Source organism: Sorangium sp. So ce185 (assembly GCF_051526825.1).
GTDB lineage: Bacteria > Myxococcota_A > Polyangia > Polyangiales > Polyangiaceae > Sorangium > Sorangium cellulosum_D.
The window spans coordinates 13,003,045-13,060,715 of the sequence record NZ_CP150316.1 but is presented as its reverse complement, the minus strand read 5'-3'; the positions used below and the strand labels follow the sequence as shown (position 1 = coordinate 13,060,715).

Annotated in this window: 42 protein-coding genes and 1 pseudogene (2 of these 43 only partly in view); 26 read left to right on the top strand and 17 right to left on the bottom strand. The window is 70.9% G+C overall.

The features are described from left to right. A protein-coding gene (locus WMF26_RS48245) for an N-6 DNA methylase (protein WP_437998206.1) crosses the window boundary here: on the top strand, positions 1 to 595 show its final stretch. It extends 854 nt beyond the left edge of the window; only the last 595 of its 1,449 coding nucleotides appear in the window; its start codon lies off the left edge, out of view; the stop codon is at positions 593 to 595. Next, positions 592 to 2,280: a restriction endonuclease subunit S gene (locus WMF26_RS48240; protein WP_437998205.1), complete on the top strand. Its 1,689-nt coding sequence runs from the start codon at positions 592 to 594 to the stop codon at positions 2,278 to 2,280. Before WMF26_RS48245 ends, WMF26_RS48240 begins: the two co-directional genes overlap by 4 nt. An 82-nt stretch (positions 2,281 to 2,362) precedes the next feature. Here WMF26_RS48240 and WMF26_RS48235 read toward each other — a convergent pair whose 3' ends face one another. Beyond that, positions 2,363 to 2,656, bottom strand: a complete 294-nt coding sequence (locus tag WMF26_RS48235; protein ID WP_437998204.1) for a DUF6968 family protein — start codon at positions 2,654 to 2,656, stop codon at positions 2,363 to 2,365. Positions 2,657 to 2,861: 205 nt separating this feature from the next. On the opposite strand from WMF26_RS48235, the gene WMF26_RS48230 reads away from it, so the two are divergent. Beyond that, positions 2,862 to 3,227, top strand: coding sequence for a VOC family protein (locus WMF26_RS48230; RefSeq protein WP_437998203.1), 366 nt, complete (start codon positions 2,862 to 2,864; stop codon positions 3,225 to 3,227). 69 nt (positions 3,228 to 3,296) lie between these two features. Here WMF26_RS48230 and WMF26_RS48225 read toward each other — a convergent pair whose 3' ends face one another. Next, on the bottom strand, positions 3,297 to 4,088 hold the full coding sequence (locus WMF26_RS48225; RefSeq protein ID WP_437998202.1) for a hypothetical protein: 792 nt from the start codon (positions 4,086 to 4,088) through the stop codon (positions 3,297 to 3,299). Between the two features lie 378 nt (positions 4,089 to 4,466). Between WMF26_RS48225 and WMF26_RS48220 the strand changes: the two genes are divergently transcribed. The 6 genes from WMF26_RS48220 (at position 4,467) to WMF26_RS48195 (ending at position 14,690) form a co-directional block, all read left to right on the top strand. Then, entirely contained in the window at positions 4,467 to 5,333 is an 867-nt protein-coding gene (locus WMF26_RS48220) for a hypothetical protein (protein WP_438002496.1), read from the top strand. A gap of 118 nt (positions 5,334 to 5,451) precedes the next feature. Next, a complete protein-coding gene (locus WMF26_RS48215; protein WP_437998201.1) occupies positions 5,452 to 6,159 on the top strand; it encodes a hypothetical protein in 708 nt (235 codons plus the stop codon). Further along, positions 6,074 to 12,823 carry an RHS repeat-associated core domain-containing protein gene (locus tag WMF26_RS48210; protein WP_437998200.1) on the top strand — a complete coding sequence of 2,250 codons (6,750 nt, stop codon included), beginning with the start codon at positions 6,074 to 6,076 and terminating at the stop codon, positions 12,821 to 12,823. Before WMF26_RS48215 ends, WMF26_RS48210 begins: the two co-directional genes overlap by 86 nt. A 14-nt stretch (positions 12,824 to 12,837) precedes the next feature. Continuing rightward, the gene (locus tag WMF26_RS48205) at positions 12,838 to 13,206 is read left to right on the top strand and encodes an Imm1 family immunity protein (RefSeq protein ID WP_437998199.1); all 369 of its coding nucleotides are present in this window, start codon (positions 12,838 to 12,840) and stop codon (positions 13,204 to 13,206) included. 548 nt (positions 13,207 to 13,754) lie between these two features. Further along, positions 13,755 to 14,204, top strand: coding sequence for a hypothetical protein (locus WMF26_RS48200; RefSeq protein ID WP_437998198.1), 450 nt, complete (start codon positions 13,755 to 13,757; stop codon positions 14,202 to 14,204). 216 nt (positions 14,205 to 14,420) lie between these two features. Continuing rightward, positions 14,421 to 14,690, top strand: a complete 270-nt coding sequence (locus WMF26_RS48195; RefSeq protein ID WP_437998197.1) for a hypothetical protein — start codon at positions 14,421 to 14,423, stop codon at positions 14,688 to 14,690. A 118-nt stretch (positions 14,691 to 14,808) separates the two neighbouring features. Here WMF26_RS48195 and WMF26_RS48190 read toward each other — a convergent pair whose 3' ends face one another. Then, positions 14,809 to 15,528: a hypothetical protein gene (locus WMF26_RS48190; protein ID WP_437998196.1), complete on the bottom strand. Its 720-nt coding sequence runs from the start codon at positions 15,526 to 15,528 to the stop codon at positions 14,809 to 14,811. Between the two features lie 442 nt (positions 15,529 to 15,970). On the opposite strand from WMF26_RS48190, the pseudogene WMF26_RS48185 reads away from it, so the two are divergent. The 5 genes and pseudogenes from WMF26_RS48185 to WMF26_RS48165 form a co-directional block, all read left to right on the top strand. Beyond that, positions 15,971 to 16,501, top strand: a pseudogene (locus WMF26_RS48185) (RNA polymerase sigma factor); the annotation flags it as partial. 189 nt (positions 16,502 to 16,690) lie between these two features. Then, positions 16,691 to 17,206, top strand: a complete 516-nt coding sequence (locus tag WMF26_RS48180; RefSeq protein ID WP_437998195.1) for an RNA polymerase sigma factor — start codon at positions 16,691 to 16,693, stop codon at positions 17,204 to 17,206. A 337-nt stretch (positions 17,207 to 17,543) separates the two neighbouring features. After that, positions 17,544 to 18,062: a hypothetical protein gene (locus tag WMF26_RS48175; RefSeq protein ID WP_437998194.1), complete on the top strand. Its 519-nt coding sequence runs from the start codon at positions 17,544 to 17,546 to the stop codon at positions 18,060 to 18,062. A gap of 183 nt (positions 18,063 to 18,245) precedes the next feature. Beyond that, entirely contained in the window at positions 18,246 to 19,025 is a 780-nt protein-coding gene (locus WMF26_RS48170; RefSeq protein ID WP_437998193.1) for a helix-hairpin-helix domain-containing protein, read from the top strand. Positions 19,026 to 19,066: 41 nt separating this feature from the next. Further along, entirely contained in the window at positions 19,067 to 20,275 is a 1,209-nt protein-coding gene (locus WMF26_RS48165; protein WP_437998192.1) for a hypothetical protein, read from the top strand. 229 nt (positions 20,276 to 20,504) lie between these two features. On the opposite strand, the gene WMF26_RS48160 is transcribed toward WMF26_RS48165, so the two are convergent. Further along, positions 20,505 to 23,144: a protein kinase domain-containing protein gene (locus tag WMF26_RS48160; RefSeq protein WP_437998191.1), complete on the bottom strand. Its 2,640-nt coding sequence runs from the start codon at positions 23,142 to 23,144 to the stop codon at positions 20,505 to 20,507. Positions 23,145 to 23,606: 462 nt separating this feature from the next. On the opposite strand from WMF26_RS48160, the gene ggt reads away from it, so the two are divergent. The 3 genes from ggt (at position 23,607) to WMF26_RS48145 (ending at position 31,635) form a co-directional block, all read left to right on the top strand. Further along, positions 23,607 to 25,442, top strand: coding sequence for a gamma-glutamyltransferase (gene ggt, locus WMF26_RS48155; RefSeq protein WP_437998190.1), 1,836 nt, complete (start codon positions 23,607 to 23,609; stop codon positions 25,440 to 25,442). 6 nt (positions 25,443 to 25,448) lie between these two features. Next, positions 25,449 to 25,949 (top strand): SRPBCC family protein, encoded by a 501-nt coding sequence (locus WMF26_RS48150; RefSeq protein ID WP_061623206.1) that lies wholly within the window; start codon positions 25,449 to 25,451, stop codon positions 25,947 to 25,949. Positions 25,950 to 26,673: 724 nt separating this feature from the next. Beyond that, positions 26,674 to 31,635 (top strand): AAA family ATPase, encoded by a 4,962-nt coding sequence (locus WMF26_RS48145; protein WP_437998189.1) that lies wholly within the window; start codon positions 26,674 to 26,676, stop codon positions 31,633 to 31,635. A 45-nt stretch (positions 31,636 to 31,680) separates the two neighbouring features. On the opposite strand, the gene WMF26_RS48140 is transcribed toward WMF26_RS48145, so the two are convergent. From WMF26_RS48140 to WMF26_RS48130, 3 genes are all read right to left on the bottom strand, one after another. Then, entirely contained in the window at positions 31,681 to 32,670 is a 990-nt protein-coding gene (locus tag WMF26_RS48140) for a terpene synthase family protein (RefSeq protein ID WP_437998188.1), read from the bottom strand. A gap of 74 nt (positions 32,671 to 32,744) precedes the next feature. After that, positions 32,745 to 33,938, bottom strand: coding sequence for a cytochrome P450 (locus tag WMF26_RS48135; RefSeq protein ID WP_437998187.1), 1,194 nt, complete (start codon positions 33,936 to 33,938; stop codon positions 32,745 to 32,747). A 1,378-nt stretch (positions 33,939 to 35,316) separates the two neighbouring features. After that, on the bottom strand, positions 35,317 to 36,510 hold the full coding sequence (locus tag WMF26_RS48130) for a serine hydrolase domain-containing protein (RefSeq protein ID WP_437998186.1): 1,194 nt from the start codon (positions 36,508 to 36,510) through the stop codon (positions 35,317 to 35,319). A gap of 189 nt (positions 36,511 to 36,699) precedes the next feature. Here WMF26_RS48130 and WMF26_RS48125 point away from each other — a divergent pair, with 189 nt between their 5' ends. The 4 genes from WMF26_RS48125 (at position 36,700) to WMF26_RS48110 (ending at position 40,781) form a co-directional block, all read left to right on the top strand. Further along, entirely contained in the window at positions 36,700 to 37,368 is a 669-nt protein-coding gene (locus WMF26_RS48125) for a TetR/AcrR family transcriptional regulator (RefSeq protein WP_061629046.1), read from the top strand. 107 nt (positions 37,369 to 37,475) lie between these two features. Next, complete coding sequence (locus WMF26_RS48120; RefSeq protein WP_437998185.1) at positions 37,476 to 38,240, top strand: SDR family NAD(P)-dependent oxidoreductase; 765 nt, start codon at positions 37,476 to 37,478, stop codon at positions 38,238 to 38,240. Between the two features lie 34 nt (positions 38,241 to 38,274). After that, positions 38,275 to 38,976, top strand: a complete 702-nt coding sequence (locus WMF26_RS48115) for a DJ-1/PfpI family protein (protein ID WP_437998184.1) — start codon at positions 38,275 to 38,277, stop codon at positions 38,974 to 38,976. A gap of 284 nt (positions 38,977 to 39,260) precedes the next feature. Then, positions 39,261 to 40,781, top strand: a complete 1,521-nt coding sequence (locus WMF26_RS48110; protein WP_437998183.1) for an ATP-binding cassette domain-containing protein — start codon at positions 39,261 to 39,263, stop codon at positions 40,779 to 40,781. A 45-nt stretch (positions 40,782 to 40,826) separates the two neighbouring features. On the opposite strand, the gene WMF26_RS48105 is transcribed toward WMF26_RS48110, so the two are convergent. The 4 genes from WMF26_RS48105 to WMF26_RS48090 form a co-directional block, all read right to left on the bottom strand. Further along, on the bottom strand, positions 40,827 to 43,088 hold the full coding sequence (locus WMF26_RS48105) for a S46 family peptidase (protein WP_437998182.1): 2,262 nt from the start codon (positions 43,086 to 43,088) through the stop codon (positions 40,827 to 40,829). A 273-nt stretch (positions 43,089 to 43,361) separates the two neighbouring features. Further along, positions 43,362 to 44,897 carry an Eco57I restriction-modification methylase domain-containing protein gene (locus WMF26_RS48100; RefSeq protein ID WP_437998181.1) on the bottom strand — a complete coding sequence of 512 codons (1,536 nt, stop codon included), beginning with the start codon at positions 44,895 to 44,897 and terminating at the stop codon, positions 43,362 to 43,364. A 55-nt stretch (positions 44,898 to 44,952) separates the two neighbouring features. Beyond that, positions 44,953 to 45,213: a hypothetical protein gene (locus WMF26_RS48095; RefSeq protein ID WP_020741734.1), complete on the bottom strand. Its 261-nt coding sequence runs from the start codon at positions 45,211 to 45,213 to the stop codon at positions 44,953 to 44,955. 63 nt (positions 45,214 to 45,276) lie between these two features. Continuing rightward, positions 45,277 to 47,268, bottom strand: a complete 1,992-nt coding sequence (locus WMF26_RS48090; RefSeq protein ID WP_437998180.1) for an ABC-F family ATP-binding cassette domain-containing protein — start codon at positions 47,266 to 47,268, stop codon at positions 45,277 to 45,279. Between the two features lie 484 nt (positions 47,269 to 47,752). Here WMF26_RS48090 and WMF26_RS48085 point away from each other — a divergent pair, with 484 nt between their 5' ends. Both WMF26_RS48085 and WMF26_RS48080 read left to right on the top strand, forming a co-directional pair. Next, on the top strand, positions 47,753 to 48,886 hold the full coding sequence (locus tag WMF26_RS48085) for a sugar ABC transporter substrate-binding protein (RefSeq protein ID WP_437998179.1): 1,134 nt from the start codon (positions 47,753 to 47,755) through the stop codon (positions 48,884 to 48,886). Between the two features lie 309 nt (positions 48,887 to 49,195). After that, positions 49,196 to 50,137, top strand: coding sequence for a BON domain-containing protein (locus WMF26_RS48080; RefSeq protein WP_437998178.1), 942 nt, complete (start codon positions 49,196 to 49,198; stop codon positions 50,135 to 50,137). A gap of 67 nt (positions 50,138 to 50,204) precedes the next feature. On the opposite strand, the gene WMF26_RS48075 is transcribed toward WMF26_RS48080, so the two are convergent. The 4 genes from WMF26_RS48075 to WMF26_RS48060 all read right to left on the bottom strand — a co-directional run bounded on the left by WMF26_RS48075 (position 50,205) and on the right by WMF26_RS48060 (position 54,244). After that, positions 50,205 to 51,296: a sugar-binding protein gene (locus WMF26_RS48075; RefSeq protein WP_437998177.1), complete on the bottom strand. Its 1,092-nt coding sequence runs from the start codon at positions 51,294 to 51,296 to the stop codon at positions 50,205 to 50,207. A gap of 11 nt (positions 51,297 to 51,307) precedes the next feature. Further along, positions 51,308 to 52,948, bottom strand: a complete 1,641-nt coding sequence (gene ffh / locus WMF26_RS48070) for a signal recognition particle protein (RefSeq protein ID WP_437570114.1) — start codon at positions 52,946 to 52,948, stop codon at positions 51,308 to 51,310. Between the two features lie 241 nt (positions 52,949 to 53,189). After that, entirely contained in the window at positions 53,190 to 53,687 is a 498-nt protein-coding gene (locus WMF26_RS48065; protein ID WP_437998176.1) for a hypothetical protein, read from the bottom strand. Positions 53,688 to 53,698: 11 nt separating this feature from the next. Further along, the gene (locus WMF26_RS48060) at positions 53,699 to 54,244 is read right to left on the bottom strand and encodes a hypothetical protein (protein WP_020741727.1); all 546 of its coding nucleotides are present in this window, start codon (positions 54,242 to 54,244) and stop codon (positions 53,699 to 53,701) included. 237 nt (positions 54,245 to 54,481) lie between these two features. On the opposite strand from WMF26_RS48060, the gene WMF26_RS48055 reads away from it, so the two are divergent. Together WMF26_RS48055 and WMF26_RS48050 are read left to right on the top strand one after the other, a co-directional pair. Then, entirely contained in the window at positions 54,482 to 55,189 is a 708-nt protein-coding gene (locus tag WMF26_RS48055) for a hypothetical protein (RefSeq protein WP_437998175.1), read from the top strand. A 101-nt stretch (positions 55,190 to 55,290) separates the two neighbouring features. Further along, positions 55,291 to 56,310 (top strand): hypothetical protein, encoded by a 1,020-nt coding sequence (locus WMF26_RS48050; protein WP_437998174.1) that lies wholly within the window; start codon positions 55,291 to 55,293, stop codon positions 56,308 to 56,310. A gap of 117 nt (positions 56,311 to 56,427) precedes the next feature. Here WMF26_RS48050 and WMF26_RS48045 read toward each other — a convergent pair whose 3' ends face one another. Together WMF26_RS48045 and WMF26_RS48040 are read right to left on the bottom strand one after the other, a co-directional pair. Continuing rightward, positions 56,428 to 56,853 carry a type II toxin-antitoxin system VapC family toxin gene (locus WMF26_RS48045; RefSeq protein ID WP_437998173.1) on the bottom strand — a complete coding sequence of 142 codons (426 nt, stop codon included), beginning with the start codon at positions 56,851 to 56,853 and terminating at the stop codon, positions 56,428 to 56,430. A gap of 27 nt (positions 56,854 to 56,880) precedes the next feature. Beyond that, positions 56,881 to 57,174 (bottom strand): hypothetical protein, encoded by a 294-nt coding sequence (locus tag WMF26_RS48040; RefSeq protein WP_437998172.1) that lies wholly within the window; start codon positions 57,172 to 57,174, stop codon positions 56,881 to 56,883. Positions 57,175 to 57,444: 270 nt separating this feature from the next. Here WMF26_RS48040 and WMF26_RS48035 point away from each other — a divergent pair, with 270 nt between their 5' ends. Next, on the top strand, positions 57,445 to 57,671 hold the 5' portion of the coding sequence (locus tag WMF26_RS48035) for a hypothetical protein (protein WP_437998171.1). 139 nt of this gene lie beyond the right edge of the window; only the first 227 of its 366 coding nucleotides appear in the window; the start codon lies at positions 57,445 to 57,447; its stop codon lies off the right edge, out of view.

Below are 57,671 nucleotides of genomic sequence, written 5' to 3'. Positions count from 1 at the left end.
GCATGTCTATCGCGGGCTGAAGCCGGGCGGGAGGGCGGCGGTGGTGCTGCCGGACAACGTGCTCTTCGAGGAGAACGTGGGGACGGAGGTGCGGCGCGACCTGATGAACAAGTGCGATCTGCACACGATCCTGCGGCTGCCGACCGGGATCTTCTACGCGCAGGGGGTGAAGACGAACGTGCTGTTCTTCACGCGCGGGCAGACGGACACCGGGAACACCCGGGCGGTATGGGTGTACGACATGCGGGCGAACATGCCGTCGTTCGGGAAGCGCACGCCGCTGACGCGCGAGCACTTCGCGGAGTTCGAGAAGGCGTACGGGAGCGATCCGTACGGGAAGAGCAAGCGGAAGGATCAGGGGGAAGAGGGGCGGTTCCGGAGGTTCACGCGGGAGGAGATCAAGGGGAGAGGGGATAACCTTGATATCGCGTGGCTGAGGGACGAGAGCGTGCACGGAGACGATGATCTGCCGGAGCCGGAAGAGATCGCCGCGGAGATTATGGAGAAGCTGCGGGTAGCCATGGCCGAGATCGAGCAACTACAAGCGGCAATGCTTCACGACACAGACGGCAATTACCGTGGAGTGCAAGCATGACCTCTACGTCGACGCATGAAGAGCAAGCCTCCGACGCCGCTGCTGAAGCTGCCAACATTCCGGCCGGTTGGGCGTACACATCTCTCGGAACGGTTGCCGAGCTGAAGGGTGGCATCACGAAAGGGCAAAAACGAAGATGGGATGAACCCGTTCGTACCGTTCCGTATCTTCGTGTTGCCAATGTACAACGAGGACACATCGATCTATCCGACGTGAGCGAGATCGAGGCGACAGATCGAGACATTGCGGAACTGCAGCTCCGCACAGGCGATGTCTTGTTCAACGAAGGCGGAGATCGCGACAAGCTGGGCCGCGGCTGGGTTTGGGAAGGTCAGCTTCCCTTGTGCATCCATCAGAACCACGTATTTCGCGCGCGCATTCGAAACGGCATTATCCTTCCCAAGCTCCTATCACTGTATGGCAACACATTCGGACAGCGTTACTTCCTTCAGGAGGGGAAGCAGACGACCAATCTAGCCTCCATCAACTTAACAAAGCTCAGCGCCTTACCGGTCCCAGTTCCACCGCTGGCCGAGCAGCGGCGAATGCTCGCTAAGGTGGAAGCACTCACCGCTAAGAGTCGCTGCGCCAAGGAGGCGCTCGACGCCGTCCCCCCGCTCCTCGATCGCTTCCGAAAGGCCGTGCTCGCGGCCGCCTTCCGCGGCGACCTCACCGCCGATTGGCGGGAGAAGAACCCCGACGTGGAGCCGGCCGAGGAGCTGCTGAAGCGCATCCGCGCCGAGCGGCGGCGGCGCTGGGAGGAGGCGGAGCTCGCCAAGATGCGGGCGAAGGGGAAGGTGCCGGGGGACGACCGGTGGAAGGCGCGCTACGAGGAGCCGGAGCCGGTAGATGCGAGCGAATTGCCGGAGCTGCCAGAGGGCTGGGCGTGGGGGGCACTCGGCGAGCTGGCATGGGATGCTGGGTATGGAACCTCAGAAAAATGCGACTACGGTGGCGCAGGTGCGCCGGTTCTTCGCATTCCCAATGTCGCAAGAGGCAGACTGGATCTCCTCGACTTGAAGCGCACGGTTCAGCGGGCACACCTCGATCCTGGCGAGGCGTTACAGCCAGGAGATTTCTTGGTCGTGAGAACCAACGGGAGCAAGGATTTGATCGGCCGAGCCGCGCTCGCTCACGACCACTTCTCAGAGCCGCATTACTTTGCGTCATACCTCATTCGCTTTCGATTGCCGAGAATCGAGCAGCTACCGAGATGGATAGAAGCAGTCTGGAGCGCCCCACAAATCCGACTAGCCATCGAGCGGATGGCCGCAACGTCAGCAGGGCAATACAACATTAGCCTCGGCAATTTAAACGGCCTCCCGATACCAATACCTCCCGCATCCGAGCAGATCGAGATTACTCATAAAATCATGAGCACACTCGCGTTCGTGGAGCGCCTGGAAGCGCTTCTGGCTGACGCCCAGGAGCAGAAGCGCACATTGGACCGAGCTATCCTCGCCAAAGCCTTTCGCGGCGAGCTCGTCCCCCAGGACCCGAGCGACGAGCCTGCCTCCGTCCTACTGGAACGTTTGCGCGTAGAGAGCGCGGAGAACGGGACGACGTCCAACGGCGCCAACCGACGCCGTAAGGCTGCAACGCCAGAGCTCAGGGAGCCCGTTACCCAAGCGACAAAGCTTGCCCCAAGCCCACGGAACCGGGCTCCGAGATCTGCTCGGAGATAACAACGGGACGATATCACGACCGCGGCTAATCCCCGCTTCCTGGCGGATGCGAGCGGGCCGGCCACACGTCGCAGCTTGATCGCTAGTCTCCGAACCCCGTCCCGTCAGCCCCCTCCCATATCAGTCTCCCTCGATCCCGCCACTTATTGAGCAGATCTGGAATCGCAGCCAACGCCGTCTGGAGCGCCTGCATCGAGTCGTCGCCGCTGGCGTGCGTTCGCAGTGGCTCCTCCGTCCCCTGCTGTATCTCCACGTCCACCCGCCAGGCCCTCCCGGGCTCTGTATAGGGGCGGCCGAGCCAGACGAACAGGACGAAACGCTCATCCGATCCGTGCGGCGTAAAGAGCAGCTTTCGTTCTGCCCAGATGTTCTCCATGGCGGCATGTTGAATTTGTTCGGCATGGTGTCAAGCGCGCCGAGCGAGCCAAACCATCAGCCTGGGCCACGGTGGCGGGTGGGGTGGCCGAGAAACGTCGCCGCGCGCATGGACCGCAACATTCTCCAAGAACGCCCCGTGCTTCGTCGTTAGGGTCCCCCAGGTGGAGGCGCCCCATCCTGGGCCCTGCTCCACCGGAGGTACCATGTACGATCACATCGGCGTGAAGGTGAAGGACATCGACGCGAGCGTGCGCTTCTACACCGCCGCGCTCGCGCCGCTCGGCCACGTGCTCTGCTCCCGCGACGAAGCTTCCGCGAGCTTCGGCCCCGAGGGCGCGCCGGCCCTCTATCTGCAAGCGGACGACGGCCCCCGGGGCCCCGGCGCGCACATCGCCCTGCGCGCCGCGGATCGTTCCGCGGTCGATCGGTTCTACCGAGAGGGCCTCTCTGCCGGCGGCCGCGACAACGGCAAGCCCGGCATGCGCGCGGATTACGCCCCGACCTACTACGCCGCTTTCCTGCACGACCCCGACGGCAACAACCTGGAAGCGGTTTGCCTGAAGCCGTAGTCGATCTGGCTCAACCATCGGCGTACAAGCTTCTCGCGCGGCGCAGCCGCCGCGCCCCGGTCGCAGCGCTCATCGAGCGGTCCCCGGAGCTCCCCCCTGCGCTTTTGCTCCGATCAAGACGCGCAGATCATCCGCATAGCGCGGATCGTCGCCCGCGCAGGAGAGCATGACTCCCCGCTTGTGCTCCACGCTTGCCCCCACGACCGCAAGATACGTCCCGCTCGCGTCGATGTCCCCCTCGTGACCGTCGAGGATCGACGCGCCCTGGACGTCGTCGACCCAGAAGCCCATCCGCCCTCTGCGGCGGTTCAAGCATTGGCCCTCGACCTCCACGGGGCATCCTTCCTCCGGGCCGAGCACCATCCAGATCGGCAAGAAATAGCCGTCGCCGGGCTCTGGCGTATCGTGCCCAGCTCGGATGCCCCCCGCGAGCAGCGCGCCCGTGACCTCGGAGCCGGCGCGCACCGCGAACCATTGATTCTCGCCGAACTCCGGGTCGGTCCGCGCCGCCCGCAGGAACACGGGACCGCTCGCGGGAATGGCATCGGCAATGCGAGAGTCGGCGATGGTGAGCGTCACGCTGTGCTCGCCGTCTCCGTCCGTGCAGAGAAGGTCGCGCGACGTCGGGGTGGCCGCCTCCACCTGGCAGGGCGCGGCGACGTTGTACAGAAAGTAGCCGTTCGTGTCGCCCGGCCAGCCCTCGATCGTGAGCTCGAAATCCGCCGAGATCCCGGCCTGCCGGGGCTCGCACGCGGACGTCGGCTCCGGGTTCGTCGGGTCGTCGCCGTCGTCCGGGATGACGGGTTGCGACGTCTCGACGGGACCACACGCGATCGCCATGCAGACGGGGACGAGCGACATGAATGCGAGAGCAGAAGAGGTGCGCCTCATGCGGCGGCATGCTCGCAACCCGTGTGCCAGTGCGGACACGACAAGATCACGGCCTCTGGCGCCGCTCACCCCCGCGGAATGGCCCAAGCTGTGATGGGGTGAGACGGAATGTGCCATTTTCCTGGCGGGCGGACGACGGCATGGCTTGCCTTGGCCGAGCCGAGGATGCCCCGCGAGCCACGCCGGAGCGCGGCGGGCAGCGCACAAAGGCAAATCGGTCGCTCCTCGTGCCCGTAAAAATCACATAGGAGCCAGCTGCTTCTCCCCGGCGCCGCCCCCGCGGGGCGGCACGCGCTCGTGAAGCGCTCTCTCTGCTGGCCCGGCCGAGAGGACCCCGTCATGCCATCGATGATCCATGAGGCGCTGCTGCACCTCTTCCGCAACCGGCCGACGCTGGCGGCCGAGGTGCTGCGCGACACCCTGGGCGCGCCGGTGCCGCGGTTCACCGAGGTGCGCATCGAGCCGGCCGACCTGACCGAGATCGTCCCTGTGGAGCACCGCGCCGATCTCGTCGTGCTCCTGCTCGACCGCCGCCCCGTGCTCGCGATCGTCGTCGAAGCGCAGCTCGGTCGGGATCCTGACAAGGAATACGCCTGGCCCTCCTATCTCGTGGCCGTGCGTGCGCGCTACCGGTGCCGGGCCTGCTTGCTCGTCGCGACCACCGATGAGGCGATCGCGGCCTGGAGCGCCCAGCCGATCGACCTCGGCCCGCCCGACTGGGTGCTCAGGCCTTACGTGCTCGGCCCCAGCGCCGTCCCGGTCGTGACCGAGCCGGCCGACGCCCGAGCGAGGCCCGAGGTCGCGGTGCTGTCGGTCATGGCGCACGGGCAGAGCGCGGCCGGCCTGGCGATCGCGATGGCTGCCCTGGCGGCCGCCGCCGGGCTGGATCAGGAGCAGCAGGCCCTCTACCTCGATGTGGTGCTATCCTCTCTGAACGAAGCAGCGAGGCGAAGCCTGGAGGCGAAAATGAAGAGTGGTTACGAGTTCCAGAGCGACTTTGCGCGCAGCTACGTGGCCAAAGGGCGGTTGGAGGGGCAGCGGGAAGAGGCCGCGAACGCCGTGCTGACGGTGCTCGAAGCGCGCGGCCTGGACATCCCCCCGGAGGTCCGCGAGCGCGTCCTCGCGAGCACCGACATGACCGAGCTCGATCGCTGGCTCCGCCGCGCCGTTCTCATCACCGACGCGAAAGCGCTCTTCGATTCCACCGGGTCCTGACGTCAAGAACGCCCCCTGCCGCCCCTCACGGGCCGCGCTCCGCGCTTGCACGAGCCCGCCGCCCCCGATCGCCGCCGGGGGTTCCACATCGAGAGCGTCTCCCGTAAATAGACCCCGCTTGCGGACGCTGCGGCCCAGCCACGTCATCGCCGGGGCCATCGCCGCCGGGCTCTCGCTCCTCGCGGCGCCGTCGGCCGCCGGCGAGGTGCTGCCGGGCGGGGCGCGGCTGTCGTACGCGCGCGATCCCGCCGCCGCGGCGTGCCCCGACGAGGAGGGCTTCCGCGACGCCCTGGCCACGCGGCTCGGCGGCGTCGACCCGTTCTCGCCGGACGGCGCGTGGCGGGTGGAGGTGGCCCTCGCGCGCCGAGCGCACGCGTTCGAGGCGGCGATCGCGCTGTACGACGGCGGCGGTCAGCTGCGCGGTGAGCAAGAGCGCTCGGCCTCCGACTGCCGCGCGCTCGTCGACGACGTCACCCTCACGCTGAGCGTCGCCATGCGCTCGCACCTTGCGCCGAGCGCGCCCGACGCACCGTCCGATCGAGCTCGGATTGCTGCGCCTCCGGCGCGGACGGCCGAAGGCGTTTTCGACACAGCGCCATCCCTGTTGCTGCATGGACGCCATCCGGGCACAGACACCCTGATGAATGCCTTGAGCTCAGCATCGGGAAGGGTATCGACTCCAGAACAACGCTTGACTCGGGCCGCCGCACCGTGGCCTCCTCGGTGCGAGGGAGGCTGCAATGCCGCTCGTTCCGCGATGTGTGCCCCGGGCGCTCATCCCGCTGTTGATGTTCCTGGCTTGCGTGCTCGCGCAGGGGGGGTGTGAGTGCATCTCCGGCGACCCGCCCCTGGATCCGCGTCAGGGCGTCGTCGCCTGCCGGACCCAGAGCGCACACAGCCCTGCCACCTCCCGTCCCGCTCCGGAACTCGAGACCGTCGCCGCCGGCACCACCCCGGGGGCGTTCTCCATCACGAGCACCGGGGAAGCCGTGTACACCATGGAGCTGGCCTCCCCTCCGCCGCGCGCGGGCATGGGGCCTCGAATCGAGCTCGTCTATCGCAGCGACGGCGGCGACGGCGTGCTCGGCGCCGGCTTCGCCATCGCCGGGCTGTCCGCGATCACGCGATGTCCCAAGAGCCTCGCGCAAGACGGGGAGATCCGCGGCGTGCGGTACGACGGCGACGACGCGCTCTGCCTCGACGGCCAGCGCCTCGTCCCCGTGGGAGAGGGGCCTGGAACCATCGAGTACCGGACGTTCCCGGATACCTTCGTCAAGGTGGTCGGGCACTACCCTCCGGAAGGCGGTGCGCCGGCCGAGGCGCTCTTCTTCGAGGCCCATCTACCCACCGGCCGCGTCGTCGAGTACGGGCGCACCGAGGGCAGCAAGCCGCTCGCGCGGGGCGGCGTCCCGCGCGCCTGGCTCGCGAACAAGGCCCGCGACGGCCGCGGCAACGCCATGACGTACGCGTACTGCCTCGCCGAGGCGGAGGACGGCCATGCCGCCGAGTACGCGGTCGACGAGATCCGCTACACGGCATTCGAGGGAATGCCGTCGCTCGAGCCTTCGCGTGCGGTGCGCTTCGTGTACGCGACGAAGGATCCGGCCGCCATTCGCACCGGCTACTCGGGCGGCATGGCGCTCCAGCGCTCGCTTCGCCTCGAAGAGATCCAGATGCTCGGTCCGGGCGACGCGCTGGTCCGGAGCTACGGATTCCGCTATGAGCTCAGCCCGACGACGAGCCGCACGCTCCTGACCCAGGTCGAGGAGTGCGCGAGCGACCGGGTCTGCAAGCCTCCCACGCGCTTTCAGTACAGCCACGCGAAGCCCGGATTCGAGCGGGTGACGACGGAGATCGACAAGCCGGTCTCCGAGAGGGCGAGCCCGATGGTGTTCGACATCGACGCCGACGGGCGCGACGACCTCGCGATCCCGGACATGGTCGCGGGGCTCAGCACGCCGAGGAATCCGATCACCGCGTGGCGGGTGGCGCGAAACGTCGGGACGCGCGCCTCTCCGTCCTTTCTCGCCCCGGCGGAGCTCGCCTTCCTCGAAGAGTGGCCTACGGTCGCCGATCCGGTGGGACCCTCCGATCCCGCCCTTCTTCAGCCCGAGCTCGGGACGATCCTGGATTATGACGACGATGGGCGGGCGGACGTGCTGCTCCATGACGTTTACGATGCCAAGAGCACATGGCATGTGCTCCTGTCCCGGCCGGACTGGACCTTCGCGCTCCATGACACGGGCATCCGCAGGCCCTTCCCGCTCGGGGTCACGCCCGCGCCGCCCAGCTTGAGCAGCCCCGGCGCGTCGATGCACCTCGCCGATCTGGACGGCGATGGCGTGCCGGATCTGATCCAGTGCGAGGACCACGACCGCCTGGGACAGGCGCCGCTCCCGCTCGCTGCCGTGTGGGCGGTCCACCCCTGGCGACCTGCGCGCGGCAGGGCGCCCGCGGGCTTCGACCCCGCGGGCGAAACGATCGAGCTGCTCACCGGCTATCCCTGCGATACGGAGCTCCACACGCTCGATGTCGACGCCGACGGCAAGATCGATCTCATCGTGCCGTCCCTGCGGCGGTTCGGTGACGGGACGGTCCTCCTCGGATCGAGCTACGACGCGATCATGCGCCGGGGCGAGGGGCGCTGGGAGGTGATCGACACCGAGCTGCCCGTCGTGTGGCCCGGGGGCCGCGTCGTCTTTCTCGACGTGAACGGCGATGGGCTGCCCGATGCCGTCGAATCCGGCCCGGGTGATCACCAGCTCACTACCTACTTCAACACGGGGCCGACCTTCGTGGCCTCGCCGTTCCGGACCGTGGACGCGTTCAGCTTCGGCGATCTGTTCGGTCTTCCCGATCAGGACGCGTTCTTCCGGTTCGCCGTGCCGCTCGACGTCAACGGCGACGGGCGGCAGGATCTCCTCATGCCGGTTCCACCAGGCATGCTGCTGGGCGGCTCCGACGCGCTCCCGTCCTGGGCCGTCCTGCTCGCGACGGGCGACCGCGCTGGGCCGCCCTTCAGGCTGGTCGACCCGGGGTTGCCGTTCGAGGCCAGCCTCGGCGACGCGGTCACCCTGGCCGATCCGCGCGGGCCGCGCACCGGCGACGTCGACGGCGACGGCGCGCAGGACGTGATCCTGTCGCTCGGCGGCGTGTTCAACGTCTTCCGGAACCTCTCCGCCGATCAAGATCTCCTGGTCGCGGTCTCCGACGGGATGAACGCGCACGACCCGACCGAGCCGGGCTTCGTGCCCAACGTGAGCATCTCGTACGGGCATCTGACCGACGCGTCGGAAGCGACGGGCGACGGAGCGGGGGATCCGGCGCGGGAGGGCCCGCTATACCTCGCGCGTTCCGGCGCTGCGGACGACTGCGGCTACCCGCGGCGCTGTGTGGTCGGGCCGCGGCGGGTGGTCAGCGCGTACGCCGTCAACAACGGGGCGGACCGACCGCGGCGCTTCGAGGTCAGCTACCGCGACGGGCGCTATCACCGGCTGGGCCGCGGATTTCTCGGGTTCGGGGAGCGGATCGTCACCGACCTGGATACGGGCGCCGCGACGCTCGACGCGTACGATCACGTCACCTTTGACGACGAGCTCCAGGTCTTTCCCTTCGCGGGGAGCGTCCAGCGGAGTTGGCGCTGGGCTCCTGGGCTGCCGAGCCAGCCCAGGCCGGAGCAGATCGAGCTCTCGTTTGTCGACGTGACGCGGACGCTCGTACCGACGAACGACGGCGCGACGTACTTCACGCTGCCCACCGAGCGCCGGGTGAGGCGAGCCCAAGGGGCCTATCGGCCCCCAAACGGCGCGACGACAGCCATCGAGGCGTACGTGCGGGAGATCGAGCGCGGCGGCGACGGCGCGACGCTGCTGCGCGACTCGGTGTCGACGGTGACGGACTTCGACCCGTTCGGCAATGTACGCGCCGAGGAGGTCGCGACGAGCGGCGTCGACCTCACGTTCAAGATCACGCGGACGTTCAAGAACGACACCGAGCGCTGGGTCCTCGGCCAGCTCCAGACGCAGAAGGAGTGCAGCGCGGCGGCGGGAATGTCGCAGTGCCGGACCCTCACGCGAACGACCACGATCTACGGCGAGGTGGAGACCGAGTCCACCGAGAGCGACGACGGCCTGCCGGACACGAAGCTGACGATCGCCTATGCGCGCGACGACTTCGGGAACATCACCGGCGTCACGGCGGAGGACGCCTTCGGGCACCATCGGACATCGAGCGCGGAGCTCGACGACGAGGGCATGTTCCCCGAGAAGTACGTGAACGCGGCCGGGCACACCACGCTCGTGGAGTTCGACGACGCGCTCGGCGTGCTCCTCAAGCAGGTCGATCCGAATCAGCTCGTGACGACGTGGGCGTACGACGGCTTCGGGCGCCTTGGCGTCGAGAGGCGCCCGGATGGCACGACGACGACGGTCGCGCTCTCCCGCACCAAGGGCGGCGGCCCAGAGCAGGACGCCTGGCGGGTGAGGCAGCGGCACACGACGACGGGCGGGGCCGACGACACGGTCGAGTTCGATGGCCTCGGCCGCCCGATCCGGTGGTGGTGGTACGGGCCCGAGCCGGAGCCGGCGCAGGGGGCGGGCGATGCGAAGCGCATCCTGCAAGAGATCGTCTACGACGCGCTGGGAGAGCACGTCGCGCGGCGGTCGGTGCCGGTCCGCGAAGATATCCCTGAGCGCGAGAGGCTGTACGATCGCTATGAATACGACGCGGTAAGCCGCGAGGTGCGGCATACGACGCCGTGGAACGCGGTCACGACGACCGAGTACGATGGCCTGCGCGAGCGTGTCGCCGACCCGCTCGATCATCTGACTGTGACCGAGCAGGATCCGCTGGGACGAACCGAGTCCATCACCGACGCAGCCGGCGGGATCACCCGCTACAGTTACGGCCCGTTCGGCATGCTGCACACGGTCACGGATCCAGGCGGGGCGGTGACGGGCACGACGCGCGACGCGTTCGGCCGCGTCCGGCAGCTCGACGACCCCGATCGGGGCACCACGGTCTCGATCCATGACGGCTTCGGTGAGCTGGTTTCGTCGACCGATGCGCTCGGGCGAGAAACCACGTGGGCGTACGACGCGCTCGGCCGACCGCGCTCGCGCGTGGACCGGGACGGCGCCCAGCGCGTGACGACCACGTGGACCTGGGACACCGCGGCGCACGGGATCGGCAAGCTCCACGCGCTCGCGAGCCGCGACGGGGAGAAGACGTACGGGTACACCGACCGCGGCCAGCTCGACACGCTCTCGCTCCGCATCGACGGCGAGCGCTCTCCCCTGGAGGCGAGGCTCGGCTACGACGAGCTCGGCCGCGTCGAGGCGGTCACCTATCCGTCGCCGGCCGGCGCGGCGCCGTTCGTCGTGAACCACGACCACGACGCGCATGGCCATGGGATCGCCATGCGCGACCGCGCAACGGGCTCCGCCTACTGGCGCTTGACGGACGTGGACGACGCGGGGCGCTTCCAGGAGGAGGTGTTCGGCAACGGCGTCGTCACGGAGCGGAGCTATTTCGCCGACAAGCAGCGCCTGAGGCACATGGTGACGCAGAGCGGCGCGGCCAACGTGCAGGACCTGGACTATGGGTTCGACGATCTCCTCAATCTCACGCGCCGCACCGATGCGCTCCAGCCCGAAAACACGACGGAGCGCTTCCGCTTCGATCCGCTCCAGCGGCTGACCTGCGCGTACTTCGGCGCCGTCGAGAGCGCGTCGGCGTCCTGCGCGCTCCGCTACGACTACCACCCGAACGGCAATCTCACCTTCAAGTCGGACATCGGAACGCTCTCGTACGATGACCCGCTGCACCCGCACGCGGTCACCGGCGCCGGCGCTGACAGCTTCGCCTATAACGCCGTCGGCAATCAGGTCGCGCGGCCCGGCGGCACGACCGTGCATTATACGCCGTTCGACCTGCCGGAGCGCATCACGCAGGGCGCGAGCACCATCACGTTCGGCTACGACGGCGACCAGCAGCGGATCCGCAAGACCACGCCGGAGCAGGAGACGCTCTACTTCGGCGATCTGTACGAGCGGGTCACCGATCGGGCGTCGGGCACCGTGGAGCATCGGTACCACGTCCACTCGCCGGAGCGCGTCGTGGCGATCGTGACCCGCGGCGGCTCGGACGCCGGCACCCGTTACGTGCATGTCGACCACCTCGGCTCGGTCGACGCGCTCACCGACGAGGACGGCGGCCTGATCGAGCGGCGGAGCTACGACCCGTTCGGGCAGCGCAGGAGCCCCGTGTGGGGAGAGCGCCCGCCGGCGTCGTTCCCGAGCGAGACGACGCAGGGGTTCACCGGGCACGAGAGCGACGACGAGCTCGGGCTCGTGAACATGAAGGGCAGGCTGTACGATCCCAAGATCGGGCGGTTCTTGACCACGGACCCGATCGTTTCGATCCCGTCCTTCGGGCAGAGCTGGAATCCGTACAGCTACGTGCTGAACAACCCGCTCGCCTACGTCGACCCGGGCGGCTTTCAGCAAGCGCTCCCGGAGGACGGGGCTCGCGCATCGCTGCCGGCCGGCGCGGAGTTCCGTTGGGAAGTGCTCGACCTGTCGCCGATCGGACTCAAGCTGATCGTCGCCACGTCTTCGGAGCACGAGGCGCGCTCCGAGGCCGATGCCAACACCGTGGCTGCCGAGACGGGCGGCGCCATGCCGCCGATCGACGTCAGCACGACCGGTAGCGCGTCCGGGTACGTGCCGCAGCCGGTGAGCACGGCGCCGGAGCACACGGGCGCCAGCGCCGTCGTTGGCCAGAGCTTGCTCGGCGCCGCGGAGGGGACGGTCGAGCTGGCGGCGGGGGTCGCGCGGTCGCTGGCGCTGAACGCGCTGACGCTCGGGATCCACAGCGGATACGAGCTCGGCAGCGCGGCGTGGGCGGGGTACGAAGAGGGCGGGCTCCTCGGCGCGCTGAACGCGGTGAACCCGCTCTACCACATCGGGCGGGGCGCAGCGGACACGGCGCTCGCGATCGACGGAGGGGACTACCGGGAAGCCGGCGCGGCGGGGACGAAGACGGTGCTCGTTGCAGCCGCCACCATCTTCGGGGTGGGAAGAGGGCTGGGGGCCATTGCCGAGGAGTCGGCGGCCGCGCTAGGGGCTGCAAGGGGTCTAGGGCACTTACCCGTCTGGACGGAGGGCGCACCGACACGCGGAATCCTGAATACCGGAAGAGCGGAGATCGAGCTGGCAAGTGGCAGTGCAGGGGGCCCGGCAGCGCTCCCATTCCCTGGTCGCAACAGCACGAACTTCTTCCACGTGGAGGCGCACGCGGCGCAGATCATGCGCGTCGAAAATCTGGCGGAATCGATATTGCGCATCAACAAGGTGCCATGCGCAGTCGGGCCGGGCTGCGCAAACAACCTGCCGCACATGCTTCCCGAAGGAGCGCGGCTTCGTGTCATTGGGCCAGATGGTTATAACCATACGTTCGTTGGTCTGCCCGACCCACCGACGTACCCCTGAGGAGGACCCACAAGATGAAAGCGAGCTGGGGCACAAGCGAAACGACAGTCGAATCACGAGAGGACCTTTACGCCATGATCGAGACCGTGCGAAGATCAGGGCAGCCTACGATGGTTTTTCTTCAGGCCGCGAACGGAAACGTCCTAGTATTGGGCGTTGGCCAAGACGAATCAGTCCTTACCTTCGCCCAGCCTGATGGGACCTCTTTCCACAGTCTGGGGAATCGGGAGCGCAAGGGGTATCTGCTGTTCCGGTGCCGCGACCAGGTAGATGAGTTCATGACGGAAATGGCGGTGCCTGAAGACGATGCCATCGTGGCTGCCGAGCAGTTTCTCGCGACAGGGGAACGTCCACCTGCAGTGCAATGGGAGCCGGATTGGTAGATGCCCGCGGCGCCCATGCTTGCGCCGTACCGTGCTCTATGCTTGGTGCTCACGAGCGACTCTTGGAGCAACCGCGTGCTCGTCTTGACCACGGAGCCAGCCAGGCGGGGACGAAGACGGTGCTCCTCGCAGCCGCTACGGTCTTCGGCGTGGGAAGAGGACAGGGAACGCTCGGGGAGGAGGCGGCGGCCAGCGCTGCAATCGGGGGAACGGCCGCAAGAGTCGCAGAGCTTCAGGGTACAATTGCGTCAGCGCAAAAGGGACCAATCCACAACGAGCGTCGGGTTGGCGCAGGACGCCAATGGCACGCAGCGCGTTCTCATCGGAACCAGCGAACCTCGTGGCCGGCTCCGACCAGGCGTGATCCTTGCTCCGGGCGAAATCCTCGTCCGGGGCCTCGGGCACGCCGAGGCGGATATCGTGAACTTCGCGAGGCAGAACAACCTACGGCTCCTTGAAGTTGGCGCAACTCGTCCAATTTGCCCTCCTTGCGCAGCGCTCATCCAAGATGCAGGAGCATAGCTCGTAACGCCCCTGAAGGTGACGCGATGAAACCCGTATCTCGACTGGATTCAGCATCTCCCACATTGGCCGAGAGCTTTCGCCGCGCGTCACCGGCAAAGCGCGAGAAAGCAGTGCTCGTCGCGTGCGAAATGGCGGTTCATTCTGCGGAGCTTCAGAGCCAAGACATCGTCCTTGCCCTAGATGTGCTTCGTGGGAGAGCTGCCGAACCGCCCGGCCTTTGGCGGCGAATCGAGGACATTGCTGCACATTTCGATCAAGAGTATCTCCGCCTTTGGGAGGAAGGGGACGAAGAACAGGACGAATCCAAAAAGCTGGAAGCCCTTCGGCTGCTGTCGAAGACCTCCGCAACATCCGCCCTGGCCTTTGCCCTTTCCGAAGATCCTGCGCTACTCCACGAGGCGATCTACGAAACCATCGAAGCCTTTGACGATCCATGTGAAATAATACGAGCCGTAGAATGCGAGCTTCGGTAGCAATCGACGCTTTAGGCTCCGGAGCGCAGTCGTGCGACTCGTGCCGGTAGGCGACAGGCTCAAGCTCGTCCGACTGCAAAGAGGCATGCAAGGAAAATGCTATCAACTCTGGGAGCGGTGCCTCGACAACTGCCCAAAGGGTGACAAGAAGTGCAAGGACGGGTGCATGCAAGAATATTCGAGATGTCTCAAGGACTGCGACAAGAGGTGCAAGTGATGATCGAACTGACGTTCAAGCTGACCCCGGAAGACGGCGAGCCGCGCGACATCGTGGTTCGCATCCACGAGCCGACGCGAAACCCTCCGGAAAAAAAGCGGCCTTGGGCTGTCACGGTGGACGTGGATGGACGTCCATTTACCACATACGGGGAAGATCCTCTCGATGCGGTCGAGACCGGAGCTCGGCACGCCGCGATCCTGTTGCGCGAGTTCCATGGCGATGCGCTCGATCCGCCCCTCGAGCCGCGAATGAAGGAGGACGAATGAGCAGCTCGCAGATGCGCCAAGTCCGCCCATAGCCGGGACCGAGGCGACCAACGGACCGCCCCCCGGCATCCGCAAATCATCCGCCGACGACCCCGCTCCTCCGCACCGCGGCTCGCGGCTACTCCGGGAGGCAGCAGAACGTCATCGCCTCGCGCGGGGCGACGCCTCCCGTCGGCTCCCCGCCGCCCGGCGCGCACGTCCCCGGCGCGACGTCGACGACGCTGGCCGACTTGCTCCCGAGCGCCACCCCGCGCGGGACCGCGCCGCAGAAGGTCGCCTCGGACGACACCCGCGCGCTGACCACGACCTGCGAGCACCGGCTGTCGCTGTAGGCCGAGGCGAGGATGCTGCACGCCCCGCCGGTGCACGCCGCGCACCGGTGCGGCTCGACCACGAGATCCCCGTGGCCCTCGTAGCCGAAGACCGGCGCCTGGGGCGGGCACTCCGGCGGCGCATCGCCCGGCGACCCGAACCAGAGCAGCAGCGGCTCGAACCACCCGAGCGGCCTGCCGGGCACGCACTGTCCGGAGCAGGTGCTCGCGTCGGCGCCGCCCTCCTCACCCTCCGGATCCTCCGGCGTGCCAGGCTGTTCCTGCGGGTCGGGCTCGCCGGGCGCGCCCGCATCCTCGCAGCCCTCCGCGCCGGGGCCGGCCTCCTCGCAGCGCTCCGCCCGGTACCTGTCGATGACGGTGCTGCACAGCTCTTGCTCGGGCGTGTTCGGGTCGTCGCAGATCACGATGAGGCGCTGGGTGCAGCCGCCGGCCCCCACGCCGGCGGCGATCAGCGCCGCCGCCAGGCTCCCCATCAGCACGTTCGCTCGCACAGCACGCCGTTCCATCGAAGCACCTCGCAACATCGAGCCCTCACCGGCCACGGAGCCTGCACACCGGCCCAGCGCGGCCGCCGCTCCGGCGGCGAGAGGACCACGCCCCGAACGCGCCGGGAAGAGGCGGTGCGCCCGCGGCTCGCGCTCGGTCGACGCCACGCATCGGCGATGGGGTCAACACCACGCATCCGCGATGGGGTGCGATGCTCCCTGAACGAGGCAGCGAGGCGCGCCGCCGAGCGCGCTTCCGACCCCCGCGCCACTTTTCTTCCCCCCGGCGTACGATTTCGCCACGAAGCGCGCCCCGTCGCCGGAATTTGTAGTGATGAGCGACCCGCGCTCCCGCTCCACGCCCCCGCCCGCCGTCGTCCCAGCGCCCCCCGGGGCCGTTCCTGCGCCGCCCCCTCCTGCTCCGGAGGCCGAGCCCGTGCGGCCGTAGTTCGAGGAGGTCTATCGCTCCTCGCACGCTACCGTGCTCCGGCTGCTCTGGCGGCTGGGGGTCGAGTCGCGCGACCTCGAGGACGTCGCCCACGAGGTCTTCCTGGTCGTCCACCGGCGCCTTCCAGACTACCAGCCCGGCGGCTCCCTGAATGCGTGGCTCTCGGCGATCGCCTCGCGGATCGCGCTGCGACATCGGCAGCTCGCCAGGAACGTTCGAGAGCTGCTCTCCGAGGACGGCCAGGCCGTGGACATCGCGGATCCCGGGCTCGACGTGGAGCAGCTGCACGCGCAGGCGGAGACGGGACGGCTGGTCCGCCGGCTCATTCGGCACATCGAGAAACGCCGGCGTCCCATCTTCATCCTGCACGATCTCGATGGCGTGTCGATGCGCGATATCGCGCAGGCGTTCCACATCTCCCAGAACACCGCGTGGGGGACGCCGCGACGAGGCCGCCGCTCGGGCCGAGCGCTTCCGTGCCGCATTCCCGGACAGCTTGTTCCTGCCCTCGATCGACGCCGCGCTACAGCCGCCGTGAACCTCTGACGAGTCGACCCGACCCCTCGGCGCCACGCGCCCGGAAGATCGTTGGGGCCGGTCGATTTCGCCACGCATCGCAGGCAGCGCCCGGATTCCTCCTCCGTGAATGCAGCGTCACGAACGAACGGGGCGGACACGGCGCCCCTCGCCCGCGAGCCTCTCCCGGCGGCGGCGAAGCCGGCCGCGGAGGTGCAGATGCCGGGACGCCTGTTCCGGGAGGAGAGCGTTCGCACCGTGCTCGGCTGGCTGAGGCGGCTCGGGGTCCCGCGCGACGATCGGCCGGATCTCGCGCAGGAGATCCTCCTCTCGGCCTTCACGAGCCTCTCGCGGTACGACCCGGGGCGCGCCGCGCCGGCGCGCTGGATGAACCGCATCGCCGTCCACGTCGCCGCCCATTACCATGAGCGCCAGCGTCACCGGCGCGAGGTGCTCCTCGAAGAAGCGCCGGACCTCGCGGTCGCGGACGAGCGGCCCTGCGCCGAGGAGCTGCTCGGGCGCGAACGGCAGCGCCGGCTGGTGCGCTCGTGGATCGACGCGCTCGCGCCCGAGCATCGAGCGCTGCTCCTCGATCGCCACGTGGAGGAGATCCCCATGGCGGAGATCGCCAGGCGGCGCGGGCTCCCTCTCTCGACGGCCTACAAGCATCACGCCCGCGCGCTCGCCGCGTTGGTCGAGCTCGCGCAGCGCGCGCGCGAGGGCGCGCCGGGATAGCCAGTCCCCGATCGCCGGGCGATGCGGCGAGGTGCGCCTCGCTCTCCCGACCCCCACCTCGCGCCGCCGATGGCGCGCATCGGTCCTCCGATGGCGCACGTCGGTTTTTTGCTGTCCCCCATCGCCCTCTCGATCCCTCACGTCGGTTTTCTGCTGCCGCACCTCGATTTTTCGATGATCTACATCGGTTTTTCGATGATCCACGTCGATTCGTCGATGTGCTCCCCTTGACAGGCGCTCCGGCGATGCGCTCCTCGGGACATCGATACGGCGGCGTTCCGCCACATTGGTTGTTTTTTCACCGCTCCACATCCATCGCATCAGGAGGTTTATCCCCGTGCCCACTCCGACCCGCATCGACACGGCAGAGCTCGAGCTCGCCACCGCCAAGGCCCGCAAGAAGATCGACGAAGCCTTCGCGCTCCTCGCTCCTTATCTCGTCGTGCTGAACGAAAGTGAGCGCGCCGCCATGCCGCGGGCGCGAGAGGGCTTCGAGCAGGCGACGCGATCGCTGTGCCGCGCGATGACCGAGCATACGGCGGTGGCCGCCGCGGCCGGCTTCTCTTCCGACGCGGTCCTCGAGGACCTGAACAACCTCGACGTGATCAGGCCGCTCTTCGAGCGCGTCGAGGAGCTCTGGCAACGGCTCGCCGACAGCCGCCTCGCCTGGTCGGCGGAGGCGTGGAGCCCCTCGCTCGTCGCCTACGGCGTCGCCAAGGCCGCGTCGGAGGTGAACCCCGCGCTCCGCACCGTGACCGCCCCGCTCGCGAAGATCTTCGCGACGCGCCGCGCGCGCGGCGGGGACGAGTCGCCGCCGCAGCCGGTCCAGTCGCCCGAGCCGCCGCCCGGCGCGTGACCGCCGTCGCCCTCGCGGGTGACGCTCCGCTCTAGCGCTGACGCAACCCCGCAGCGCAGACCAATCTCCTCCCACAGCGCGCCACAGCGCGCCGGCCGCTCGAGCTCCGCGCCGGATCGACAGCCATGCCAGCTTTCGGCGGGCTTCCGTCGGCCCTACAAATCGGCCCGGGGAGGCTCGACCATGACCAAGAAGGCATCGCGCGAACCGCGCATCGATCTGAACACGGCAACGGAAGAAGAGCTCACCGCGATCGAGGGTGTCGACGGCGAGCGGGCTCGCCTCATCATCGAGCACCGGAGCGAGCGCGGCCCCTTCCGCAGCTGGGAGGATCTGCACCAGGTGCCCGGCATCGACGGCGTGATGCTCGGCAGGCTCCAGCGCAGCGGCTCGCTGGGCGGCGCGACCGAGGCTTCGGGGAAGGGCGCCGGCGCCGGAGGGGCGGCCGAGGCGGAGCCGGGCTCGGCGACGAAGCGGCGCTCGTCGGGCGGCGGCGAGATCGGCGATGCGACGGCCCTGGAGCAGATCATGGGGCTCATCCTGCTCGACAGGGCGGCTGCCGAGGCGTACCGCGTGGCGATCGGCGTGTGCAAGACGCCGGAGATCAAGAAGCAGCTCGAGGGGTTCCGGGCGGATCACGAGCGGCACGAGCGCGAGCTCCTGGACGCGCTCGGCGCCTCGCCGCCGGACCAGCCCGATGAGCGCGGCCAGTGCATTCGCCGTTACACCGAGCTGTCGGCGCGCGAGGAGCGGACGGCGCTCGTCGCCATGCGCGGCAACGAGGAGCTCACGAACGACGCCTATGCCTCGGCGCTGGCGAGCGATCTGCTGGACGAGGTCCGGCGGATGGTGGAGGCGAACTGGCAGGACGAGCGGCGCCACATCCGCTGGATCAACGAGGAGATCCGGACGCGCGGCTGGGAGCTCCCGGAGGTGCCGTCGACGCTGGCCGAGGCCGCCTGAGCGGAGTAAGCTCGCGGGAGCTCGGCTGAGCTTGCGCGGGAATGGCCTCTCGAACCAAGGGAACGCGCGGCGGTGCTCCTCCTCCGGGTGGCGTGGTCGACGAGGAGGAGGAGGTCGACGCCCTTTACAAGAAGCCGCTCGCCGACTTTACGCGCGCCCGGGACGAGCTCGCGAAGCGGCTGCGGCAAGCCGGGGACAAGGGCGCGTCGGATCGCGTGAAGGCGCTGCGGCGGCCGACCGCGGCGGCCTGGACCTTGAACCAGCTCGCGCGCCGCTATCCGCAGCGGATGGAGGCCCTGCTCGACGCGGGCGAGCGGCTGCGCGAGGCCCAGCGGGGGGCGCTCGGGCCGGGCGGCGCGCAGGGGCTGAAGGACGCGAGCCAGGAGCACCGCGCGATCGTGAACGAGCTCCTGCGGGCGGCGCCGGCGCTCTTCGCGGAGGGGGGCTATCGGGAGAAGGGCAATCCGATGGACCGCTTGCGGGATTCGCTGCTGGCGACCCCCACCGCGAGCCCGTCGGATCTGGAGCTGCTCGCGCGAGGGCGGCTGTCGGGAGAGCTCGAGCCGGGGGATCTCTCGGACATGCTCGGGCTGCTGCGGGGGCGGCCCTCCGAGAGGCCCGCCGAAGCCGGGGCGGGCCGCGGGAGCAAGGGGGCGAAGGCAGAGGCGCCGGCGCGACGCCGGGGGCGCGCGGAGAAGGAGCCGCCGGAGCGGCAGAAGAGGGCGGGAGAGGAGCGCGAGAAGCAGCGCGCCGCGAAAGCGCGCGAGCGCGCCGCAGAAGAGCGCGCCCGCGAGGAGCAGCGCGCCGCGAAGGCGCGAGAGCGCGAGGAGCAGCGCGCCGCGAAAGCGCGCGAGCAAAAGGCGAAGCTCGCCGCCGAGGAGCGCGAGAAAAAGGCGCGGAGCGCGGCCGACGAGCGAGAGCAAAAGGCGAAGCTCGCCGCCGAGCGGCGAGAGCGGAAGGTGCGCCTCGCGGCAGAGCAGCGCCAGCAGAAGGCGCAGCTCGCGGCGGCAGAGAGAGAACGGGATCAGGCGAGCCGCGAGGCGTCGCGGGCCGCCAAGGAGGCAGATCGCCTCACGAAAGAGGCGGCCAGGATGAGCCGCGCCGCGGAGAAGGCCGAGGAGGCCGCGCGGGCCGCGAGGAAGCGCGCCGACGAAGCGGAGCGACGAGCGGCGGAGGCGCAGCAGAAGGCGGCCGAGGGCGCGAGCCGCCTCGAGGCGGCCGAGGACAGGCTCGATCGGCTCGGGCGCTGACACACCATCAGGACTCTGAATGACGTCCTACCTCTCTCTTGCCTTTTTGCGCCTTCGCGCCTTTGCGCCTTTGCGTTAAATTCCCGCTCGCCGCTGCGACCGACGGGCTCCGCCGCCGTTCAACGACCAAGGCGCTGGAGTAGACGACCCAACCAGCGGATGCACCCGACGCCTTGGTGCCTTGACGGTTCGGCCCCTCCTCGTCCCAGCGCCACTCCCGGGCGCCGCGCTACCGCTTCTTTCGCGGCTTCGGCGGGGCGGTCGGCTTGATATCGATGGCCGTGGCCCCCTGACACGGCACCTGCGCCGTCACGCCCGCGCTGAGCCACTCGGGGAACTTCGTCTTGCCGGGCTTCCCGACGCGCACGAAGAAACGACCGCAGCGGATGACCAGCGGCTCGTTGACGTCCCCCGCGTACTTGCCGGTCACGTAGACGCCCCCCGGATCGGGGAACCCCACCGTGAGCACGCCCTGCCCCTTGGGCAGGGTGGCGGGGTTGACCCCCCGCCCTTGGCCGGCGGCCTCCTTCGCCGCGGCCTCCTTCGCCGCAGCCTCCTTCGCCGCGGCCTCCTTCGCCGCGGCCTCCTTCGCCGCAGCCTCCTTCGCCGCGGCCTCCTTCGCCGCAGCCTCCTTCGCCGCGGCCTCCTTCGCCGCAGCCTCCTTCGCCGCAGCCTCCTTCGCCGCAGCCTCCTTCGCCTCCTTCTCCTTCGCGGCCGCCTCCTTCGCCGCAGCCTCCTTCGCCGCCGCGGCCTCCTTCGCCGCCGCCTGCTTCGCCGCCGCGGCCTCCCTCGCCGCCTCCTTCGCCGCCGCGGCCTCTTGCGCCGCCAGCTCCTTCGCGGAAGGCGCCTTCGCGCCCGGCGCCCGCTTCGCCGAGGTCGCAGCGCTCGGCGGCGGCGCCGGCGCCGCCGTGGCCGCGACGACGGGCTCGGCGGCCGTCGCCGCCTGCTCGACCGGCGCCGCGGCGTCCGGCACGGGCCGCTCCCGGCGCGCGACGTAGATCCACATCGCCGCCACCACCGTCGCCGTGATCGCCGAGACCGCGATCGTCCCGACCGGCGACAGCGAGCGCGGCGCCTGCCAGCCCAGCGTGGGCGAACGCTGGCGCCGCGGCCCGCCCGGCGGCGGCGACGACTCCGCCGAAGGGCCGCGCAGGCCCGCCGCGCTCGGGTACGGCACCCCCCCGGGCGGCGTCCCGCCCGCCGTGCGGTCCACGGGCACCGTCACCCCGGGCGGCGTCAGGCCCATCGTGCCCATGGGCACCGTCACGCCCGACGGCGTCACCGGCGAGTTGGACGGCGGCTTCGGCGGCGGCGGCGCGAAGAACGCCGGCGTGAGATCCGCCGGGAGCGCCGGCGGCGGACCGAAGCGGATCGCCTCCGGGATCGCCGAGATCGACGTCCCGAAGCGGACCGACGGCGCACCGGTGCCCGGGATCGTCGCGTCGTCCTCCTCGAACACCGGCTCCAGCTCGGGCAGCGTCGCCGGCCCGCCCCCCGCCAGCACCTCCTCGGCCGCCGCCGCGTCGCGCTCCGCCGCGCGCTTCGACGCCTCGTACAGCCGGCCGAACGTCTCGCGATCCGGCAGCGCCGGCTTCCGCCCGTCGGCGCCCTTCACCCCGACCGCGGCCGGCAGCGCCGCCGCGACCGGCGTCGGCGGCGCTTGAGTTGCCGGCGCCGCCGGCACCGGGATCGTGATCGGCTCGGGCCCAGGCGCGCGCGCCGGCAGCTTGCCGTCCGGGCGCGCGGCCGCCGCCAGCGCCTCGGACGGCGCCGGCGCGGGCGGCGTCGTCCCCGCCCGCGCGCCGCCGGGCCGGAGCCGCGCGGCCCCGCCCTCCCTCGCGGCCTGATCCTTCGCGAAGAGATCCTTCGCGAGCCGCTTCGCCGCGTCCGCCGCGGGCCGCGCCGTCTGCCCGCCCTTGCCCTTGACCGGGATCGTCGGCCGCCGGTCCTCCTCGGGATCCGCGTCCTCGATCTCGATCGTCGCGTGCGCCGACTGCACGCGCGTCACGAGCTCCGCCTTCCCCTTCTCCGGGCGGGCGACCTTCGCGAGCGTCTGCTCGATCTCCTGGGTCGTGGTCTTCCGATCGTCCGGCGACAGCGCCAGGGCCGTGTCGAGCAGCGCCACGACCGGGCGCGGGATCTCGGGGCGGATCGACGCGATCCCAGCCGGCTTGGTGCCGTCGGCGGGCGGCCGCCGCCCCGAGAGCAGCGACCAGAGCAGGAGCCCCACGCCGTAGATATCGGCCTTGACCGTGACCCGCTCGGCGCGCACCTGCTCGGGCGCCATGTAGCCCGGCGCCCCCTTCACCACGCCCGCGATGGTGTCCGGCGTGCGCCCGAGGATCTTGCCGATGCCGAAGCCGGTCAGGCGCACCTGCCCGTCCCACCCGATCACGATGTTCTCCGGGTGGAGGTTCCGGTGAATCACCGGCGCGGGGCTGCCGTGCTCGTCGGTCAGCCCGTGCGCGTGCGCGAGCGCGCCGGCGATGCAGTGGACCAGGTAGTAGACCGCCGCGTCGGCGAGCTTCTGCTGCCGCGCCGCGAGGTGCTGGAGCAGCCGATTGAGGTTCACGCCCTCGACGTGCTCGAGCACGAGCACGAGCCGGCCGGCGTGCTCGAAGAAGTCGAACATCCGCACGATGGCCGGGTGGTTCATCGACGCGCAGATCGACGCCTCGCGGGCGAGCTCGTCGGCGAAGCGCGGATCGCCCTCGGCCGTATTCGGGACGAGCTTCAGCACGCAGACGCGGCGAAACCCGAGCGGGCCGTCCAGCCGCCCGAGATAGACGCTGGTGGGCCCAGAACCGGCCAGGCGCCGGAGGATCTTGTAGGCCCCAATCGTCTCGGGAGCGGGCTCCGTCGGAAACATCCGAGGCCGATCATACCCAAGCGCGGCGAAGCCCCCAAGCCAACGACCAACACGGATCGATTCGCGGCGCCTGGAGGCGTCTCCGGGCGCCTCGGTAAGACGCCCTGCTCCACGCGCCCTGTACGGCGCGTCGCTCTCCCGCTCGCGGGAGAGCGGTACAGCTGATCAGCAGAAACCCGAACAGCTGTGACGGATTACGGCGCACGCTCCGCCGCGCGCGCCGGCGCGGCGCGGAGACCCGCGGGACGCGCGCACCCCGGGCGCCGCGCGCGGCGCGGATGGAGACGCCGCGCGATCCACCCGCGCCGCGCCCGCACGCGAGGTGTGGAGAACCCGCGTCCGCGCGCGGGCGGCGCGCGGCGTGTGGAGAACCGGCGCCCGCGCGGGCGGCGCGCGGTCGCGCTCGCGCGGCTGCGCCTCCGGCCTTCGAGCGGCGCTGGGCCTGGGTTATAAGCCGCCGCGATGAAGCTCCGCGCCTCTCACCGGCTGCTCGCCGTCGTCCTCCTCGCCCTCGCCGGCTGCGAGGCCGCCGTCCCGCCGCCGCCGCCCGCGCCGCCCCCGCCCCCGCCGCCCAGCGTCGCCGCCTCGGCGCCCGCGCCGGCCGCGCCGGCCCCCCCGCCCGCGCCGGTGTCGCGGTTCCCCGCCGGGTGGCCTTACCCCGAGGGCGCGCCGCCGGTGCGGGGGCCCTCGATGGTCTCCAGCGACGCCGCGCTCGCCACGAAGGTGGGCGCCGACGTCCTCTCCTCGGGCGGCAACGCCGTCGACGCGGCGGTCGCGACGGCGTTCGCGCTCGCCGTGGTGCACCCGACGGCGGGCAACCTCGGCGGCGGCGGGTTCCTCGTCGCGCGCGTCGGCGACAAGGAGCACGCGCTCGACTTCCGCGAGACCGCGCCGGCCAGGGCGACCCACGACATGTACAAGGGCAAGGACGGCAAGCCCACCGAGAGTTCCCGCGTCGGCCACCTCGCGGCCGGCGTGCCCGGCAGCGTCGCCGGGCTCTGGGAGGCGTACGACAAGCTCGGCTCCAAGAAGAAGACCTGGGCCGAGCTCATCGCGCCGGCCATCCGGCTCGCGAAGGAGGGCTTCCCGGTCGACGAGAACTTCGCGACCACGGTCAAGTCGGCCTCGAGCAAGCTCGCGCGCTTCCCGGCCTCGGCCGCGCTGTTCCTGCCGGGCGGCGCGCCCATCCAGGTCGGCGCGACCTGGAAGTCGCCCGAGCTCGCGGCGACGCTCGAGCGCATCGCCGAGAAGGGGCCCGCGGGCTTCTACGAGGGCAAGACCGCCGAGCTCGTCGTCGCCGAGATGCGGCGCGGCAAGGGCATCATGTCGGCCGCGGACCTCAAGGGCTACAAGGCGAAGTGGCGCGACCCGATCGTGTTCGAGTACCGCGGGCGCCGCGTCGCCTCCATGCCGCTCCCCTCCTCGGGCGGCCTCGCCCTGGCGATGATCGCGCACCAGCTCGAGGGGCTCGACGTCGCCAAGCTCGGCTGGCACTCGCCGTCGCACGTGCACGTGGTCGCCGAGGCGATGCGCCGCGTCTTCCTCGCGCGCAACGAGATCCTCGGGGATCCCGACTTCGTGAAGAACCCGGTGGAGGAGCTGCTCTCGGTCGCGTGGGCCGAGAAGCAGCGCGCCACGATCGCGCCGGACCGCGCGACCCCGACCGACGAGCTGACCCGCGGCGCGGGCGTCAAGGACTCGGGCGGCCGCGGCCCGCACACGACGCACTTCTCGGTGGTCGACGCGCAGGGCAACGCCGTCGCGCTGACCACGACGCTGAACGGCTGGTACGGCTCGGGGGTGACGGTGACCGGCGCGGGCTTCGTGCTGAACAACGAGATGGACGACTTCGCCACCGTGCCCGGCACCGCGAACCAGTTCGGCCTCGTGCAGGGGGAGGCCAACGCCGTCGCGCCCGGCAAGCGCATGCTCTCGTCGATGTCGCCGACGATCGTGACGGGGAAGGACGGGCGCGTGGAGCTCGTGCTCGGCGCCGCCGGCGGCCCCACGATCCTCACGGCGGTCTTCCAGATCCTCTCGAACGTGGTCGATTTCGGCTTCGACGTGACCACCGCGGTCAACGCGCCGCGCTTCCACCAGCAGGACTACCCCGACAAGCTGTTCATCGAGAAGGGCGGCTTCCCCGACGAGCTGCGGAGCGCGCTCGGCGCGATGGGCCACGCCTTCGACGAGCGCGGGCACATCGCCGACGCGCCCGCGATCGGCCGCGAGGGCGCGGCGTTCGCGGGCGCGCGGGAGCCGCGGCGGCCGGGCTCCGAGGCGGCGGCGGGGAAGTAGCCGGCGATGTCGGCCGACGTCGTCCCGCCGATCCGGCGCTCGCTGATCGTGCCGCTCTCGCAGGCGGACGCCTTCGACCTGTTCGTCCGGCGGATCGCCGACTGGTGGCCGCTCGCCACGCACTCGGTGGGGCGCGGCGCGGCGGCGTCGTGCCACATCGAGCCGTCGGTCGGCGGCCGCGTCTTCGAGCGGGCGCGGGACGGCACCGAGGCGCTCTGGGGGACGGTCGTCGCCTGGGACGCGCCGTGGCGGCTCGCGTTCACGTGGCACCCGGGCCGCGCGCCCGCCGCGGCGCAGGAGGTCGAGGTGCAGTTCGTCGAGCTCGTGGCGGCGCAGACGCGGGTCGAGGTCGTGCACCGCGGCTGGGACCGGGCCGGCGAGCGCGCGGCGCCGATGCGCGCCCGCCACGACGAGGGCTGGCAGGTCATCCTGGCGCGCTTCGAGGCGCTCTCCCGCGGCGAGATCGCGCTGCCGGAGCCACGCGGGCCCGGCGGGTGCAACGCCTGACCGGGCCCTCGGTCGTCCTGCGCTCCCCACATGAGCTCACGCGACACCCACCTTTCCCACCACGAGCTCAGCCCCCTTCCCTGCCCCTGGCCCGCGCCCGCGACGTCGCCGCCGTGACCGCGCGTGGATCACGCCGCGCCTCGCCCGATTGCGAACGAGCCGATTGCGCTCCAACGCAATGACCTGTCGACATGCGGACTCGCCGCGAATATCAGGAGCTCCCCTAAGGGGTTCCGTCCATCCTGGTGTTCCATGGCGTTTCCTGCGCGCGGGGCCAAAGCATCGTGACTCTCGCGGGGCGAAGCCGTCATCACGTGACGTACGCGCCGTCGAGCGCGCCTGCGCCGCGGGGGCCGTGAGCGCTCGCACGGCGACGAGAGGCCGGCGTCGCATTCGCTCCGGCGCTCCAACGGGCTCGCGCGCCGAAGCCGTGACGCGCGGCGTCTCGACCGCGGAGCCCCGCGTGAGAGCGCACGATCCGTGCGGTGGAGAAGCGGCGGTTCGACCTTGACACAAGCCGCTCGTTTCGATTGCTTACGGTGATGCGCCCCGCCGAAGACGTCCGTTCTTCCTACGGTTCGCACGGTTCGCACGGTTCGCGCGCGCTTCCAGCGACGCAGCCGATCTCCGCGCCCCTGAGGACTGCCGTCTTTCCGGGGCCTCCTCGACACAGACCGAACGCCGCGCCGGATCGATAGCCTTATCATTCCAGGGGGTAGCAGTCATGGTGGAACTACTGAATCACGAGCTGCTCGACACGCTGCACGACGGAGCTCGCAGCAGCGTCTACCTCGGCCGGAAGAAGAGCACGGGCAAGATGTGCGTCATCAAGGTGGCGCGCAAGGGCGTCAATGGCACCCGCAACGTCGCGATCCTGAAGCGCCAGTACGAGATCACGCGGAACCTCGACCTCGATGGCGTCGTCAAGGTCTACGACCTCGAGGTCCGCCTCGATTACGCCGCGCTCATCATGGAGTACTTCGCGGGCCGCTCTCTTCGCGCGATCATCGACGAGGGCGTCGGCGAGAGGGGCAATGGCCGGGGCATCGGGCTCGTGCAGTCGGTCCGGATAGCGCTGCAGCTCGCGGACACGCTCGGCGCCATCCACGAGCGGAACATCATCCACAAGGACATCAAGCCCAGCAACATCATCGTCGACAGCGACGTGAGCACGTCGAAGCTCACGGACTTCTCCATCGCCTCGCTCCTGCCGGGGGAGCGCGCGGCGGTGTACGACCCCTGGTCGGCCGGCGAGGGCACGCTCCAGTACATCTCGCCCGAGCAGACGGGCCGGATGAACCGCTCGATCGACTTCCGCTCGGACTATTACTCGCTCGGCGTCACGCTCTACGAGCTCACGACGCGGCGGCTCCCCTTCGAGACGACGGATCCGCTGGAGCTCGTGCACCATCACATCGCGCAGACGCCCGTCGCGCCGCACCTCCTCCGGCCGGAGATCCCGGAGGCGCTCTCCAGGGTCATCATGAAGCTCCTGTCGAAGACGGCGGAGGAGCGGTATCAGAGCATCTTCGGCCTCAAGGCGGATCTCAAGGCCTGCCTCGACGTGCTGGAGCACGGCGCGCCAGCGCTGGACTTCGTGCCTGGGAGGAAGGACAAGCCCACGAGGCTCCAGATATCGCAGCGGCTGTACGGCCGGCAGGAGGAGGTGGGCGCGCTCCTCTCGGCGTTCAGGAGCATCAGCGGCGCGGGGGGCCCGTCGGAGCTCGTCCTCGTCGCCGGCTACTCCGGCGTCGGCAAGTCGGCGGTGGTGAGCGAGATCCACAAGCCGATCGCGAAGCAGGGGGGTTATTTCGCCGCCGGCAAGTTCGACCAGTTCACGCGCAACGTCCCGTACGCCGCCGTCATCGCCGCGCTGCGGGAGATCGTCCGGCAGATCCTCACCGAGAGCAAGGAGGAGCTCGCCGACTGGAAGGCGCGGATCCTCGCGGCGGTGGCCCCGAACGGCCGCGTCATCGCCGAGGTGATCCCGGAGATCGAGCTCATCCTCGGCGAGCAGCCGCCCGTCCCGGCCCTCGGCGCGATGGAGACGCGGAACCGGTTCAACCTGACGTTCCGGAGCTTCATCGGCGCGATCGCGCTGAAGACGCGGGCGCTCGTGCTGTTCCTCGACGATCTCCAGTGGGCCGACACGGGCTCGCTCAACCTCATCAGCGTCCTCCTGGAGGACGCCGACATCCGCCACCTGCTCCTGCTCGGGTCGTACCGGGACAACGACGTGGACGAGGCGCACCCGCTCCGGGTGACGCTGAGCGCGCTGCCGCGCAGCGGGGCGCGCGTGCGCACGATCACGCTGAAGCCGCTCGCGCCCGAGCACGTGAATCAGCTCGTGTCCGACACGCTCGACGCGCCTCCCGAGGAGTGCCGTCCGCTCTCGGACATCATCTTCGCGAAGACGCACGGCAACCCGTTCTTCACCATCCAGTGCCTCGAGAGCGTCTGTCGCGACGGTCACCTGCGCTTCAGCTCGGAGACGGGCGCCTGGACGTGGAACATCGCCGACATCGAGCGGATGGACGCCGCGGCCAACGTCGTCGATCTCATGGTCCGGCGGATCCAGGGGCTCCGCGCGTCGACGCAGCGGGTCCTGAAGCTCGCCGCGTGCATCGGCAACCAGTTCGATCTGAGGATCCTCGCCCTCCTCCACCACAAGGACGTGCGCGCCACCGACGAGGATCTCTGGGACGCGCTGGACGCTGGGCTCGTCGTGCCCGTCGACGGCGACTACAAGATCGCGCGCTTCCTCGACGACGACGAGGAGGGCCCGGTCACGTTCAAGTTCCTGCACGACCGCGTGCAGCAGGCGGCCTACAAGCTGCTCACGGAGATCGAGCAGGAGAGGACGCACCTGGAGCTCGGGCGGCTCCTCATCAGCGAGACCCCGATCGAGTCGATCGAGGAGCGGATCTACGACATCGTGATGCACCTCAACATGGGGGCAGAGCTGATCGTGGACCGGCGGGAGCGGTACGAGGCGGCGCTGCTCAACCTGAGGGCCGGCCAGAAGGCGAGGCGCTCCACCGCGTACGGCCCCGGGGTGCAGTGCCTCCGCGCGGCGGCGGACTTCCTGCCGGAGGACGCGTGGGAGGCGAACCACGATCTGGCGCTCGCCGTCTACACGGATCTGGTCGAGCTGGAGTACCTGGCGATCGACTTCGAGCGCGCGGAGGCGTGCGCGAAGGTCGCCGTGGACCACGCCAGGGACGTGCTGGAGAAGATCCGGATCTACGAGCTGCGCATCCAGTTCTGTCTATCGCAGAACCGGATGAACGAGGCCATCGAGCTGGCGCTGAGCGTGCTCGCCCTGCTCGAGGTCCCGCTGCGCAGCGCGCCGCCGCCGGACGTCGACACGGCCAGCCTGGCGAAGCTCCCCTCGATGACGAACGAGCGCATGCGGGCGGCGATCCGCATCATGTGCACGGCGACCCCCGCCGTGTACCTCGCGCAGCCGGCCCTGGTCCCGCAGTTCGCGTTCACGATGGTGGACATCTGCATACGGCACGGCAACTCGCCGCTCGCCGCGTTCGCTTATCTGATCTACGGCGTCGTCCAGTGCTTCATGAACGAGACCGACCGGGCCTTCGCCCTCGGCGGTCTGGCCATCGATCTCACCCGTCGGTTCGGCGCGGTCGATCTGGAATCCAAGATCCACGCCACCGTGCACGTGCTCATCTACCACTGGAAACGGCACCTCCGGGAGACGCTCGATCCGCTGCAGCACGCCGTGCAGGTCGGCCTGGACACGGGCGACATCGAGTACGCGCTGCACGGCTCGATTCACCACTCGCTGCACTCGTTCCTCGTGGGCGACGAGCTCGCCGAGGCCGAGCGGCGGCTGAAGCACTCCGTCGATCTCTCCCTGAAGCTGAACAACCAGTACTCGCTTTATTACGCCAGCATCTGGCGACAGCTCGTGAAGGGCCTGCAGGATCCGTCCGCGGAGAAGCTGCGGCTCGTCGGGGAGAGCTTCGACGAGACCACGATGATGCCGCGCCTCGGGCAGAGCAGGACCTCGATCTTCTCGTTTCACGTGGCGAAGGCGATGCAGCTGTACACCTTCGGCCACGCGGCGCAGGCGTACGACTGCCTCCGCGCCGCCGAGGAGTACCAGGACGCGGTCGGCGGCATGGCGATCGTCGTCGAGCACAACTTCTACTACTCGCTCTCGATCCTCGCCGCGCTGGGCCGCGCGGCGGAGGGCGAGCAGGGCGCCGCGCTCGCCAGGGTCGAGGAGAACCAGCGGCGGCTCGAGGCCTGGGCGAGCGCCGCCCCGGCGAACAACCGCCACAGGCACGACCTCGTGAGCGCAGAGCTCGCGCGCGTGAAGCAGGAGGTGGTGGAGGCCATGGCCCTGTACGACCGCGCGATCGAGGGCGCCCGGAAGCATGGATACATCCAGCACGAGGCGCTCTCGTGCGAGCTGGCGTCGGCGTTCTACCGGTCCATCGGTCGGCACGAGATCGCTCACCACTACATGACGCTGGCTTACCGAGGGTACGCGCTCTGGGGGGCGAACGCGAAGTGCCATAGCCTCGTGTCCACGTTTCCGCACCTCATGCTCGAGGGGACGCCCGAGCCGCCCTCCTCGGTGGCGGTGACCAGCCACGACGGCGCGACCCTGGACCTGCTCAGCGTCGTCAGGGCGTCGCAGGCCGTCGCCAGCGAGATCGTCCTGGAGAAGCTGCTGGAGAGCCTCATGACGATCGTGCTCGAGAACGTCGGCGCGCAGTCCGGCGCGCTGGCCCTCGCGCGCGGCGAGGGCCTCTTCGTCGAGGTGGAGGGGACCACCCAGCCGAAGCAAGCGCACGTGCTGAGGAGCGTCCCCGTCGACTCGTTCGGCAGAGCCCCGCGCTCGCTCATCAGCTACGTGCAGCGCACGCAGACGAGCGTCCTCCTGGACAACGCGGCCGAGGAGACCCGGTTCTCGACCGATCCTTACATCCAGGAGAAGCGCCCGAAGTCGCTGCTCTGCTCTCCCGTCATGCGTCAAGGTCGGCTGATCGGCGTGCTCTACCTCGAGAACAACCTCTCGACCGGCGTCTTCACGAAGGATCGCCTCGAGCTCCTGGGCATCCTCTCGTCGCAGATCGCGATCTCCATCGAGAACGCGAAGATGTACGAGGGGCTCGAGCGGGAGGTCTCCGCGCGCACCGAGGAGCTCCGGAGGTCCAACGAGCAGCTCCGCGCCGTCAACGACAGGCTGCAGGTGGAGCTCGCCGAGCGCGTCCGCCTGCAGGAGGAGCGCGTCCAGATGCAGGAGGAGATCATCCGGAGCCAGCGAGATCGGCTGCTCGAGCTGTCGACCCCGTTCATCCCGATCACCGACGACATCATGGTGATGCCCATCATCGGGACCATCGACGACAAGCGGGCTGCGCAGATGATCGAGACCGCGATGCAGGGCGTCGCGGCCAGCGCTGCGAAGGTCGTGATCGTCGACGTCACCGGCGTCAAGAGCGTGGACACGAGCGTGGCGAGCAGGCTGATGAGCCTGGCCCACGCCGTGGGCCTGCTCGGGAGCCGGGCCATCCTGACGGGGCTCCGTCCCGCCGTGGCGCAGAGCCTCGTCGCGCTGGGCGTGGATCTCGGCTCGATAGAGACGCGGGCCAACCTCAAGGCGGGCATCGCGTACGCCATGAGGCGCACGGCCGCGAGGTTGCACGCGTAACTGCACGCATAACTGCACGCGTAGCTGCACGCATACAGCGAGCGCTCAGCCGGCGTGCGCGGCGACCCCGGGCACCTCGGCGTAGCGGAGCGCGGCGATCGCCCAGCGCTGATGGCCCGCGATCATCGCGTCGGTCGCGTCCAGGTACTGGCGGATCCCGTCCGTCGGCCACAGCGAGAGCACCCTGTCCTTCACGTCCTGGTAGTCCGAGACCCGCTGGTCGTGCATGCGCCTGAGGCGCGCGGTGGCCTCCTCCAGCGTGACGCCGTCGCTGTCTCGCAGCACGACGATCAGGTTGTGCACCTCGCCCGACCGCAGCTCCTTCTCGAGCGAGAAGTAGTCGTTCGTCCAGCACAGGATATCGTTGCAGATCTCGCGGACGCTCCGGAGCAGCGGGTGCTGGACGACCTCCAGGGGCAGCGGCTGATCGAGCAGCAGCTCCATCAGATCACAGTAGGGGTAGACCGCCCCGCTGTAGCGCCTCATCATGACGTACTCCTCGAGGCGTGGAACCCTCCCGCGCCTGCGGTTGTTCGCCTCCCACAGGTTGGCCTCGTAGTAGTACTGGAAATGCGAGAGCCATCGGTTCAGGAAGAAGTGGGGGTTACCTTCCCTGATCCTGTCGCGGATATCGAGCAACCCGCGCGTCAGCGGGTCGTCCATGTCCGGCTGCACATAGCCGAAGAGCTCGCCCAGGTATTTCTCGTTCAGCCTCGCGACGCCTTGAGGGTCCGCGCTGAGCGAGCCCTCGTCGTAAGCGTCGTCCAGCAGGAACAGCACGGCCGTGAAATCGGACGCGACCTGCAAAACCTGCACGTTCGCGGAGGGGAACACCCACCCCGCCAGGTGAGCGACGCTCGCCGCCTTGATGCGCCAGAGCGCCCGCTCGTCGGGCGCCAGCCGCAGCCGGCGCACCCACTGCAGCGTGCGGCGCTCGGCGGCGTCGACCATGGGGTGACACGACGCAGAGAACGGATACTCGAAGTGGTCCGCTTCGTTCTTGCTGACCACGACGCTTGTTCGACCGGACGACATCCTACACTCCAACGCAAACCGCGAATCTTCTTCTGCTTTCATGGGTGGTGAGCCGCGCGCGGGCGGCGATGTCGTCAGGCGGGGATGACCTCGACGGGGAGCGCGAGCGGACAGCGGGTGTTGAGGGAGACGTTCCAGTCGAGGCGCTCGGCGCGGAGCTCGACGCGCCGGTAGCGGCGCAGGAGCTCCTCGAGCACGACCCGGGCTTGCGCCCTTGCCAGCATGGCCCCGATGCAGGCATGAGCGCCGTGGCCGAACGCCAGGCTCGCCGGCGCGCGGCGCGCCGGATCGAAGAGGTCGGGGTCCTGGAACTTCGCCTCGTCGCGCAGCGCCGAGCCGACGAGCAGCGCCACCACGGCGTGGGCGGGCACCCGGACGCCCGAGAGCTCCGCCTCGGCGAGGGTGAGCCGCATCGTCGCGTGCACGGGAGGCTCGAACCGCAGCACTTCCTCGATGAAGTGCGCGCTGAGCCCGGGCTCCGCCCGCAAGCGATCCATCCAGACCGGGCGACGGGCGAGGATCAACGCCATGTGGGTCATCAGCGTGACGGCCGTCTCCAGCCCTGCGACGAAGAGCAGGAAGAGAAAGCCCATCAGGTCCTCGTCGGTCAGCGCGCAGTCGTTCACCCGCGACCGGAGCAGGCCGCTCACCAGATCGCTCCCGGGCTGGCGACGGCGGCTCTCCAGCAGCTCTCTCATGCACGTCTCCATCTCGTCGATGGTCCTGCGCACCTCGGAGAGCCGCCGCTCGTCGTCCGGCGCGACCGCCGCGACGCCGAGGATGTCCGTCGTCCAGCGCTGGAAGCTCCCCTGTCGCGCCGGGTCCAGGCCGAGCAGCTGGACGAGGACGTTCGCCTGCGCCGGATGTGCGAAATCAGACACGAAGTCGACCACGCGGCGCTGCGACATCTCGTCGGCGAGCCGCGCCGCCGTCGAGCGCATGTCGGCTTCCAGCGAGCCGACCGTGGCGGCGGTGAACGCGCGGCCGATGAGGTTGCGCAGCTGGCTGTGCCGCGGCGGGTCTGCGAGGATCAGCGAGTCGGACAGGGGGTTGTGGCGCTGCAGGTGAGGCGGCTCGGAGGCGACGCGCAGCCCCGCCGACGAGAACACCTGCGTATCCTTCAGCGCCGCGACGACGTCGTCGTACCGCGTGACGACCCACATCCCGTTCGGCTCGACCTGGCACACCGGCGACCCTCGCCGCAGCGCCGCATAGAAGGGGTATGGGTTCTCTCGCACATCGGGGGCAAACAAGTTCAGTCGAGTCATTGGGCTCTCCTGTGACGTGGGGAGGACACGGCCGCAACGCCATGACGGCGCACGTCCACCAACGTGCAGTGGGGTGGTGCCTCAGATGTTGTTCTGGGCGGCGCTATGGCGTTGATCGGCGCTGCTCCGAGAACAGCTTGCCTAGCGCTGGAGAGAGCACCCGTCGGACGACTCGGGATGCAACCCCGCAATACTCTGGTGCGTGGCCACCTGGGCGCATCGCTCGCCTGCAAGGCGCTTCGCGGCCGCCGCGCGGCGCGAGCCATGGGCTCGGCTCCCGCGCGGCGTGGCCGCGTTCCTCGGTCGTCGTCGCGCTCGCGATGATGCGAGCGCGCGACTCACGATCGCCTGGACTGCAGCGAGGGCATCTCCCGGTGCATCATGAGACCAGAGCCAACGAGAGAACCGTTAAGCTCTCTTCATTGCTGCGGACGTCCGATGAGTCGTCGGTGCTCCTCCATCTGATGACAGCGTGGTATATACGATGCGGACAAATGCGCAACTGTATTCTTTGTAGGAGAATTCCTCACGACGACGTTCGCGCGATGGCTCGTGCGTTCGCGCGTTCGGGCGTGGGTTCAGTCACGCGTTCGAAGCGTCGGGCATACCGAGTCTGCAGGCGCGGTGGCCGACGGCGACAGCAAGGCAGCGTAAATAAAAATACATTTCTGCGCGCCCGACGCGCGCTTGTCCTCATGGAGGCGGCGCCGGCGAGACCTACTGCACCTGGACGACACTGCAGTGGCCATCCGGTGGACAAGCATTGCGACCCCTGGCCAGCGGCGACCGGATGATCCGCATGAGCTCTCGGGAGCGACTGTGCAGCAATGAAAGCCTCGCTCACCGCGCGTTTCATCTCTGAATGCATGACGCGCGGCCCGGGCACACCGCCTCGGCGCGCGCTCCATGGAGCGCGCCTCATCGACGACAGAGCCCGAGGCGTGCGTTGGATCGAACGCCCGTGGCCCCTTCCAGAGATGCTGGCGGCGAAGTAATTCACTTTCGATGTGACGCGGATTGCAGCGAGACAGCACTGCACGACGTCGAGCTCGCCCGCTATGCAAGATGAACGCCTCGCTCCGTCCCGGAGCGCGATCACCGTTCCCGGAGGTGGTCGCGGCGGCCATGACGCGGCGCGATCGATCCCACGCGCGGCTGGCCGCACCCGCCGCAGCCGTCGCGCGCCGCCGCGTCGGCCGGGGCGGCGGGCCGTCGACGTGCCGCGACGTCGCGCGCCGCCGCCGAAGGACGAGAGCCCACCGGCGGCGGTGAGATTTCAACAGGATCGCGGGAAGCGGGAGGAGGGCGGGAACAGGAGATCATGGATCTCCGTCACTCCATGGTAACGCGCACGCCGGCAATGCGGCACCACCGGCCCTCAGGCGGAGGTCTTCAGGCACGCGTAGAGCGCCGACGCGAGCGTCTCGGCCCGCGCGTCGGTCGTGAGCGCGAGGACCATGCGGTTCGGGAGGAAGGCGAAGCCGACCCGGGAGACGGGATCCGCGAAGCCGATCGCGCCGCCGAACCCGGGGTGGCCGAACGCCTCGTCGTGCGGGCCCATGCCCACGCTCGCCGAGGGCCGCATGTAGCCGAGGCCGACCCGGAGCGGGTTGCCCCAGATGAAGTCGTTGCCGTCGTACTGCACCTCGATATGGCGAGCCGTGGAGTCGGCCGAGACCACCCGGACGCCGTCGAGCTCTCCCCCCGAGGCGAGCATGGCGTACAGCCGGGCGACGCCGCGGGCGGTCCCCACCCCGTTGCGGGACGCGAGCTCCGCCCGCCAGAACGTCGGGTGGTTCATCCCATCCCGGATCATGTCCCCGAAGCGCCGGTGGGGGCTCATGAACATCGCCTTGCCGGGCGGCGTGTCGGCGTTGAGGAACTTGTAGAACTGGTCGGTATCCGTGATCGGATCGGGGCTCATCCACGCGACCCGGTGGTGCTCGGCCTCGGGCAGCCCGATCCAGTACTCGGCCCCGAGCGGTCCCGTGATCTCGTCGCGCAGGTAGGTCCCCAGGCTCTTGCCCGTGACGCGGCGGACGATCTCGCCGACGAGCCAGCCGTAGGTGGCCGTGTGGTAACCACACTGCGTCCCCGGCTCCCAGACCGGCGGCGCCGCCTCGATGAGCCGGAGGATCGCCTCGCTGTCGAGCAGCGTCTCGGGACGGTCCAGGCGCACGCGCAGCTCGGGGTCGGGGAACCAGGGCAGCCCGGCGCTGTGGCCGAGGACCATGCGCACCGTGATCGCGCCCTTGCCTTCCGCCGCGAACTCCGGCCAGTACGCGGCGACCGGCGCGTCGACGTCGAGCTTGCCCTGGTCCGCGAGCCGCTGCGCCACGAGGGCGGCGACGCCGATGCCCACGGCGGCCCCGCACGCGAGGGTGTCCGCGGTCCACGGGACGCCGGGGCGGGCCTCGCCTCCCCAGAGGTGGGCGACCTCGACGCCGTCCACGTAGGCGCAGAACGACGCGCCGGCTTCGCCCTGTCGCGTGAGGTTCTCGACGAACGCGTCGCGAACGCGCTCGAAGCCAGGGGCCACGCTTCCTTGGATCATCGGCTGGGTGCTGGTCACGGATCGGTCCTTGGTAGAAAGGGGGTGCGCGGGGCGGGTGCCGCCCTCACGCCTCCATCATCGCCCAACTCGCCCGCCATCGCCCATCTGGCGGCGCGGCGGGCGACCGCGCCGCGTCCGCGATCCCGCCCACAGCCCGGCGCGCCTCCTTGACCATGCGACCGATCGGTCATATGACTGATCGGTCGCATGCCGAAGAGCACGTTCTTTGGGCTGCCCGAGGAGCGGCGGGACCGCCTCGTGCGCGAGGCGATCGCCGAGTTCGCGGATCGGACCTACGCCGAGGCGTCGCTGTCGCAGATCGCGCGCCGCGCCCGCATCCCGAAGGGCAGCTTCTATCAGTACTTCGAGGACAAGCTCGATCTGTACCGGTGGCTGCTCACCGAGGAGGCGCCGCGGCGCAAGCGCGAGTTCGTGGGCGCCGCGGCCCTGGAGGGCGACCTCTGGGCGCGGCTCGAGGCCCAGATCGAGCGCGGCATGGCGTTCCTCGTCGAGCACCCGCGCCTCGCCCGCCTGTCGGCCGCGGCCGCGGACCCGACGGCGGACGCCGAGGTCCGCGGCCTGCACCGGGCCATCTGCGAGGCCGGCGTCGCCGAGCTCCGGGCCCTGCTCGAGCAGGGCGTCGCGAGCGGCGCCCTCCGCGCGACCGACACGAGCCTCGAGGTCGCGACGCGCCTCGTCTCCGCCGTCGTCGGCCCCGGGCTGACCGAGGTCGTGCTCCAGGAGCTCGGGGCCGAGCTCCACGAGGTGCTGGCCTCGGACGCGCTGCGCAAGCAGCTCGGCCCGAAGCGCCGCCGCCGCCTCGCGCAGCAGGCGGTGCGGTTCATCCGGAGCGGCCTCGGCGCGGACGCCGCGTAGTTCCACGCGGCCTCGGCGCGGACGCCGCGTAGTTCCACGCGGCCTCGGCGCGGAGGCCGCGTAGTCCCACGCGGCCTCGGCGCGGTTTCACAAGGAAGGGAGCTGTCATGATCACGTACGACTTCTCCGGGCGGGTCGCCCTCGTCACCGGGGGCACCTCCGGCATCGGCCTCGCGACGGCGCGGGCGTTCGCGCGCGGCGGGGCGCGGGTCGCGGTGGCCGCGCGCGGCGAGGACGCCGGGCGGCGGGCCTGCGCGGCGATCGAGCGGGAGGGCGCGCCGGCGCTGTTCGTCCCGACCGACGTGCGGGACGAGGCCTCGGTGCGGCGCGCCGTGGAGCAGACGGTGCAGCGCTTCGGCCGGCTCGACGTCGCGGCGAACTGCGCGGGCGTGGGCGGCGACATGGCGCGCCTCGAGGACGCCGACCAGGCGGTGTGGGACGACGTCATGGCGGTGAACGCCCGCGGGGTCTGGCTGGCCATGCGGCACGAGATCCCGGCCATGCTCGGGTCGGGCGGGGGCGCCATCGTCAACATGAGCTCGATCTACGGCGTCGCCGGGAAGGCGGCGCACCACGCGTACGTCGCGTCCAAGCACGCGGTCGTCGGGATGACGCGGTCGGTGGCGCTCGAGGTCGCGCCCCGGGGGATCCGCGTGAACGCGCTCTGCGCCGGCGTCACCCGCACGCCCGCGATGGAGCAGGCCGAGGCGTTCGCGCCCGAGCTGGTGCGGGCGCTCGTGGCGCAGCACCCGCTGGGGCGCATGGCGACCGAGGACGAGATCGCGGGCGCCGCGCTGTGGCTTTGCTCGGAGGGCGCGGGCTACGTGACCGGCGCCGCGCTCCCGGTCGACGGCGGCTTCCTGGCCGCGTAAGGATCTCGGCTCGCCAACCCACCACGGAGGGCCCATGCAACCCAGGCAGATCGCGTTCCTCGTGTATCCGGACATGACGCTGCTCGACCTCGTCGGGCCGCTCCAGGTCATCAAGAACCTCGAGCGCTTCGGCGCGTTCGACGTCGTCACCGTCGGAGAGCGGCTCGAGCCCGTGCCCACCGACGTAGGCCTCGGCGCGCAGCCGGAGCGGACGTTCGACCAGGTTCCGGCGCCGTTCGGGCTCGTCGTCCCGGGCGGCCTCGCCGGCCCGATCAAGGCCATCGCGAACGACAGGCTCATGGCGTACGTGCGCGCCGCGGGGAGGAGCGCCGAGGTGCTCGGCTCGGTGTGCACCGGGTCGATCATCCTCGCGGCGGCGGGGCTGCTCGAGGGGCGCAGCGCGACCACGCACTGGACCTTCCTCGAGCACCTCGGCCGCCTCGGGGCGGTCCCGGTGCGCAAGCGGTGGGTCGAGGACGGCAACGTCATCACGGCCGCGGGCGTGTCGGCGGGCATCGACATGGCGCTCGCCCTTGTCGCGCGGCTCGCGGGCAACGAGGTGGCGCGCACGATCCAGAGCCTCATCGAGTACGACCCCGAGCCGCCCCTCGGCCCCATCGACTGGCGCTGGGTCGAGGAGTCGAAGCTCGGGCCCGCGCTGCTCGAAAGCGTGACCCCGAGCCTGCGGGAGCTCCTGGCCGGAAAGCCCGAGCTCGCGGCAAAGCTGTTTCCCTGAGGCCCTGTCCGCGGGGGAACGTGCCTGACGCGCGCCCTTGCGGCGCCGCGCGCGCCCTTGCGACGCCGCGCCGCCGCACCGCCGACGGGGCGGAGGTTGCGTGAGCCAGGTCCGTCTGTTACAGAGTGCGGCTGACGCAAGAGGAGAGTGCTCCGGTGAAGATCAGCTCCTGAATCGGTCTCCGTCGCGGGTCGCGAGCGCGCCAGGTCGCATGAGCCCTGGCGCGCGGCGCAGCCCGCCCGTCCCGTGACCGGGCCGCGTGGCCCTCGGATTCAGGAGCTTGTATGTCGTCGTTGCGCGCGCACCGCCTCTCCTTTGCTTATTCCGACGCGTCCCCGATCCTCACCGACGTCGATCTCTGCCTCACGCCCGGCTGGTACGGGATCGTCGGGCCGAACGGCGCCGGCAAGACCACGCTGCTCCGGCTCTTCGCCGGCGACCTCGAGCCCGACGCCGGGGGCCTGCGCGTCGAGCCGCGCGGCGCGACGATCGCGGTCTGCCCGCAGGCCGTGGAGCACGCGGACGCGGCGATCCGCGCGCTCGCCGAGGCCGAGGACGGCCTCGCGCGCCGGCTGCGCGGCGAGCTCCTCCTCGACCCGGCGGAGCTCGAGCGCTGGGCCACGCTGTCGCCGGGCGAGCGCAAGCGGTGGCAGATCGGCGCGGCGCTCGCCGCCGAGCCGGACGTGCTCCTGCTCGACGAGCCGACGAACCACATCGACGCGGACGCGCGGGCGCTGCTCGTCGTCGCGCTCGGCGGATTCCAGGGGATCGGCGCGTGCGTCTCGCACGATCGCGAGCTCCTCGACGCGCTGACGGTCGGCACGATCCGGGTCGACAGGGCCGCGGCGCGGCTCTACCCCGGCGGGTACAGCGCGGCCAAGGAGCTCTGGGAGTCGGAGGCGCGCGGCCGCGAGGAGGCGCACCAGCGGCTGCGCGCCGAGGAGCGGCAGCTCCGCCGCCGGCTCGGCGAGGAGCGGCGGACGCAGGCCGCGGCCGACGCGGAGCGGAGCACGAAGAACCGGGTCAAGGGCCCGCGCGATCACGACGCCCGCGGCATGCTCGCGGGCATCCGGGTGGCCGCGGCCGAGGCGCGGCTGTCGCGCACCGTGGGCGTGACGCGGCGCAAGCTCGAGAAGGTCTCGGCCGAGGCGGGGGAGTTCGAGTTCGAGAAGGCCGTGGGCCGCAGCGTGTTCGTCGATTACGAGCGGTCTCCCGCGCCGTGGCTGTTCGTGCTCGACGCGCCCGAGATCCGCGCCGGCGGCGAGGGGCGGGCGCTGCTCCGGGACGTGCGGCTCAGCGTCGGCCGCGAGGACCGCATCCGGGTCGCGGGCCCGAACGGCAGCGGCAAGACCACGCTGGTGAAGGCGCTGCTCGAGGGCGCGCGGGTGCCGGCCGAGAAGGTGCTCTATGTGCCGCAGGAGCTCGGCGAGGCGGAGGAGCAGGCGCTGCTCGCGCGGGCGCGGCGCCTGCCCCCGGAGGAGCGCGGACGGGTGATGTCGCTGGTGGCGGCGCTCGGGGTGGAGCCGGGCCGGCTGCTCGCGTCGGCGCGGCCGTCGCCGGGCGAGGCGCGCAAGCTGATGATCGCGCTCGGGCTCGGGCAGCACGCGTGGGCGCTGGTGCTGGACGAGCCGACCAACCACCTCGATCTGCCCTCGATCGAGCGGCTGGAGCGCGCGCTCGCCGACTACCCGGGCGCGCTGCTCCTCGTCACCCACGACCGGGCGTTCGGCAGGAGCTGCACGTCGATCCTGTGGACGGTGGCCGAGGGCGAGGTGCGGGTCTCGTCCGACGACGCCGGCGCGTGACGATGCGGTCGCATCGGATCGCGCGCCGGCGCCGCCCGGGCTGAGTTACGGGAGGACGGGCGAGCCGCCCATCTCCTTGAGCACGGCGTCGGCGCCGGACACCGCGTCCATCACCCACTGCATGTAGCGGTGATCGACGTGGATGGTCCGGGTGATCGACGGCATGAAGAGCCAGTCGGAGGCCATCGCCTCGTAGTTGCCGTCGAAGGCGAGGCCGACGAGCTCGCCGCGCGCGTTCAGCGTGGCGGAGCCGGAGTTGCCGTTGGTGATATCGAGGTCGCTGAGGAAGCAGACCGGGATCTCGCCGAGATCGTCGTCCACGTACGGGCCGAAGCGCCGCTCGCGGGCCGCCTCGAGCAGGGGCTCCGGGGTGTCGAACGGCGGCTTGCCGGTGGTCTTCTTCACGACCTCGCTGAGGACGGTGAACGGTCGATAGACCGGCTTGTCGAGCTCCGGTCGGTAGCCCCGCACCGTGCCGTAGGTGATGCGGAGGGTGCCGTTCGCGTCGGGCGCGAGCATGCCGCCCCGGTACGCGCGGAGCGCCTCGACGAAGCGCGGCTTCACGAGCGCCATCGCCCCGGCGTAGGCCTTGTCGCGGGCCTCGATGGCCTTGTCGACGGGCGCGAGCGCGAGGGCCAGGCGGATCATCGGATCGCCGCTCGCCTTGAGCTCCTCGGTCGTCGCCGTCTTGAGCAGCTTGACCCGGGTCGCCGCGTCCTCGAGCGCCGTCTTCTCATAGAGGGCGTCGACCGCCGCGCCGAGGGCGGCCTCGGTCGGCGGCACCCCGCCCGCGAGGCTCCCGACGAGCGCCGGCCTGTCCTTCGGATCGAGCCGCAGCGCGCGCTTCAGGGCCAGCTTGAAGGTGCTCCGGTCGATCGCGCGGTCGTAGGACTTCTGCAGCGACACCTGCGCCTGCTCGAGCCGCTCCCAGTTGCGCTGCTGGTACTCGGCCTCGCGCTCGGCGTCCGGCTTGGACCGCTCCTCCGCCATGCGCACCAGGGTCACCGCCGCGTCGAGGAGCCTCGCGGACGAGAGGATCTCCCCCACGGCCGCGTCGTGGTCGCGCGTCTTCCGCTGGTCGTCGTGCAGCGCGGCGATCTTCTCGATCACGCCGCCGTAGGCCGCCTTGCGCTCCGGGTCGGCGTCGATCCAGGCCTTGAGCTCGCCCTCCAGCTTGGCCTTCTCCTTGGCCAGGCCGCCCTGGACCAGCCCCTCGAGGAGTCCGCGCGTCTTGAGCAGGTAATTGCTGTAGCCCTGGATGGTGGTATGCGCCTTGATGCGCACCGCCGGGTCGTTCTTGCCGAGACCCTCCAGGAGGGCGATCGACTCCTCGTAGAACGACACCCGCTTCGGGTACTGCCACGACACGGCGGACTCCACCTCCGCCGCGGTCCGGAGCCGGTTCGTCGTGCCGGGGTAGCCGGCGACCATCACCAGGTCGCCCTGGTGGAGCGGCGCGGAGGCGAGCTTCAGGTGGTGCGCCGGGCGGTAAGGCACGTTGTCGTCCGCGTGGCTCGCGGGGCGGTTGTCCTTGCCGACATAGGCCCTGAAGAAGGTGAAATCCCCGGTGTGGCGCGGCCAGCGCCAGTTGTCGATGTCGCCGCCGAAGTTGCCGATGGCCTCGTGCGGGGCGTAGACGAGGCGGACGTCCTTGATCTCCAGCTGCTCGATCAAGGAGACCTGGCCGCCGCCGAAATACTCGGCGATGGAGCACCGGAGCTCCGGGCGCCCCTCCTCGCACGCGGCCACGAGCCGCTTCTTGCGCCGCTCGATCTCCTCATACCGCTCGAGATCGCCCGAGATCGCCTCGAGGCCGCGCCGCACCTCGCCGGTGACGTCGCGGAAGGCGCGGGTCACGAAGACGCGCGCGGTGGGGCCGGCCCACCGCTCCTCGGCGCGGGTCCTCGCGAGGTAGCCGTTCGTCAGGAGATCCTGCTCCGGGGTGGAGTTGTACTGGAGCGCCCGCGTGGCGCAGTGATGGTTGGTCGCGATGAGCCCGTCGGGCGAGACGAACGACGCCGAGCAGCCGCCGAGGCTCACCACCGCGCCGAGCGGGGACGCCGTGGGATCGGTGAGCGACGCCGGATCGATCTCGAGGCCGAGCGCCTCGAGCTGGTCCTTGTGCTGCGCCATCTGCTCGGGCATCCACATTCCGCCGGGGTTCTCGAACGGCGTCCCCTGGCCGGGCCCCGAGGCCGGCGGCTTCGTATCGCCCGCTTGCGGCCGCTCCGATCCGCAGCCCGGCGCGAGCGCGGAGAGAGCGAAGAGCGCGAGGAGCGCGTGACCACGCAGAGAGGAATGAAACATGCGGTGTTGTTACCATCGCCGGTCGATAAAGCAACCACACCGCATCTTTCGCACAGCAGAAGATGCGGTGAAGCGAGCCACGCGCGCGCAGGAGACTCGCCATTTTCCTCGGAGAGAGCATTCCCCTCGTGGCGATGGACACCGGCTCTCGTCGATGTCCCCGAAGGCGAGGTTCGCCGGCTTCGGCGCGCCCGCCGAAACGCCATGTTCTCTGCGTCCGGCGCCGGACTGGCATTCACGGCATGCCGGCGGGCCGCCGCCGGGGAGGGCGCCTCACGGGCCCGCGCCGAGCGCCTCCTCGACGGCGCGATCGATCTCGCGCTGGCCGAGGGCGCGATCGCCGGTGCGGGCGCCGAGCCGCTCGAGCGACGCCACGGCGGGGTACGTGAGCCGCCGGAGGTCGGCGGCGTTGACCTGCGTGTGGCCGCTCCACTGCCGGAAATACGTGTCGACGAGCGTGGAGCTCAGGAACGCGCGCAGGCCGCGGGCGAGGAGCGGCGGCAGCCCGGCGCCGCCCCGGTGATAGACGTTGAGGTGGTTCTCGAAGCCCACGCGCGCGCAGGGCACCACCTCCGGATCGAACACGGCCGCCGTGATGCGCCGGCGCTCCTCCTTCGAGGAGCAGCGCTTGACCACGACATAGGTCCCGCTCGGCATCCAGAGGTGGGCTGTCGCGGCGCAATCGACCAGGGCGTTCGGCTTCTTTCCGGGCCTCGGCCAGCGGACCACGCCGGCGTCGAGGTGCGCGGGGTAGATGAGCGGCGCGGTGTCCGCCGCGGGGTCCGTGCGGAGGAGCGCCCGAGCGCGGAAGTCGACGACCTTGCCCGTGGAGATCGAGAGGCCGAGATCGGCGAGGCGCGCGGGCAGCCGCGCGAACGCGTCCGCCACGTCCTTCCCGGCCTGATCCGGGACGACGTGGATGAAGCGCTCCGGGTCGCCCGGCCGCACCACCTCGGCGAGGGGGACCACCCGCGCCGCGATCGGCCCGTCGTCCGGGCCGTTGCTCGACGAGACGAGCACGGCGCCCGGCGGCGCGCCCTTCACGCCGCAGACGACGACGTTCTCCTGCAGGATGTCGTCCTCCGCGAACGCCGCCGTCCGCGACTCGAAGACGTGCACCCGGAAGAGCGACATCTCGCGCAGGAACAGCTCGCGGAAGGCGCGAAAATAAGGGCCGTTGCAGAAGCTCCTCGGCGTGATGGCGACGAGCTCGCCGCCGGGCTCGAGGACGCGCACCGCGAGCGCCAGGAACGCGGCGTAGAGGTTGCTCGCCTCGATCCCGGCGCGGCGCAGCGCGCGCCGGGCCGCCGAGCGGGCGCCGAGCTTCCTGTAGGGCGGGTTCAGGATCGCGTGGGTGAAGCCCGCGCGCGGCCCAGGCAAGGAGAGCTCCTCGACGGCCGCGGCGATGAAGTCGGCGCGGACGGCGCGCCCGTGGAACGCGATGCCCGCCGCGCGGCAGGCGTCGCGGCACGCGCGCATGCCTTGGGAAAGATACTTTACCAGCGCGGCATCGAGCTCGTAGCCGACGGCGACGATGTCCGTCGGCGGGTCGGGCCGGGCGCACGCCTCGGCGACGAGCGCCGCCGTGAGCGAGCCGACGCCCGCGCCGGCGTCGAGGACGCGGACCGACCCGCCGAGGTGCTGGAAGAGCGACGCCATGAACGAGGCGAGGCGGGGGGGCGTCAGGAACTGGCCGAGCTCGGAGCGCCGGGCGGGGTCGAGGCGCAGGGACGCCTGCGCTCGGTGGCGATCGACCGTCTGGAGCAGGGACGCCGGCGGCGAGCGCCGGAGCTCTCGGGCTGCGCTCATCGGCTGGCCGCCATGAGTGCCGGGGGGCCGGTCGCGCGGGTCGCGCCGGGGCGGCTCAGTCGACCTGGTGGGCCCGGAACGAGACGACCGCCCCGCTGGTCTCCAGGCAGCGGTGGATCCAGGGGGCGTCGCTCGCGCGCACGGCGATGAGCCGGACGTCGCCGGCGCCGTCCAGCGCCTTGAGGCCCTGGAAGCCGACCGCCTCCGCTTCCTGGAGCGTCATGATCTGCGCGCCGGTCTCGCGCAGCACCTCGGCGCTGAGCAGGTCGGCGCTGCCTGTCCCCGGGGCGAGGACCACCTCGAACACGGTCATCATGGGGCCATGGTCGCCGGGCGGCGGAGCGCCGACAAGGGCCGTCGCATGGGCCCGCGCGGCCGGTCACCCCTTGCCGGCGGCCTCGCGCTTCGTCTCGAGCTCCTCCCACCGGCTGACGAGGCGCGCGGCCTCCTGCTTTTCGCGATCGAGCTCGGCGAGCAGCCCCGCGACGTCCGCGCCGCGGCTCGCGTAGAGCGTCGGATCGGCGAGCTTGGCCTCGAGCTCGGCGACCTTCTGCTCGGCCGCGTCGATCCGCCCGACGATGCCCTCGAGCTCGGTCCGCTCGGCGAACGTGAGCTTCGGCTTGTCGCCGGCCCGCGCCGCGGGCTTCGCCGCCGCCTGCGCGGGCCGGGGCTCCGCGGCCTGCGCCTTCGCGGCCCGCGCCGCCGCCTCCGCTTCCGCCTCGGCCGCGGCGTGGGCGCGCTGCTCGCGGTAGGCGTCGTAGTTGCCCGCGTACCGCACCACCCGGCCGCCGCCCTCGAACGCGAGGATCGAGGTCGCCACCCGGTTCAGGAACCAGCGGTCGTGGGTCACGACCAGCGCCGAACCGTCGAGCTCGATGAGCATCTCCTCGAGCGCGGCCAGGGTCATCACGTCGAGGTCGTTCGTGGGCTCGTCGAGGATGATCACGTTGACGCTCTGGGTGAGCATCTTCGCCAGGGCGACCCGCGCCCGCTCGCCGCCGGAGAGCGAGCCCACCGGCTGCCGCGCCTTGTTCGGATCGAAGAGGAACCGCTCCAGGTAGCTGCGCACGTCCATGGATCGGCCGCCGACCTCGACGCGCGTGTGCGAGCCCGCGATGTTCTCGAAGATCGATTTGTCGAGGTCGAGCCCGCTGCGGTGCTGGTCGAAGTAGGCGACGCTCGTGTTCTTCCCGAGCACGACCTCGCCTTCCATGGTGGGCCCGCGCGGGTCGGCGGGCGCCGCGCCGCCTTCGCCGGCCTCGAGCTGGCCGAGGATCGCCCGGAGCATCGTTGTCTTGCCCGTCCCGTTGCGGCCGACGATGCCGACGCGCTCGCCCTTGGTCAGGGAGAAGTCGAGGCCGCGCACGAGCCATTTGCCGTCGACCGCGAGGCCGAGCTTCTTCAGCTCGAGGATGGTCTTGCCGGTGCGCACCGACTCGACCGAGAGCTGCGCGGTGCGCTCGGCCTTCGGCGGCGGGGCGGCCTTGGTCGTCTCGGCGCGCTGGATGCGCGCCTTCTGCTTGCCGGTGCGCGCCTTCGGCTGGCGCCGCAGCCACTCGAGCTCGGTGCGCAGGAAGTTCTGCCGGTTCGACTCGGTGCGCGCCTCGAGCGCGAGGCGCTCGGCCTTCTGCTCGAGGTACTCCTCGTAGCCGCCGTCGTAGCTGTAGACCTTGCCCTTGTCGATCTCGAGCGTGCGCTCGACGACCCGGTCGAGCAGGTAGCGATCGTGGGTGATGAGGAGCAGGGCGCCGGGGTGCTCCTCGACGAGGTAGCGCTCGAGCCACTCGACGGTCTCGACGTCGAGGTGGTTGCTGGGCTCGTCGAGCACGGCGAGGGCCGGTCGCGAGACGAGCAGGCGGGCGAGGGCGACGCGCCGGCGGTCGCCGCCGCTGAGCACGCTCATGGGCGCGTCGGGCCGGGTGACGCCGACGTGGCCGATGATGGCGTCGACCCGGTGCATCATGTCCCACCCGCCGAGCCGCTCGACGTCGGCCGCGGCCTCGGTCTGCTCGGCGAGCAGCGCCTCGGCGTCGCCGGAGCCGGCGGCCAGCGCGCGGCTCACCTCGTCGTGGCGGGCCTTGGCGGCGTGCCACGCGGAGAGCCCGGCGAGCACGACGTCGCGCGCGGTGTCGGACGGCTCGAAGACCGGGTCCTGGGAGAGGACGCCGATCTCGGCGCCGCGGCGGCGGGAGATGGTGCCGCCGTCCGGCTGCTCGACGCCCGCGAGGATGCGGGCGAGCGTGCTCTTGCCGGAGCCGTTCAGCCCGACGAGGCCGACGCGCTCGCCCGTGCGGATGGTGACGGAGACGCCGTCGAGGATGGTCTGCGGGCCGAAGGCTTTGTGGAGATCGTGAGCGGTGAGGACGGGCACAGGGCGCGGAGCTTAGCGCAGCGGCCGCCGCATGGGCCCGCTTTGCTGCGAGGGCGCTGTCACCGCCCCGCGCGCCGCGAGCGCGGGCGGCGGCGCGGCACCTCGCCGGCGCGCCGCTGCGCAGGCTGCTCGCCTCGCTCGGCCGCGCGCCCGCCGGCTGGGGGCCCGAGGCGCGCGCCGCTGCGACTCAGCCGCTCATGGCGGTGTCCACGAGCGGCGCCGTGACGCTGGCAGAGGAGCCGCCAACCACGTACACGTACCGCGGTCTCCCAGGATGGATCCTGGCCACACGGGTTTCCACAGCAGCTTTACGTGATCCCCAATCCAGATCTGAAGTTTCTTCCCTGGGCGCTACTTGACAGGCCGCTCCTCGCTGTGATGCCGTGTCTCTGAGGTCGTTGCAGGTCTGATCTGCGCGCGAGGGCAGCGCGCGCGACCGTACGAGCCACGTACGAACGAGCGGCGACGCATCAGGAGGGGACTCATGACGATGACTGGGCGAGGTTGGGCAGCCGCCATCGGGCTCGCGCTGATGACGGCGGCGTGCGGCGCGAGCGATACGGACGCGGCGCAGACAGCCGCACCCATCAAGCGAGTACCGCTCCCTCCGAACGAGTTCGTTCCGGAGAAGATCGAGGCGACGATCGACGAGCTCGTCGCCGAGATCAACAAGAGCTCGATCCAGCCGATGCAGATCGCGGTGTTGCTGAAGTCCCTCCACGACTTCTTTGCGCCGATCGCCACGGGCGCGAACCGGGCCATGGGTGAGCTCGGGGCCTCCGGGAGGGCCACGGGGAACGTGCTCGGGTCCACCGATGCTTCGCCAGATCAAGAGCAGTTGACGGAGTTCCAGACGGAGCAGATACGACGTGCGTTGGCGGAGGGCGCCGAGGGGATAGCCATCACGCCCTTCGGCGAAGGCAACGCGGCCGCGCTCGACGAGGCCATCGCGGAGGGGATCCCCGTGGTGACGCTCGACACCGATCTGGCGGGCTCGAACCGCTCGATCTACGTCGGGATACGCAGCTATTCTGCCGGGAAGGCGGCGGGGGACACCCTGCTCCGGATGCTGCCCAAGCCGCCGGGCACGGTGCTCATCCACGGCTGGGCCGACCCGATCTGGCTCGACGGTGTCCGCCGAACCGACGGCGCCAGGGACGTGTTCGAGAAAGCCGGTTACGACGTTATCGTGCATCAGTCCATCTATGATGACGAAGCCAAGGACGTCGAGGTGATGAGGGGCCAGATCGAGGACGCGGACCCGCCCGTCGTGGGCCTGATCGGGATGTTCAGCGACTCGTATCGATGCGTGCTGGCCGCGGACGCCGCGCGCGCGACGGGCCTCCCCATCGTCACCTTCGACTTCGCGCCGCAGACCGCCGAGTACATGCGCCAGGGTCGCATCAGGGCCACGCACGTCCAGCGGCAGTACTACGAGGGGTACCTCGGTCCCTACATCGTCTACGGCATCAAGAGCATCGGCCTCGACGCGGTCAAGCAGATCCTCGCGCCGCAGCTCGTCGAAGGCAGCCTGTTCGACCTCGGCGTCGGCGTGGTCCTGTCGAAGCAGGTCGGCGCCTACAACGACTTCCTCGGCGAGATCGGCGCAGAGCAGTAGCGACGTCGCCATTCAAGGAGGACCCCGCGCGGCACCTAGCGCGTGCTCGGGCGCGGCTCCCGGGGTCCTGCCGGCGGCGCCGGGGAAGTCCATCCCTCAAAGCAGCCTCTTCTGTGCTGATCCGGTGACTTGCCGTCCTCGGGATCACCCCGGCGCGAGACGAAGGGTTCTCCCCGGTAGCAGCGGGCGCCGACGCGACCCATGTTCGTGCTCCACGCTATCAGGGTGGCGAGATCTGCCGCGCAGCGCAGTCGCGCGTCGGAGGCGTGTTTGACGCCCATGGCTCGCAAGGAGGAAAGGAGGCACAGGATGCGAGATCGATTCGATAGAGACACGGACTACGGACGGAATGAGCGGCGCTGGGAGCAGCGCTACGAGGACGAGCGGAGCCATTCCACCGAGCGCGGCTGGGCTCGCGACGAGCGCCGCCGCGCGCTCCCGATCTACGACCACGGGGCCGCCACGCGCGACCACCGCGACTGGGATCGTGAGCACGGTCGCGCGTACAGGCCCGCGACGCAGCGCGACGACCTGGGCCGCTCTCTCGATGACGGTCGCTTCGCCGGCGGCGACCGTGGCCTCGACGACCAGGAATGCGGCTTTCCCCATGACGACCGCGGCGGCGATTACGTCGGCGGCCGCGAACGCGGCTGGAGCTTCGGCGGCAATCCCCTTCCCCCCGCGGCCAGCGCGTACAGCTTCAACCTCGGCGGCGCGTATCACCTCGGCATGACCCGCGTCGTGAGCCCCGATGCCCACGTCGATCAGGCGTGGCGCGACGGCCCGTACTACGGGGAGAGCCACGATCTAGCGCGCACGGCCCGCGAGTCCGGCCACTCGGCGCTGGAGGGCGTCAGCCACGCGCTCCACAAGGTCGGAGATCGCGTGCGCAGCGCGTTCGGCCGTGGACCGAAGGGCTACAAGCGCTCGGACGCGCGCATCCAGGAGGACATCTGCGAGATGCTCTCGGACCGCGGCGACATCGACGTGAGCGATGTCACGGTCCGGGTGGAGAACAACGAGGTGACGCTCGAGGGCACGGTGCCCGAGCGCCACCACAAGCGCATCATCGAGCACGTCGCCGAGGGCGTGCGGGGCGTCGAGGACGTGCACAACCGGATCCGGGTCCAGCGGGCGATCGAGCCGACGAGCCGCTCGACCGCCACGGCGGGCACGATGGGCGATGCCGCGCTGGCGGGCACGCAGCAGGGCGCGTCTCGCCCGACGGCGAGCCACGCGGCGCGGATCTGAGCCCGCGCCCCGGGCGGGCGCCGCGGCCCGGTCGCGCGAAGCGCTGACGACTGCGAGGCTCCGCAGCTCAGCGGTCCGGCGGATCGGCCCGGTAGCCCGGCTTCGGACCGGCCGGCGCGGAGGGCGCCGGGCCCGCGTCGCGCGCGGGCGCCGTCACGGGCGCCGGGCCCGCGTCGCGCGCGGGCGCCGTCACGGGCGCGGGGCCCGCGTCGCGCGCGGGCGCCCCCGCGCCGCTCGCCTCGCCCCCGGCCCCGACGAACCGGACCCGCCCGAACCGCCGCGCCCGGTGGAAGTTCCCCTCGCCCAGGATCGGCGACCACGCGGCGCCGCCGTTGTTCTGCATGGCATAGAAGTTCATCCGCCACGCGTCCCCCGGCGACGGCGGCGCCGCCTTCGCCTTCGCGAACGCGCTCCACGGGATCTTCGCCTCGACCACGTACCCTCGGTCCTGGTCCGAGCCGTCGTCGATCGTCCCCCTCAGCGTCACCGCGCTCGTCAGCCCCGCGCTCCACTCCTGATGGCCGAAAGGCCCGCTCGGGCCGCCCCTCGGAGCGTTGTAGTCGTCGAACCGAGAGTCGAAGACGAGGTTCTGGGGGCTGATCTGGATCTCGTAATAGTCCTTGTTGTCCCCGTCGCCGTCCGGGTCGATCATCACCTCGACCGTGTCCCGCTCCCACAGGTGCGGGTCCCGCGCGTCCTGCGGGAATCCCCCGGTGATCGTCGCGTCGCTGACGTCGAACCCGACGTAGAGGAACGCATCGTCCCAGAGCAGCCGCGCCTCGCCTTGCGTGGGCAGCGACGGATCCTCCCGGCCGGTGCCCACGTTGACGAACGGGCCGGTCCTCGCCGCCGCCTGCCACGCCGGCTCGTCCAGCCGGCCGTCGATGGTGACCGCCGCGCCGGGCGAGAGCTTGCGCACCTCGAGCTCCTTCACGGCCGCGGGCGCCCTCCGCTGGCCCTGGCCGGCGCCCGCGCCGCTGCTCGCCGGCGCCCGGCCTGCGGACCCGGCGGGCGCCGCGTCCTGCTCGCCCCCGCCGCCGCGGGAGCACGAGGCGGCGAGCACCGCGGCCACCAGGCCGAGGGCCCGCCGGCGCGCGCCCGCGTCGTGCGCCTCGCGCGCCTCGTCGACCGAGCGCCGCTGGCTGCGGGGGCGGCGCATCGCGACCGCCGCTACTTCCGCCCCTTCTTGCGGGCGTCGCGCTCGCGCTTGCGCTGCGCCTTCTTGGCGTTGCGCTCGCTGGCGCTGAGCGTCTTCATCTTCGTCAGGGTCGGGCCCCCGGCGCCGGCGCCCGGGAAGCCGCCCATGCCCGGCATCCCCATGCCCGGGAAGCCCATCCCCGGGAAGCCCATGCCCGGGAGGCCCATGCCCGGCATCCCCATCCCGGGCATGCCGCCGCCGGCCATCATCTGCTTCTGCATCTCGCGCATGTTCTTGGCCATGGCCATCTGCTTCATGCCCGGGATCTTGCCCATGAGGCCCATGTTCTGGCCGAGGCCGCTCATCATCTGGCGCATGAACAGGAACTTCTGGACGAGCTCGCTCACGGCCTCGGGCTTCGAGCCCGAGCCCTTGGCGATGCGCTCCACCCGCTTCGGCTCGCGGACGAGCGCGTAGGGGTCGCCCTTCTCGAAGGGCGTCATCGACTGGATGATCGCCTGGATGCGGACGAGCTCCCGGTCGTCGAGGTTGACGTCCTGCGGCAGGCCGCCCGGGAACATGCCGCCGAGGGGCAGCTTGTCGACGAGGTCCTTCAGCGACCCCATCTTCTGGATCATCCGCACCTGGTCGAGGAAGTCGTCGAGCGTGAAGTCGCCCTGGAGCATCCGCGCGGCGTCCTTCTCGGCCTTCTTCTGGTCGACGACCTCCTCGAAGTCCTGCATCAGGCCGACGACGTCGCCCATGCCGAGGATGCGGCTCGCCATGCCGTCCGCGCGGAACGGCTCGAACTTGTCCGCCGTCTCGCCGATGCCGCTGAAGAGGACCGGCGCGCCCGTGACCTCCTTGATGCTGACCGCCGCGCCGCCGCGGGCGTCGCCGTCGAGCTTCGTCAGGACGACGCCGCTGATCGACAGCCGCTCGTTGAAGCCGCGCGCCGTCTTCACCGCGTCCTGGCCGATCATCGCGTCGACCACGAGGAAGATGTTCTCCGGCGACGTCGCCTCCTTGATCTGGGCGAGCTCCTGCATGAGCGGCTCGTCGATCGCGAGGCGGCCGGCGGTGTCGTAGATGATGACGTCGCGGCCGAGCCGCTTCGCCTCGCCCCGGGCCGCGGCGCAGATCGCGACCGGCGACTCGCCGGGGAGGTTGAACACGGGGATCTTGAGCTGCTCGCCGAGCACCTTGAGCTGCTCGACGGCCGCGGGGCGCTGCATGTCGGCGGCGACGAGCAGCGGCTTGCGCCCCAGCTTCTCGAGGTAGCGCGAGAGCTTCGCGCAGCTCGTCGTCTTTCCGGAGCCCTGGAGGCCGACCATCATGATGCCCGTGGGCCCGCCGTCGGCCCAGGCGATCTCGTCGCCCTCGTGGGTCATCATCGCCTCGAGCTCGTCGTGGCAGATCTTGATGAAGTGGTCGCTCGCCGAGACCTGGTGGACCTCGCCGGCGTGCTTCACGCGCGTCTCCAGGGTGCGGCCGACCGCGGCCTGCTTGACCCGGGCGAGGAACGCCTTGACCACCCCGATCTCGACGTCCGCCTCGAGCAGGCTCAGCCTCACCTCGCGGAGCGCGGCGTCGATGTTGCTCTCGGTGAGCTCCGTGAGCCCGGCGAGGCGGTTTCTGGCCTGACGAAAGCCCCGTGTCAGCGTGTCGAACATGGCAGGGCGGTCTTAGCACAGGGGACCGCGAGCGCGGATCCCTTGCCCGATCCGGAAGCGATCTCTCTCGGCGGCGCGGGCCCCCCACGCACCGCGCGGGCCCCCACGACGCACCGCGCGCCGCGGCGCCGGCCGTCACATCCCGCGCCGGGCGCGGCGGAGGCCCGCGAGCACCGCGCCACCGGCGGTCACATCCCGCGCCGGGCGCGGCGGAGGCCCGCGAGCGCCTCGACGTGGGCCGTCACATCCCGCGCCGGGCGCGGCGGAGGCCCGCGAGCGCCTCGGCGCACCTCGGCATGACCTCGGCGCTCTCCTTGACCTTGGCGTCGGCCGCGGCGAGGTCGGTCAGATCGGACAGCGCCGCGGGCCCCTCGGGCGCCTCGAGCAGGGCGCGCACGCGCGCCTCGGCGGCCGTCGCCTCGAGCAGCAGGCGGTAGGCCCGCGCGCACGTGTCCCTGGCGCTCGCGGCCGGAGGGGTCGACGCGGGCTGCCGCTCGAGCTCGGCGAGCAGCGCCTCGCGCCCCGCGCGCGGCTCGCTGGGGGCGTTGCGAAGGGTGTCGATGGCGTGCAGGAGCGCGTCCGCCTCCTGCTCCTCGGCCGACCGGCCGCACCCGGCGGCGACCGCCAGGGCGGCGACCGCGGCGAGCGCCGCCGCGGCCCGCCGCGCTGCCGCCGCGGCCCGCCACGCTGCCGTCCCTGCTGCGCCTGCGCTCCTGGTCGCGCCGGGCCTCGCCGTCACGCCGGGCGCCCTCAGTCGGCCGGCTTCGGGGGGGGCGGGCCCATCTGGATGCGCTCGCCGAGGTAGGAGCCGATCAGCGTGAACAGCACGCCGATGAGCGCCATGATCACGTACATGAAGAGCGGCATCGTCCGGACGGTCTGGCTCTGCAGGAGGTAGAAGACGGTCGGGATCGCGACGAGGAACGAGGCGACGACCGGCTCGAGGAAGGTCTTGCCGGGCGAGATCATGCCGAGGAGGACGCCGCCGATGAACCAGACGGGGATGGCGACGATCATCCCGTTGGACCCCTCGAAGTCGAGCTGCTGCACGATCATGGGGAGGCCGCCGACGAGGGCCGCGGTGAGCACGCTCTGGAGGACGAGGGCGATGAGGCACCAGAGGATCGAGAAGCCCTCCTGCTGGTAGCGGCGGTGGCGGTCGAGGTCGGCGTCGCGGAGAGGCTGCAGCGAGCCCATCCGGGCGCCGCACGCGACGCAGCGCCCGCTCGCCGTCACCGAGGCGTTGTTCGCGCCGCACGACGGGCAGACGATGGAGCTGTCGTTCTTCGAGGCCATCGCGGCTAGGCTAGGCAAGCCGCCGCGGGCGGGCAAGCGCGCGTCGACCGGAACCGCGCCGGGCGCGGGTTGTCTCGGACGGGGTGCTGCGAGGCCCGCGCCCTCGTCCCATCCCGCGTCGCGCGAGATGGGACGGGCCGCGCGCGACGCGGGATGGATGCGGGATGGATGAGGAGGGAGCGCGCGGCGCGGCTCCCTGCACCGCGGCCGGCGCTCCGGCTGTATACTCGGCGAAGCGTGCCCACCGACCCGACCTCGACCCTGGAATCCATGACGCACGGCCCGCGCGGTCCGGGCGGCGCTGGTCTCGACGTGACGGGGCCGGATCCGGAGCTGCTCGCGCTGCCTTCGCCGCCGCGGCAGGAGCGCACGGTCACGGTGGTGCTGATGGCGGTGACCGCGGTGGCCGCGCTGTGGATGGCGGTCGCCCTGTTCGGGGAGGCGCGCTACGCGCTGTCGCCCGGCCGTCCCGTGGACGTGGGGGAGCTCGCGCCGCTGCGCCCCACGGCGGAGCTCGCGAACCGGTACGTGCGGGCGGTGGGCCTGCTCGGGACGCGCGGGGCGATCCGGTACGGCCGCGCCGCGGAGGGCGACTCGTTCCGGCTGGCGCCGGTGGCTGGCAACCCGGGGCTGTGGGTGGAGATCCGGGTGCCGGAGGGGTTCGAGGGTCCGCGGTTCGTGCCGCCGAGCTCGTTCGCCGGGCGGCTCGTGCCGTTCAAGGCCGCGGGCATCCGGCACGCGCGCCTGGCCGCCGAGGTCGAGGAGCAGACGGGGACGGCCGTCACGGACGACGCCTGGCTGCTGATCGACGGCAGCTCGCCGCGCGCGTCGCGCTGGGCGGTCGCGCTGTTCGCGCTGTTCCTCGGGTTCGCGGGCTGGAATCTGTTCGGGATCGCGCGGGTGCTCCATCGCGTGCGGGACGCGAGGGACGCGAAGGGCGCGTGAGGGACGCGAAAGGCGCGTGAGGAACGCGAAGGACGCGAGGGACGCGAGCGGCGGTTCTTGACGCGCTCGCCGCGGGGGAGCAGGACGCTGCCCGTCCAGCGATGCCCAAGGTCACCTTCGTCAACGAGCACAGGACGGTCGAGACCGAGCCGGGTCGGCTCCTCAGCGAGATCGCGGCCGAGCTCGGGATCGCGGTCTGCCGCGAGACGTTCCGGGGCACGGGCATCGGCGACTACACGTGCTGGGTGAAGGGGGAGCCCGGCGCGACGTCGCCGCCGACCTTCCTGGAGCGGCTGCGCGGCGCGAAGGGCCAGCGGCGGATGGCGAACCGGACGCGCGTGCTCGGCGACGTGCAGGTCTGGACGCAGGCCGGCCCGGGCAACCGGCTGCGCGCGCCGCGTCCAATCGCGCCGCCGCCGAGCCCGGCGACCGACCCGGAGGCGCCGCGCAAGCCGATCGACGCGAGCGGCAGCGCGGCGTTCCCGTACGGCGATCCGCGCGCGGTCGGCCACGGCAAGCGGGAGCCGATCGCGGCGGGCGCGCTCGAGGCGAAGGCGGCCAAGGAGAAGAAGGCGAAGGCGGCGGGGGCGCCGGCGAAGGCGGCGGAGGCGGCACCGGCGAAGGCGGCAGCGGCGCCGGAGAAGGCCGCGGAGGCGACGGCGGGCGGCGAGGCGGCGACCGCGGCGCCGGCGCCGGCGGCGAAGGCGCCGAAGGCTGCTGCAGCGAAGGCGCCCAGGACCGCGGCAGCGGCGACGCGCGCGGAGGGGGCCGCGACGGCGGCCGAGGCGGCGCCGGCGGCCGAGGCGGGCGCAACGGCGGGGGCCCTCCCCACCCCGGCTGCGGAAACCGCCTCGACGGCCGGGGCCCCCCCCACCCCGGCTCCGAAAACCGCCTCAGCGGCTCAAGAAACCGCCACCGAGGCTCCGAAAACCGCCTCAACGGCTCGAGAAACCGCCACCGAGGCTCCGAAAACCGCCTCAACGGCTCAAGAAACCGCCAACGAAGCCCCGAAAACCGCCTCAGCGGCCACGGGAATCGCGACAGAACCCTCGGACGCCGAGGCGAGTGCGAGTGGCCCCACAGCGACAATCAAGGAGCGCGACGGAAGGGCGTCGGAGTAGCGTCACTGCGCGCGCACTCCCTCCCTGCCGCACGGGTGAGCGTAGAGGCGTCAAGGCGGCATACCTCGAATTGTCGTGCGGACCGAGATGGTCTTGTCTTGGCGATCGAGCCCTGCGCTAACCCTGAGGCACAGGCTCGAAGGGGTTGAGCAGCCGCACACCGGTCCGAGCGACATCGCGCGTGTTGCGCGTAACAAGGACCAGGTTGTGCACGATGGCCGTGGCGGCGAGCAGGCCGTCAATCTCGGGCAACCGATCGGGGACCGAGAGCCGCCCCCAGGCGTCTGCGATCTCCACAGTGACGGGAAGGACTCGTGGACCGAATGAGACGATGACCGTGCCGAGCCACGCATCAAGCGCTCCCGCCTGAACGGGATCCCGCGCGCGCACCCCCTCGATGCCACGTCGGACCTCGCCGATGACCAGCGCCGACAGAAACAGCTCACTCGCACGGTTCTGCGCCGACCACCGGAGAACGTTGCTGTTCGCGCGCGTTTTCTTGCGCATCTCCGATAGCACGTTGGTGTCGATCAGAAAGCTCATCCCGGAAGCTCCAGCGGCAGTGATGCCTCAGTCGAACTCGACGTCCGGCCGGCCGTAGTCCACAGGTCGCTCGAAGTCGACGTCATCCCCGACGTCGGGCATGCTCAACAAGAGGTCCATCAACGTTCCCTCCTTCTCGGGCACGGACGGCCTGGCAATGTCGTTCACCGCTTCCGGCGCGACGTCCCCTCGAGCGACCCAGAAAACTGCCGCTGCCTGCCGCATCTCGTCCGCGACCTGCTGCGGGGTCTTGGGCGTACGAAACGCATCTTCGGGGATTTCCATGACGATCCGCATACGAGCCTCCTGCTGCTTCAGCACCCTAGCCCCTTCTCCCGCGCCAGCACACCGTCCACCTGCCCGTCCGCCCTTCCCGCACCCTGCCGGGCGTCCGCAGCGCTTTCCCTCCCCCCTGCCGGGCATCCGCAGCGCTTCCCCTCACCTCTGCCGGCCGTCCGCAGCGCTTCCCCTCACCTCTGCCGCCCGGCAGCGGCTCTCTCCAGAGACCTCCCGAGGCCTCCTCGCACGGTCCAAGCTGCCCGGTTGTGCATCATAGTGGATTCCACTATCCTTTCTCCGCGAGGAACGCAGATGAGAGGTGCGGGAGCGGCGAGGCGGAAGCAGGGCGAGGAGCGCGACCCGCCCGGGCGTGGTCCGGACGAGGACAGCGGCCCGGTCAGCGTGGTCCTCCCGGCCGAGCTCCGGGCGCGGGTCCAGGCCGAGGCGAAGAAGCGCGGCCTCAAGCTCTCCCCCGCGATCCGCGCGCTCCTCAGCGAGCGCGTCCAGGAACTCGACGACGCGGAGCAGCTCAGCCGGGC

Excerpts from the sequence above, each read along its gene's own strand:
- WMF26_RS48240 (WP_437998205.1), top strand. The coding sequence starts at position 592 with ATGACCTCTACGTCGACGCATGAAGAGCAAGCCTCCGACGCCGCTGCT.
- WMF26_RS48235 (WP_437998204.1), bottom strand. The coding sequence starts at position 2,656 with ATGGAGAACATCTGGGCAGAACGAAAGCTGCTCTTTACGCCGCACGGA.
- WMF26_RS48230 (WP_437998203.1), top strand. The coding sequence starts at position 2,862 with ATGTACGATCACATCGGCGTGAAGGTGAAGGACATCGACGCGAGCGTG.
- WMF26_RS48225 (WP_437998202.1), bottom strand. The coding sequence starts at position 4,088 with ATGTCGCTCGTCCCCGTCTGCATGGCGATCGCGTGTGGTCCCGTCGAG.
- WMF26_RS48220 (WP_438002496.1), top strand. The coding sequence starts at position 4,467 with ATGATCCATGAGGCGCTGCTGCACCTCTTCCGCAACCGGCCGACGCTG.
- WMF26_RS48210 (WP_437998200.1), top strand. The coding sequence starts at position 6,074 with ATGCCGCTCGTTCCGCGATGTGTGCCCCGGGCGCTCATCCCGCTGTTG.
- WMF26_RS48205 (WP_437998199.1), top strand. The coding sequence starts at position 12,838 with ATGAAAGCGAGCTGGGGCACAAGCGAAACGACAGTCGAATCACGAGAG.
- WMF26_RS48200 (WP_437998198.1), top strand. The coding sequence starts at position 13,755 with ATGAAACCCGTATCTCGACTGGATTCAGCATCTCCCACATTGGCCGAG.
- WMF26_RS48195 (WP_437998197.1), top strand. The coding sequence starts at position 14,421 with ATGATCGAACTGACGTTCAAGCTGACCCCGGAAGACGGCGAGCCGCGC.
- WMF26_RS48190 (WP_437998196.1), bottom strand. The coding sequence starts at position 15,528 with ATGGAACGGCGTGCTGTGCGAGCGAACGTGCTGATGGGGAGCCTGGCG.
- WMF26_RS48180 (WP_437998195.1), top strand. The coding sequence starts at position 16,691 with ATGCCGGGACGCCTGTTCCGGGAGGAGAGCGTTCGCACCGTGCTCGGC.
- WMF26_RS48170 (WP_437998193.1), top strand. The coding sequence starts at position 18,246 with ATGACCAAGAAGGCATCGCGCGAACCGCGCATCGATCTGAACACGGCA.
- WMF26_RS48165 (WP_437998192.1), top strand. The coding sequence starts at position 19,067 with ATGGCCTCTCGAACCAAGGGAACGCGCGGCGGTGCTCCTCCTCCGGGT.
- WMF26_RS48160 (WP_437998191.1), bottom strand. The coding sequence starts at position 23,144 with ATGTTTCCGACGGAGCCCGCTCCCGAGACGATTGGGGCCTACAAGATC.
- ggt (WP_437998190.1), top strand. The coding sequence starts at position 23,607 with ATGAAGCTCCGCGCCTCTCACCGGCTGCTCGCCGTCGTCCTCCTCGCC.
- WMF26_RS48150 (WP_061623206.1), top strand. The coding sequence starts at position 25,449 with ATGTCGGCCGACGTCGTCCCGCCGATCCGGCGCTCGCTGATCGTGCCG.
- WMF26_RS48145 (WP_437998189.1), top strand. The coding sequence starts at position 26,674 with ATGGTGGAACTACTGAATCACGAGCTGCTCGACACGCTGCACGACGGA.
- WMF26_RS48140 (WP_437998188.1), bottom strand. The coding sequence starts at position 32,670 with ATGTCGTCCGGTCGAACAAGCGTCGTGGTCAGCAAGAACGAAGCGGAC.
- WMF26_RS48135 (WP_437998187.1), bottom strand. The coding sequence starts at position 33,938 with ATGACTCGACTGAACTTGTTTGCCCCCGATGTGCGAGAGAACCCATAC.
- WMF26_RS48125 (WP_061629046.1), top strand. The coding sequence starts at position 36,700 with ATGCCGAAGAGCACGTTCTTTGGGCTGCCCGAGGAGCGGCGGGACCGC.
- WMF26_RS48120 (WP_437998185.1), top strand. The coding sequence starts at position 37,476 with ATGATCACGTACGACTTCTCCGGGCGGGTCGCCCTCGTCACCGGGGGC.
- WMF26_RS48115 (WP_437998184.1), top strand. The coding sequence starts at position 38,275 with ATGCAACCCAGGCAGATCGCGTTCCTCGTGTATCCGGACATGACGCTG.
- WMF26_RS48110 (WP_437998183.1), top strand. The coding sequence starts at position 39,261 with ATGTCGTCGTTGCGCGCGCACCGCCTCTCCTTTGCTTATTCCGACGCG.
- WMF26_RS48105 (WP_437998182.1), bottom strand. The coding sequence starts at position 43,088 with ATGTTTCATTCCTCTCTGCGTGGTCACGCGCTCCTCGCGCTCTTCGCT.
- WMF26_RS48100 (WP_437998181.1), bottom strand. The coding sequence starts at position 44,897 with ATGAGCGCAGCCCGAGAGCTCCGGCGCTCGCCGCCGGCGTCCCTGCTC.
- WMF26_RS48095 (WP_020741734.1), bottom strand. The coding sequence starts at position 45,213 with ATGATGACCGTGTTCGAGGTGGTCCTCGCCCCGGGGACAGGCAGCGCC.
- WMF26_RS48085 (WP_437998179.1), top strand. The coding sequence starts at position 47,753 with ATGACGATGACTGGGCGAGGTTGGGCAGCCGCCATCGGGCTCGCGCTG.
- WMF26_RS48080 (WP_437998178.1), top strand. The coding sequence starts at position 49,196 with ATGCGAGATCGATTCGATAGAGACACGGACTACGGACGGAATGAGCGG.
- WMF26_RS48075 (WP_437998177.1), bottom strand. The coding sequence starts at position 51,296 with ATGCGCCGCCCCCGCAGCCAGCGGCGCTCGGTCGACGAGGCGCGCGAG.
- ffh (WP_437570114.1), bottom strand. The coding sequence starts at position 52,948 with ATGTTCGACACGCTGACACGGGGCTTTCGTCAGGCCAGAAACCGCCTC.
- WMF26_RS48060 (WP_020741727.1), bottom strand. The coding sequence starts at position 54,244 with ATGGCCTCGAAGAACGACAGCTCCATCGTCTGCCCGTCGTGCGGCGCG.
- WMF26_RS48050 (WP_437998174.1), top strand. The coding sequence starts at position 55,291 with ATGCCCAAGGTCACCTTCGTCAACGAGCACAGGACGGTCGAGACCGAG.
- WMF26_RS48045 (WP_437998173.1), bottom strand. The coding sequence starts at position 56,853 with ATGAGCTTTCTGATCGACACCAACGTGCTATCGGAGATGCGCAAGAAA.